This is a genomic window from Chitinophaga niabensis, from assembly GCF_039545795.1.
GTDB classification, from domain to species: domain Bacteria; phylum Bacteroidota; class Bacteroidia; order Chitinophagales; family Chitinophagaceae; genus Chitinophaga; species Chitinophaga niabensis_B.
This window is the reverse complement of sequence record NZ_CP154260.1, coordinates 2,369,531-2,427,201: the sequence shown is the minus strand read 5'-3', so window position 1 is coordinate 2,427,201 and position 57,671 is coordinate 2,369,531. Positions and strand designations below refer to the sequence as shown.

Below are 57,671 nucleotides of genomic sequence, written 5' to 3'. Positions count from 1 at the left end.
GTTATTGGGTGTTTTGATATAACGCTCTACGGTTACGTTCAGTTTATCGTGGAAAAGTGTTGCATCAAAACCTATGGTATAATCTTCCTGTATCTCCCAACGCAGTTCAGGGTTGCTGATGGTGCCGGGTGTATATCCATAGATAGGACCGCCGTTGGCATCTACATAATTGACAGGTGTTACATAGGACATGTATTCACCTACACTGCCAGGCAGGTTACCACCAGACCTTCCCCAGCCGGCCCTTAATTTAAAGTAGCTGAGCGTTTGGCTGATGCTTTCAAAGAAAGGCTCCTGTGACACCACCCATGCACCGGATACCGATGGGAAATAGCCCCAGCGGTATAAAGGATTTACGAGTGAAGAAGCGTCTGCCCGCATAGCGCCGCTGAGGTAATACTTTTCTTTATAGTTATAACGGAGTGAACCGAAGAAGGAAAGCATTTTCCCGAATGGTGCAGCACCGGGCTGATATCCTCCACCGCCGCCGGTTACGAGGTTACCTCCATTGATAAAGCGGAATGGTTCCGTATCAAAAGGAATATTCTCACGTGATGCATTAGAGCCTTTGGTAGTATAGTTATCATAGCTATGCCCCAGCAGTACGTTCACGGCATGGTCTGCAGGCAGCGGCAAAGTATAATCTGCCGTATTCGTGATCTTTAAGCGGCTGTTATAGGAAGTATTGGTACCAACCGTTGTTTTGGCATTGTAACTGTTTGTAGCGAAATAATATTTAGGCGCGTAAGTGTTCTGCTGAGAAAAGTTAGCGGTTGCATCCAGCGCTGTTTTAAGTACAAGACCCTTCAGTGGTTTCAGTTCCAGGTAAGTATTGAACTGGCCGCCGAAATATTCCCGCTTATCGAAATTAGTACGGAGGTTGAATTCCGGGCTCACAATGCCATTGAAGGAAGAACGGCCGACCATGCTGTAATAAGGATTAAAGGCCGTCATCAGGTCTGCGAAAGTACCTGTTAGTGCAGGCAGGGAAGCACGCACTTCTGCTTCCGTTCTATAAGGCGCTACAGTTGGGTCCATCGCAAAAGCAGGCCAGGTAAGGTTCAGCGGCGCAAAGGGATAATTCTCATAACGGGGTGCTAAGCCGAAACCCAGTTTCACCACTTTGTTGATGTCCCAATCCACATTCAGGCGGGCGGTGGCTTTCTTCCACTGGCCACCTCGGTCACCGGCATATGAACTCTCTGAATAATAACCCATGCTGCCAAAAACAGAGAGGCCTTCTTTTCCACCCGTCACGCTCATGTTATAACTCTGTTTGGTACCCTGCCCAAAGGTCTGATCCCAGTAATTGTTATCCTTCAACGTACTCACATCCGGGAAAGGAAGTGCTGTTCCGCTGTTCTCTGCGATCTTGTTCATAGTGGCAGCATATTCCTGCGCACCTGCGATCTTAATTTTAGGGGGTGTGGCAATACCATAGGCAGCCTGGAAGTTGATCTGCGTGGCACCTTTACCACGTTTTGTGGTGATCAGGATCACACCCTGACCGGAACGGGCACCATAGATGGAAGCGGCGGAAGCATCTTTCAGGATATCGATAGTGGCAATATCCAGGGGGTTAATGGTATTCATGAAATTGTAGCCTATTTCCATTCCATCTACGATCACCAGTGGTGTGGTATTACCGGTGATACTACTAAGGCCGCGCACCAGGATGCGGGGCTGCGAACCTACGGAACCATCTGCAGCCATCACCTGCACACCTGCCAGCTTACCTTGTATGGCTGTAGCCACAGTGCCGGAGGTATACGGTTCAATATCTTTGGCTGATATGGAAGAAATAGAAGTGGTCACATTCTTCCTGGCGGTAGACTGGTAGCCGATCACTACCACATCTGTCAGTTGTTTACTGTCCTCTTCCAGTGTAACGGCAATAAACTGGCGGCCGGATACAGATACTTCTTTTCTAATGAAGCCAATGGAAGAGATGATCAGTGTTGCGTCTGCCGGAGCGGTGAGTGAAAATTCACCCTGGGGGTTGGTAATGGCTCCTGTACCGGTTCCTTTCACCTGTACAGAAATATTTGGTAAGGGAGATTGATTACTGCCGGTGATCTTTCCTTTAATGACCGAGCCTTGTGAAAAAGCGGCATGGCAAAAAATGAAGGAAAAAACCCAGAAGAGCTGGAAGTGTTTTTTCATGTGTAAAGTTTTTTTACATCGTGGAATGAGTGTGGTTGACTGAGTACAAATATTGAAAGATAAACCCGGCGCTTCAATAGAGATTCTGATTGAAAAGATGGATTATCTTATTGGCGACATTTTACTACACCAGCAAAAACTTACCATGAAAGCTTCCCTCATGGATTTTTTTATTGTAATTTGGGCTGACCATGTTAAGAAAAAAAGAAGGATTCGAAGGCCAGCGGGCCATTATTGTTCCAAGGAAGATCATCACTGATCTCTGCGTCAGCAACCCGGTCATTGAAGGAGCTTTTGTGACGGATATCGGTTATTATCCCAAAGCGAAATATCACTTCCGCCAGCGGCTTCATGGTATTGATCAGAACATCCTGATCTATTGTGTGGAAGGAAAGGGAACTGCGCAGATCGGTAAACGCAAATATTCATTAGGGCCGGATACTTTTGTAGTGATCCCTGCGGGCAGTGCACATAGTTATGCGGCAGACGAAAATGATTCCTGGACCATCTATTGGATGCATTTCAAAGGCCCTGCCGCTAATGCGATCGTGGAAGCCATGATCAGGCAACACAGCGGGCATAGCGGTACCATTACTTTTCAGCAAAAGCGCCTGCATCTTTTTGAAGATATCTATGCCAGCCTGGAACGGGGTTATGGGAATGATAATCTGTGTTATGCCAATATGTGTTTATGGCATTTCTTATCTTCTTTTATGTATGATGATAAGTTCAACCTCTCTGAGAAAAAGCAAAGTACGGATGTGGTGGAAATGTCTATCAACTATATGCAACAGCAGTTGTCCAAAATGCTTACGCTGGCTAATATTGCGCAATCCGTTAACCTGTCTGCCTCCCACTATTCCAGCATCTTCCGGAAGAAAACGGGCTTTGCCCCTATGGAATACTTCAATCACCTGAAGATCCAGAAGGCATGCCAATACCTGATATTCACGGATCTCCGGGTGAAAGAAATAGCGTATAAACTGGGGATGGAAGATCCCTATTATTTTTCGCGGATGTTCAATAAACTGATGGGTGTTTCTCCCAATCATTATCGTACCAAGCGAGGCACCTGATGCGGTCAGAAACGTAACCGTACGCCCAGGTTGGCACCAAGACCACCTATATTGATATAGGACTTCAGGTCATTAGCAGGTGTATTATCATTCTTATAATTTGTTTTAGAACCGGCAGTACCGGTGGGTGTATTGGAATTCTGGTCCAGTGTGGTCACATAATCCGTTTCCCTTTCAGCAGTGCTGAGATCGTTCAGCCCTCTCCGTTGTGTTGAGATCACGGTTCCGTTAGTGGTGTTCACCACATTGGTCACTTCATTATACGCGGTCACTTCTTTGCTTTTGCTCTTCACCGGTACATTCCTGTATTCTGTTTCCAGGAAGATATCAAAGCGTTTGGCCACTGCATAAGTAACACCTAACGCTCCCTGGAATCCAATGGTAGGGCTTGGCTTCACTTCTTCCTCACGGTGTATGGCCGTCTGTGCCACTACGGTTGCCGGTTGCCCCGGCACAGCACTGGTACGGGTGGCTTCCGTTTCTATATTCAGGCGGCCCCACAATGGTACTACAAAACCAAAACGCACATAAGGGTTCCATTTTTCAAGACCGGGGCTGAACACCAGGCTGGGTGCAAAATCTATGGCATTCACATGCCCTCTTGATTCCACGCTCCCTACTGTTGTTGTAGTTCCCTGGATGGTGGTAACATTACGCGTCATCAGGTTCTTTACGCTCTGGAAGTAGTTGAAAGTACCTTCTATACCTACGTACCTATTGAAGTTATATCCCAGGGTTAAACCACCCCTGAAACCTTCTCCATAAGAGCCGGTCAGTACTTTTTCAGAAACCGTGGTGATACCGCCGGTAGTGGGGTTCACAACATCGTGCTGATCTCTTGGAGGATAAGGCCCTACATCCGGGAACTGGCCATTGGAAACACTGAAGAAATAACCTCCGGCGGCTTTTATGTAAAACTTACTTGTCTGTGCATGAGTAGTAGTAAATGCCAAAGCTAACATGGCTGTTATAAGCAGGTTCATCCGTTTCATATAAAACATTGTTTTGGTTACAGAAGCATGGTCTATAACACAGTAACAAAATATGAGCCGGGATGTTTCTGCCTGGGGTAATTTTAACATTATAGCTTAATGCCTTTCAGTGCTCATAAGTATTGAGGTTAAATGCAAAACTAAAGGTTACGGTATTTTTCAATGCCGCTTTCTCATTTCTTTGCGGTCAATGATCACCTGGGCTACCACACCCCATACCTGGAAGTCGTCTCCCTCCCTGATCATAATAGGATCATACACGGCGTTGGCAGGATATAACATCCAGCCGGCGGTAGATTTCACCAGGGTTTTAACCGTGAACTCTCCATTCAGTACAGCTACTACAATATCGTGTGGTTGTGGTTTCAGGGACCTGTCTACCACCAGGTAACTATTGTCTGGTATATGTTCATCCTGCATAGAATTACCATCTACCCGTACAATGTATACGGAGGGTTTGTTCATGCCTAAAAATGCAACGAGGTCTATATCTTCTTCCATGAAGTCTTGTGCCGGAGAGGGGAAGCCGGCTTTAACAGGTGTGCTCACATAGGGTAAAGGCAGCGTTTCTCTTTCCTGAAGCGTATAAAATTGCAGGTTCTCCTGCCGGGCAACGATTCTCATATCTACTAATTTATTTAGCAAACCTAGCTAATTAAATTAGTAGATATGAGGGGTATTAACCCAACACCGTCATCTTTTTATTTTAAGTTTAATGTAACTGTTTCCATGCCTTCACTTTTCACCGCAGCTACGTTCTTTCCATTTTTAGTATCCACACGAATGATGGCTCTACCGCTGTATAACTGCACAAATCTGGATCCGGAGGAAGTACCCTGGTTGTCTATCAGTTTACCATCTCCTGCCAGCGAGAATCTTACCCAGTTAGCAGCATCGGGGCAATACACATTATTACTGTCAAATACTTTTACTTCCAGTGTGGCAATACCTTTCTCCAATGCAATCTGCTGCAGGGTCATCTTTGCAGGTTTGCTCCATTTCGCTGTTTGGTATTCAAAAGAAACCTGGTCCTGTGTAGTTTCTTTTCCTTTGCGCGCCACTACTTTCACTTCGTTCTTTCCTTTATTGAACACTACCTCCCAGCGTAAACCTGCTGCAGGGAAATCCTGGCTGTTGCGTTTCTTTTTACCAAGGCTCTTTCCGTTTACAAACAACTCTGCTTCTTCACAATTGGAATATACTTTCACCATTTTACTTTCTCCTTCACTCCCCCATCTTACCGGCCAGGAATGGCCATAGATACGTGCCATGGGTTTGGTTGCCCAATACGACTGAAACACATAATATGCATCCTTGGGTGTGAGGTCTCTTTCCACCAGGCCTTTCTGATTCATATAGGGCACAGGGTTATCCGGCCGTATAGGTGTAGAGAAATCTTTGAACACCCATTGCGCGGTACCTGTGAGCCATGGCATGGTTTCCTGTTCTTTCAGGTGCCAGTCCATGAGATTGCAGATATAACTTTCACTCCAGTCTCCGTCTTTTGATACGCGTGCTGCGCCACCATATAAAGAAGCATCACCTGCACGTTCATCTGTACCATTGCCTGTTTTGACGTTCTGCAGCGCTTTATCCGGTGTTTCAGAATGGCGGCCTGCATGGCTGTCACCACCCCACTCTACGTGCAGGAAGCGATCTACTTTTTTGAATTCGTCTTCCGATGTTTGTTTATACTCTGTGTAAATACCGCGGTACCAGCCTGCCCAGATAGAGGGAGAATATACATCTACAATATCCTTACAGAAATCACAACGGCGGATGGCCGTTTTGCGGGAAGGATCCAGTTTATGAGAAAGATCATTCAGTTCTTTCATGAACGTGCGAATCTTTTCTTTATCGAATTCAGGGAAGTCGCCGGGCCAGTCGTTCTCATTCCCGAGGCCCCAGATGATCACGGAAGGATGATTGTGATGTTGCTCGATCATATTCGTGAGCATACGTTTAGCCTGCTCCTTATAGGTTTTGCCACCCAGTCCGCCACGGCACCAGGGGATCTCTTCCCATACTACAATACCAAGACTATCGCACAACTGCAGGATAGTGCGGGATTGTTGGTAATGGCCCAGGCGGATGAAATTCACGCCCATGTCTTTCATGAGGATCATTTCCCTGCGCATCATATCATCGGTCATAGCAGCAGCTACACCTGCATGATCTTCATGACGGTGGGTACCATTCAGCAAAAGTCTTTGGCCGTTCAGGAAGAAAGGTCCCTGCTTTTCGAATTTAAAAGAGCGAAAACCAATCTTTTCGATCTGTGTATAGGTACCATTCCCTGCAGTAACCGATGTTTCCACCGTGTACAATGCAGGAGATGTGGTGCTCCATAATTTGGGCTCTTTTACTTTGAATGCAGCAACAGGTACATGCGCTTTGATGTCCAGGCCATCAATCTCATAGGAAGCCTGATCAATTACTTTACCGGCGGGGTCTTTCAATACCGTTTTAAACAACGCTTTATTGAATCCGTACTTGTTGTACGGATAAACTTCCACCGCCATATTACCTGATGCTTCCGTTACCACCTGCAGTCTTTGAATAGACAAAGCCGGTGCATACACCAGGTTCAGGTAACGGTAAATGCCGCCATATACATTAAAGTCAGATAAGCTGGAAGGGATCATTTCCAGGTCACGGCTATTATCTGTTCTGATGGATATGGGAATATTTTCCTTGAACTGCTGCTTATAGGCAGGGGTCTTCCGGAAAGCAGCTACTGCATCCGTGATGTCTACCGTCCATTCATCATAACCGCCGATATGGCTGCCAACTTTGGTCGTGTATACATACACGTCCGTTTTCTGACCGGCACCTTCAAAGTGAAGGAGCGTTCTGCCGTTTGCATAAGGGTTGCTGATCTTCAGCTGTGTACGGTACCATGCGGGGCCCTGGTAATAGTTGAGATCCGGATCTACGCAATCGTTTGCATTAACGCAATGCGGAAGAGAGATCGCTTCCCATAAAGGAGATGCCTCCGGTGCGCCTTTGCCCACAGGGCGTACGGCTTCCCAGATGCCTCCCAGGTCCGACCGCAGGAATTCCCAACCGTTATTTAGTCTTGATTTTTGCTGGGCCTGTGTGGAGCAGGCACCTACCAGCGCAATAGCCAGTAATAAGTACTTTTTAATTTGCATGATCAGTTTATCAGAAGGGCAAGATAAGGAAGAGTTCTCAACCGCACAATCGGGGAATTGATGGAGAAATCGCATTTCAGGATACTTTTCTTACATTTCAATCGCTATTTTGGCATTTAAACACCCTTCGCCTATACCTTTATTAAAATTCAACGCTTGAAACGTATCATTTTATTGCAGCTATTTATCCTTATCGCTCTGCAGGCCATTAGCCAGGAAGGCCTGAAGCCTTCCCAGGTAAAAGCAAATCTTCTCTTAATCGGTGCTTCTGTTAATTATGAAAAAAGCATCTCCCGGCGTACTTCCTTAAACTTTGAAGCCAGCCTGAACTATGGTTTCTTTTATGCCTATAGTAGCTTTGCGGGTGAAAGTTTCGGTTATACATTAGCGCCTACGCTCTCCGCAGAAGGCCGCCATTATTATAACCTGGATAAAAGGGTGAGTAAGGGCAAATCCATCACCAATAACTCCGGGAACTTTCTGAGTGTGGAACTGGGTTATAGCTTTACCCCTATTGCTTACGATAATATGTACAATAACCCGGCTGTTGCCATCACTCCTTCCTGGGGTATGCAACGCGGCATAGGCAAACGATTCAGTTTTGAGCTGTTGCTGGGCTATTCCTTCCGGTACGACAGTCGCGCTGAAGAAGGAAGCGCAACGCCGGCCATAGGGCTTAAATTCGGCTATATACTTTATTAATCGTCTTCATCTTCGTCCTCCTCTTTTCCGGTATTCTTTAAAAAGGCGCTGCGCCGGGGAGCGGGCATTTCGCTCCACTCTCCTTTCACCGCCTTCCAGATCACCTCACTAAAGAGCAGGTCTGGTATCCGGTCTTCTTTACTGAAATCGAATTGCTCACTTAGTTTTGCACTGGCTGTAGTAGCAGTATTGCGCTCATTGAGGTCCACATTTGCCTTAAGCGCCCTGAAAGGCGCCAGGTCAGGTATTGCCATAAAACTTTTCCACATGGGAGTGGCAGCTGCGTCGTACTGGCTCATCGGTGGCAATCCCAGAATGAGTTCCATTGTTCTTAACATGGAAGAAGTGGAATACATAGTATGATCCACAAACCCTCTTTTAACATAGGGGCCGGCCACAAATGCAGTTGTACGATGTGCATCCACATGGTCCGGTCCATTCTGCGCATCATCTTCCACTACAAATACAACACTTTCTTTCCATACACTGCTCTTTGATAAATGTTCTATGAACATACCCAGTGCCCAGTCGTTATCCGCAACATGTGCAAAAGGTGTAGGACGGCCTTTTTTCAGGCCTTCTGTATGGTTATTGCCAAAACGGACCGTATTGAACTGCGGCAGCGCATTAACAGCCACCAGTGAATCAAATTCCTGCTTCCATTGGTGAAAACGGGTAGTATCTCTCGTAGTAAGGCCATAACTCGTGTAATAAGGACAAAAATGCCCTGCCAGTGCAGGGATATTGGGCTTCCCATCATCCGCGAACTCTCCGTAAGTGCGATAGCTCACACCGGCACGTTTACAATAGTCCCAGATAAAGCCTTTTTTGGGGTTCGCTACTTCACGCTGCCCTTCCCCCGGGTAAGTACCTCCACGGCCACCATAACTGGTTGGCCAGTTCTTTTCCAGGAAATCTGTGGCATGTGCTGAAGTACTCCAGTTATGCCCGTCTGCACTTACTTCTCCATCTACATAAAAATTGTCCAGCAGCACAAACTCCCGGGCCAGCTTATGTTGATTGGGGGTGATCTTTTCTCCGAACAACACTAAGCTGGTATCGCCGTTCCCTTCCGGCATATCACCCAATACCTGGTCATACGTTCTGTTTTCCTTGATGACATAGAAAACATGTTTTATAGGTGAGGGATCACCGATCTTCATAGGAATGGGATTACCTGCCTCACCGGAAGAAACGGTTTCTTTTTCCTTAGAATAAGGCGTGTTCATATACACAGCCCCGGAATATATTGCCAGGTCTGCATCTGACGGTTCATCGATCACAGACATCGTGCCTTTTAGCAGGCCACCGATATATTCCACCTGCTTTGGTGCAACAGCATCGCCCTCATGGCGGGTGACCCTTTGCTGTGGCTTCACAGGATTGGGGCCGTTAGGATTTGCAAAAGAAGAAAAGCCTTTTCCATTGGAAACAAAGATCCTTTTACCGATCACTTTAATGTTGGTGGGATACCATCCTACTGGTATAAACCCCTTTGATCTGCTTCGCCCCGGCTCCGCCACATCAAATACAGCGAGGCAATTATTGTCTGCATTAGCTACATATAAGGTCTTTTCATTAGTGGACAATGCAAGTCCGTTAGAAGTTGAGCCAGCAGGAGCATCAGGGTATAATGCTGCATTCAGCACCTCCTTTATTTTACGTGATCTTATATCTATCACGGAAACACTATTATCATTCGCATTGGCAACAAACAAATAATTGCCCTTTTTATTAAGCAGCAGTTCATTCGGATTATCGCCTACGGCTATAGTGGCAATGGTCTTTCTCTGCCTGGTATCAAGTACCAATAGCTTATCTCCTCCCCACAAAGAAATATATAGCTCATTCTTTTTGGGGGATAGTAAGCAGGTATAGGCTTCGGCACCCAGTTCCTGCCGGTACAGGGTCTTTTTATCAATGAGACTGATCACGTACAACGCATTATCTTCTTTCGTCACCACATACATCAACTGCGCCGCATCATCTATTTCAATTCCTGCCGGAGATATTTTCACTGGCCACTTTTCACCCAGGATAATACTGTCTTTTAAACGCAGTTTATGTTGAATGATCTCGTACTGAAGTATCCTGTTATCATTGCCACCGGAAGCATAGATGTATTTTTCATTGGCGCTGAATTTAAGGCCATACCATGATTTGGGAATCACCACATTATCCAGCACGGTTTCGGTTTTAGTATCGATTAACTGAATGCTTTGCACACTTTGCCCGTTATTGGTCACCGCTATCCATTTCTTTGACGGAGAAACCGCCATGTTCAAAGGCAGATCTCCCAGTTTCAGGGAACGGCCGGCGGGAGAAAGATGCCATCCGTTAGGAAGCCTTACCCGGCCCTGGTTCAATTGATCATCCAGCTTAACCTGCTGAGCTGTTGTCACTAGTGTGCTTAAACAAAAAATAAAGGATGCCAGGTGTTTCATTTATCCGGATTTTATTGGGAATCTGTAAATATCCTACATGTAATGTTACCCTATTATTAAGTTATTTTCCCAGTTTGGTAACGGCTACCCGCTGTGCGGAATAGATCCCTGAACGCCCGCTGAAATAATAGGCAGTGAAGCAGGCGATGGCGAAATACAGGATATGATCCGTGCCGAATAGTTCTGCTCCCATGATCGTACAGGCGATGGGGGTATTGGTAGCAGCGGCGAATACGGCAATAAAACCTAAGCCGGCAAAGAGATCTACCGGTGCACCGGTTAAAATGGCCAGGGTGTTGCCCAGTGCTGCACCTATGAAGAACAGGGGTGTTACTTCTCCCCCTTTAAATCCCATCCCCAAAGTAACCGCCGTAAATACCAGCTTCCAGAGCCAGCTCCAGGAGGTAACGCCGTTTTTTTGAAAAGCATTCACGATAGAAATGCCATCCGGCGACTTAGCGGTAACGCCCAGACCGAGATAATCGTTGGTCCCTGCAATAAACGTGAGGGCTATGATCATTACTCCTCCCACTACGGGGATCATCCATTTATGGCTTTTAATGCTGCGGTTGGCCAATGTTTTCACCCCATGAGAAGCTTCTGCAAATAAGTAACCGGCCAGTCCAAAGGCTACACCCGCCAGCACCACTTTTGCTATTAATACATAATCAAAGCGGCTAAACGCTGTGCTATTGATATGGTAGATGGTATGATGAATGCCCCAGGCACTGCAAACAATGTCTGCAAACAAACTGGCGATGAGGCAGGGCACCAGGGCGTTGTATTTGATCCTTCCGGTTGCGATCACTTCCAGGGCAAAGATGGCACCGGTGAGCGGGGTGCCAAATACAGCACCGAAGCCTGCGGCAATACCCATCATCAGTATAATGCGGATATCTTCTTTAGAGAGGCGGAACCATTTGCCTAATAACTGCGCCATGCTGCCGCCGATCTGCACTGCGGTTCCTTCCCTTCCGGCAGAACCTCCGAATAAATGCGTGATCAATGTGGTGATAAGTACCAATGGTGCCATGCGGGCCGGTACACCACCACCCGGTTCATGGATCTCCTCCATAATGAGGTTATTCCCTGCTTCTGCATTTTTGCCCCATAACTTGTAAAGGAAATGGATCGCGATCCCTGCAAGGGGCAATAGATAAAGTAACCATTCATGTTCCCAGCGGAACCGGGTAACCAGGTCCAGCAACCAGAGGAATAAGGCTACGAGTGAGCCGGCTACTATGGATACAGGAATTGCCAATACCGTCCAGTACAGGAGATGACGTGCGATTAAGAAATGTTCAAAGGATTTTTTCATACCTACAAATAACTTTTTTAACCGGCAGGGGCCAGTGTTAATTTGTAGGCGCCATTAGCTTCGGAGAAGCGGTTGGGTCAGGAAGACACCATTTCCTGTTTATGGGACTAAATTAATGAAATAATTCTAATTGTGAAATACCATCGTTCCGGGATGCTGATCTGCGGCTGCGGTTGGCCTTGGATTCCGGGAGGGCTTTTATCCTGTTGGCAATGGGTACCGACTTTTCCACCGGGGCACTGGTAACCTGGAGGGTAACAGGTTCCACCCTTTCCACCGGAGCATTGGTAACCTGGAGGGTAACAGGTTCCGACCTTTCCACCGGAGCACTGGTAACCTGGAGGGTAACAGGTTCCGCCCTTTCCACCGGAGCGCCCGTAACATGGTATACCGCTGTTTCCTGGTAGCGGGAAGCCACAATGATCTGCGTACCATTTGCATGCTGATCGAACAAAGACTGCACCAGCTGCGGATCATTATTATCCCTGGAAAGATGGGATAATAACAGATGGCTCATAAATTCCGGGCGGCAATTGGTAAAAAGTGTGAGTGCCTGTGTGTTGGACAAGTGGCCTTTGCCTCCGCGGATCCGGTTCTTCAGAAAAACAGGATACCTGCCTTTTTCCAACATCACCTCATCATAATTTGCTTCCAGGAATGCGGCATGGCATTGCCGGAAATGATGAACGAGGTTATTACAGGGCACGCCGATATCCGTGAATACGCCTACGGTGACAGCTTCCTGTGTGATGGTAAAGCTATGTGGTTCTGCGGCATCGTGTTCTTTGGCGAACGCCTTCACACTGAGTTTCCCAATATTAACGGGGTCCTGTATACTAAAAGGTGAAACCAGGTGGTCCTTTAATTGCAGGCCGCCATGTTTTAATGTATCTGACGTAATGTAAACCGGCAGCTGGTATTTATTGGAAAGCACGGTCACCCCGCGAATATGGTCTATATGTTCATGTGAAATAAACACCGCCTTCACCTTTTGCATGGACAGCCCCAGCCGCTGCATGCGCCGCTCCGTTTCGCGGCAGGATATTCCTGCATCGATCAGCACGGCCTCGTTGTCGTTTCCGACATAGTAGCAGTTTCCGTTACTCCCTGAATTAAGTGATGTGATGAATAAAGACATACGATCCACAAATGTAGGGAAATGAATTCGGGTACCGCGAATCAAATATTTCGATTAATTTCCCGGTAAATTTTCACTATGGGTACTTCTACAATTGTCATACTGGCCGTTGTTGTTATCATCGGGCTATGGGCAGTATCTCTCTACAACAAGCTGGTTAGTAAAAGAACGCTTGTAAAGGAAGCCTGGAGCGGCATTGACGTTAGCCTCAAAAAGAGGTACGACCTGCTGCCGAACCTGGTGGAAACAGTAAAAGGATATGCTGCACATGAAAAGAGCACCCTGGAGGAAGTGACACGTTACCGTACTGCTTCCATGAATGCAGGCTCCACCGCTGAAAAAGCACAGGCTGAAAGCGGGCTCACCCGTGCGCTGGGTTCCTTATTTGCCATAGCGGAGAATTATCCTGATCTGAAAGCCAGTGAAAACTTCCGGGAATTACAGGCAGAACTGTCTGCCATAGAGAATAACCTGGAATCTGCCCGCCGCTACTATAATGGCACGGTGAGGGAGAATAACATCCTCGTAGAAAGTTTCCCTTCCAATATTGTTGCCGGCATGTTCAAGTTTGAGAAAAGCGAATTCTTTGAAATAGAAGATAACTCCCATCGGGAAAGACCCCTTGTTTCTTTCCAATAACCCGCTTATGAAGAAATTCTTTTTATTCCTGGCAATGCTTGCTGCCACTGCTTGTGCGCAGGCCCAGGAGGAATACCATGCAGAAGAGATCCTCTCCTTTCATGCAGCCATCACTATCGATACTACCGGCCTCATTACGATCACGGAGCATATCAAAGTATTTGCTGCAGGGGATCAGATCAGGAAAGGCATTTTCAGAACCATCCCCGTTTACCGGAAAGATATTTATGGCCATAAAAAACGGGTAGACATTACCGTTCATGAGGTCACTAAAAACGGCCAGCAGGAACCTTATGTAACGTTAAATGAAGGCGAAAACACAAAGATCAGGATCGGTGATAAAGATGTTGACCTGGATCCCGGCGTATACGAATATGCCATTCACTATGAAACCAGGGGCCACATCGGGTTCTTTGAGGACTTTGATGAACTTTACTGGAATGTAACCGGGAACGACTGGAGCCTGCCTATTATCAAAGCTTCTGCATCTGTAACCTTACCTTCCGGCGCCGGCATCAAACGCACCGCCTGTTATACCGGCCCGTTTGGTTCAAAGGAAACAAACTGTTCTGTAGCATATGACTCGTTGGGTAAACCAACCTTCACCTGCAACCAGGTGTTGAACCCCGGAGATGGTTTCACCATTGCGGTAGCTTTTCCCATGGGATTGATAAAAAGACCACCGCCGCCCGGCATTGGTGAGCGTGTATTAGGTTTTCTCAATGACTACAAAGAAATACCCTTCCTGGCCATCCTGTTCGGCTTCTTCTTTTATACCTGGCGCAGATATGGTGTAGACCCGCGCAAACCTGTGGTAGTACCAACATTCGAGCCACCGGATAACCTCTCTCCTGCTGCGATCGCTTACCTCTATACCCGGCAGACCGGCAACAAGTCATTTACGGCAGCACTGGTAGACATGGCGGTGAAAAAAGTGATCCACATCAAAGATGAAGACAAAGAGGATTACGTGATTGAAAAAGGCAAAACGGCACACACCATCCTGCCGGTAGAAGAGCAGAAGATCTATTCAGAATTATTGCGCAACAAAGAGAATATCAGGGTGAATAATAAGAACCATGCAAAGTTTTCTGCAGCGCGTTCGGCGTTCACCAGCTCCATTACCGGGCAATTCAATATCAAATCCTATTACCGCTCCAATATCAGGCTTATTGTATATGGTGGTTTAATGTTACTGGCAGTTCTGGCACTCTACCTGTTCCTCAGCAATGGAGAAGATGCATTCCCCATTCTTTTCATTGTACCTTTTCTGGCCGTAGGAAGCGTGCTGCTCTTTACCGGTGTAAAAATGATAAAGGAAGGTTGCGCCGGCTATGCATTTCTGATAGGGGGCGGATTATTCCTGTTTGCACCATTGATCTTCCTGGTACAGTTCCTGGCGGGATTTTCCCCGTTATCGCTGGTGTTCCTTGGTGCGGTTGTAACAGGATATGTAGCATACATCTATCTGATCAAAGCCCCTACTCCTTTGGGTGCGGAAAAATCAGCAGCGATCGAAGGATTTAAAATGTATATGGAAACAGCGGAGGAAGACAGGCTGGACATGCTTACGCCACCAGAAAAAACACCGGAACTGTTTGAAAGGCTATTGCCTTATGCCATTGCCTTAGGACTGGAAAACGCATGGGGAGAAAAATTCAAGGACGTACTAACGCAGGCCAACTATACACCGGAATGGTATGCAGGTAACGAGATCCATAATTACAACCGTTTCTCCACTGCTTTTGTTTCTTCCGTATCACATGCGCAGATTGATCCTACACCTCCTTCCAGCAGCTCAGGCAGCAGCAGTGGCAGTAGCGGCAGCTCCAGTTGGAGTTCAGGAAGCAGCAGCAGCGGATCTTCCGGTGGTGGTGGCGGCGGCGGCGGTGGTGGCGGCTGGTAATTGCCTGCTATAACAAGCGCGCCGATGATGCCAACCTATAAGAAAAGCCTCCGGAGAACCGGAGGCTTTTTTCATTCTAATTGACTATTGATTCACGAATACATTGCTCTGTAAAACTTCGCGCCTTCAATCGCCAGCTCATCTGCACTATTGGCAAGCGGCCGCCAGATGCAGGCTGCTTTTGCAAGGGCTTCGGAGGGTGCGCCGAATGTTTCCAGCACAATAGCCCCTTCGTACCCTATTTCTACCAGCGCTTCTTTGATGCCGGCCCAGTCCAGATGACCAGTGCCCGGCGTACCCCGGTCGCTTTCATTTCCCTGGATATGGCAAAGCAGGTCTTTACCAATCCTTCTGATAGCGGCGGGTATATTCTTTTCTTCAATATTCGCATGAAAAGTATCCAGCGAGACCTGCAGGTGCGGGTTATTCACTTCTTTCACCAGCTCCAGCGCCTGGTCCACGGTATTGATCATATCCGTTTCAAAGCGGTTGAGCGGTTCCAGGCCAATTACCACACCATGATCTGCGGCTACTTTGGCGGACTCTTTTAAGCCCTCAATGCACCATTCCCTTTCCTGTTTCTTTTGCTCCGGGGAAACGATCCTTGTTTTACCAACAGCTGAATAAACAGGCCCGCTAAACACGGGGCTGCCTACTTTGGCGGCAATGGCTACGCAATCGGCAATATACCGGAGGCCCTGGTAGCGGATGCGGGAATCTGTACCGGAGATATCCCTGTCCTCCCCAAAAGCACCACTGATAGTGATCTTCAGGCCAAGGTCTTTTGCTCTTACCATCAATTCATCCCAGTCAATGATCGCTGCATCTTCTACCGCTACTTCAATGATGTCGTAACCGGCATCTTTGATCTTTGGCAGCAGGTGAAAAGAAGCAGTGGAAAAAGGAGAAACCCATATAAATGTACTCGCGCCAAACAGCATAGCTCTATTTTTCAAAATCAGGAATATGGATGCGTTTCCCATTGTTCATGGCAGACTCGTGGGCGCAAATGCCCGCACAGGTATAATTCGCTGCGATATGGGCATCAACGGCAGAATCTCTTCCTTCCACAATAGCCGCCAGGAACTCCTGTACCAGGTGCGGATGTGATCCTCCATGACCTGCACCCTGTAAGAAGGATACGTGATTAGGATCGTCTATTTTTTCCCGTTTGGTGAAGTGGGCTATTTCAGGTATCAGCATAGCATCCGTATCGGGTACATTTATCCTGCTGGCATTCTCTCCCCCATCAAATATTACATGTTCTTCATCCTGCAACTGCTCCCATTCGAAAGACATTTTAGTGCCGTATACATCATAGCTCTCACGGTACTGGCGCACCACATCAAAAAGAGAACGGGTAGCTTCAGCTACAACGTCTGAGTTTTTTAAGGTGAAAGTGGCTGTTTCCACTGCAAAAGGTGCATTATATCTTTTGGCGAGGTCATCGCTTAACCTGCCGGAGCCATGGCAAACCACGGATTCTGCTTTAGTGTTATTGATACGCAGCAAAGGCGAAATAGCATGGGTGCCATTCAGCATTGGCGGAAAACCTTTCCAGTATTCATCCCATCCGTCCATACTCATATCCTGTATATGTGAACCACGTACAAACTGGATACGGCCCAATTGCCCTGTTTCTGCAAGGTGCAGGCCATACAGGAACTCACGGGTATACAGTGCGGTTTCCATCATCATGTATACTTTGTTTGCTTTTCTTTTGGCAGCTACAATGGCGGCGCAATCTTCCACCGTCATGGCCATGGGAATGGTGCAGGCGGTATGTTTGCCGGCATTCAGGGAAGCCAGCGTCATCTTTGCATGTTCCGGAACAGGTGTTACAATGTGAATAGCATCCACATCTTCCCGTTTAGGCACATCCTCATAATTCGTAAATAACAAATCTTCATCAAGGTTGAATTTAGCCTTCAGTTCATCCAGCGTTTTACGGTTACGCGTACAAATGCCTACTCTTTTAATGGCAGGATGACGTTGATAGATAGGTATAAATTCCTTTCCAAAGCCCATGCCTACGATAACTACAGTGATCTGTTTCATTGCAATGCTGATTTATTATTAGAGATTATTTTTTAGCAGTCCATTTAACGGCGTTACGGAGAATCGTCTGGTACACCGGTAATTCATGTGATGCGGCATCATGCCCCAAAGCAAAACCCACAATACGTGCTTTGGGATGTTTCACCACAAATAAAGAGGGGAACACTTTGCCTTCGCTATCCGGCTCTGTGGAAGCGAGTACTTTAATACCAGGGCCGGCAGGGTCTGGTATGTAATAATAACGTTCATCCTTCAGGCTGAATTTCTTAACCGCACCTTTTGTTACAGGATGTTTGGCGTCCTTGATATTTACCGTAAACTCTCCATACCTGGCATGCCCGCGGCTGCCGCCGCTTACCAGTTTGAAGTTATACATCGGCCAGTCCTGCCAGTTATACCATAGTGCGGCATGCGCGAGGATCAGTCCTTTTCCTGCATTCACAAAATCAAAGATGCCCTGGCGCAGCAGGGTATCTTTCAACGGCTGGTTATTGCAAAGGAAAAGCACATCTATGTTCTTCAGCTGCGGCAGGATCTCTTCCGGCTTGTCAGTATAAGTAACTGTAGCAAGTCCATCGCGCTCCAGCGTAGCGGCATCTGCTCCTTTATACCATTTGTCAAAATCATGAGAGCTTCCACCGCCCACCATCAATACGCGGATCTGGGCAAATGAAGCGCTGCCAAGCAGCAGCAATAATGTAACGAGTTTCAATAGTTTCATAAAAGAAGGGTGTTTATTTAGTTACGACCATAATACCATTCATACCTCTCCAATGCCCCGGGAACGTACATACGAAGGGGTATTCTCCCGGTGTTTTGGGTGCGGTGAATTTCAGGCTCACGGTTTCTCCTGGATTTAATAACCTGGTTGCATGTAATACCTGCGATACTTTGGGCACATACTGCATTTGCGATGCTTTGGGATCTCTCACCATGGCATCCGCCGCAGCGCCCACAACAGGTAGTGTACCGGGTTTAATGATGAGCAGGTTATGCTGCATGCCATCCGGGTTTTCCAGTCGGATGGTTACCTGCTGCCCGGCTTTTACCGTAATACGTTTTTTATCATACTGCATAATATCCTTCACTACTTTCAGATCTATTACAACAGAAGGAATGGCGGCGGTAGTGCCTTCGTTGCCAGACTTATTCAGGGACAGCGATACATTGCGCAGATCTCCCCTCAACCTGCCGGAATATGCTGCCACACGCTGTTGCTCCGGCAGATCTTCTCCTGTGCGTACAGGTACAGTTAAAGCTGTGGTGAATAAACCGGGTGCTTTGCCGGTAGCAGCTACTACATCGTTGATGGCAATACGGATCTGCCCTGTTTTCAGCAACTGTGCCTTTATTTCCATCTTTTCAGGAAGTGGCTCCGTAGTAGTTGCGCTATAAGCAATCCCTTTCTGGTTCAGCACCATTGTAAGCTTATCCTGGGAAACAAACAGTGCATATCCATTCTCTTTATCGCCATGTGCTACGATCGGACCTTCCAGGCCGGCGCGGTTCTCTCTTTTATTGAGCAATGCTTCTATAGTGATCTCTTTGCCGGTAACATCCAGCGTTAAAGGCATGCTGCCACGCTCCAGGGAATAGGTAGCCTGTTGCAATGCTTTCACGTAGGGAGAAGCGGGATCAGCTACAGCTAAAAATCCCTGTTCATGGGTGATCACCGCTGCAAAAAGCGCGCGGGCCAGCCAGGGATCCTTCCTGTTCTGCGCCACCTGTGAAGCTTTGTAAAGGAGTGCACCAATCTGCGGAGAAGCAGGATAATCTGCCAGCGCACGGAATGCAGCAAGCCTTGTTTGCAGGTTACGATCGTTCAGTACACCGCTTTGTGAAATGGCAGCAACGCTTTTATTGTTGTGTGGCAATACTTCCAGCGCCGCCTTGCGTACGCCGGCAGCAGGGTGTTTCAGCGCTTTGTTCACTACCACCAGAGAAGCAGCATTCAGTTCTCCCAGGCCCTGCAGGGTCCATAAAGCATGTACAGCAGGGCTGTTCAGGCCAACTTCATCCACCTTTTGATCGTTGATGATCTTATACAGGGAAGGGATGGCACTTATTGCCCTGGATTCTACCAGCAGGCGTTGTGCGTGCATGCGCCAGAACATGTTGTCGTTGGACAAAGCGGCTACAAGCCCCGGCACATCCTGTACGGATAGTTGCAGAGGTTTGTAGGGCTTTGCATCTTTATGTACGATCCTGTAGATCCTTCCGTGTACAGAATCACGCAATTTGCTCTCGAAAGCGTTGCCTTTACCATGCGGTTGATCTGTAAAAGGCAATACGGTTTCCCGAGGTGCCTGTTCTTTTACAAACACATTATGCTGAATGATGAAATTGTACCAGTCTGCTATCCATACTGCTCCATCAGGCCCTACCTGTGCCTGTACAGGCGCAAACCATTCATCAGAACTGGCTAAGAGGTTCCAGCCATCTTTCTCTTTAAATCCTGCCCCATCCGGCTCCATAATGGCCTGGTGTACGAGGCGGACGGTTGGTTCGCAGATAAAAGCAATACGGTTCCAGTATTCTTTAGGGAAGTTACGTGCGGTATACAGGTGATGCCCTGTGGCAGAGGTAAAACCGCCCATCACATCCACCTGGCGGAGATTGGGCGTCATGGCATGCACATCATAGTGCCCGTCAATTTTCTGAACGGGGTCTACGGAAGGCTGCCCTGCTACCTTTCTCAGCATATGCCAGGAAGGGAGTGAATAGTATGCGCTGTGTGTGTTATTGGCGGTGGAAATAAATACGTTGTTATCTTCAGAGATGCCCAGCCCCCAGGTGTTATTGGAAGTGCGGCCCAGGAATTCAAAGTCTGTTCCGTCTGATTTGAAATGATATACACCCTGCGGAAAACGTTGTGGTTTACCATCGATGGTGCCGTTGAAGCCGGAGTAACCCACTACACCCCAGATCTTGTTATCAAAACCATACTGCAGGTTGGATGGGCCGGAATGCGTATCCTGTTTAGCCCAGCCGGTGAACATCACGGTACGCACATCTGCTTTATCATCTCCGTTAGTATCTTTCAGGAACAGGAAATTAGGCGCCATGGCGAGGATCACACCGCCATTTGCAAAAGTGATGCTGGTGGGGATGTTCAGGCTGTCCGCAAAGATGGTGAACTTATCTGCTTTGCCGTCACCGTCTGTGTCCTCACAGATCTTGATGCGGTCATTTGCCACGCTGTCTACTTCCGTAAATGCATTAGGATAGTCAACTGTTTCAACGATCCACAGGCGGCCTCTTTCATCCCATGCCATGGCAATGGGTTTGGTGATATCCGGTTCCTGTGCAAATAGCTGCATCTCAAAACCGGCGGGCACTTGTGTGAGCTTATTGGATTGCGCGGGCTGCAGGGCTTCCTGCATTTTGGGAACGAGGTATCTTTGGGTATAATCCGCAATGGTATCCGAGTTATAGATATCCACGTCCGGAATGTTGGCTGCAAGGATCTTTTGCTTTACACCGTCTCCTAATGTCCAGAGGATGCTATCCCTCATTTTGTTGAGAAAGGTATTGGTTTTCCAATCACTTTCCTCCGCTTTACCAGCGCGGAATACGCGGCCTTTGTAACTTTTGCCTGCAACATCCAGTAATACCAGCCCTTTGCCGCTTTCTGCAAAAGCCCTCACTTTCTGTTCCTGCACAGGTGTTAAGGGTGCATTAATGATCAATCCATCGTATAGTTCCAGGTTATCCAGTTTTTCAGAATAAGTGAGATTGATCCCGCTCTTGAATAACTTGGTGGCCAGCCAGGATGCATGCTGGGTTTTATTCTCCTTTCCAAAGAACAATACCTCCGCTCTCCTGCCTTCGTCCCGGGAAAAAGCGCACAACAATCCTGTGATCAATAAAACAATTACTTTCTTCATGTCTTTTATTTTACTTATTTACCGGTCGCAGTAGCACCGCCTTATATCCGCCTTTTGATCTGAACCAGAGGATCATAAAAACATAGCCGGCCAGCATGATCACCGGGAACAGGGATACTGTTCTCAGTGCATCTTTCTTTGCCTCTTCCTTTACGTCCTTAATGGTCCGCAGGGTTTCAGGGGAAGCATCCAGGATCCTCACGGGATCGATCACTTTGTAAATACCGAATAAACTGGTCTTTTGCTCTGTAACATAGGTACTGTGCAAAGCGGTGCTGTTCTTTTGATCGTACATGGCCAGGTTGGCATCCAGTTGTTTATCCTGCACAAATCCCAGTATCACTGCGCCGATCACCCCAACGCCTACCTGCCCTACAGCCCCTGTAAAATTCAGGGTAAGCACACCGCCTTTGGGGAATTGTTCTGCCACCACGCCCAGCATGGTACCCCAAAGGAATGTTTTGCCCAGCGCATATACGGTGGCGGCAACTATGATGAGTAAACCTGTTGAATAAGAAAGGAACTGTAAGCCAATGCATGCGATGCATGCACTGGCTGCCAGTAAACCCAATGGAGAAAAACGATGTACAAAGGGCCCTGAATAAAATCTTAGTATGGCCATGATCAGGGAAGTATAGATCAATACCCATCCTCCTTTCAAACCCACCTTCGCCATTTCAGGCGTCATCAGGTCTGTGATCCAGCTGTCTGTTCCCAGTTCCGTGGTAGCCAGCAGGATCATGATCAGTAACAGCAGAATGAACATCGGGCGGCCTAATGACCTTACGAAAAAGGCCAGTATGCCTGTGATGGCCAGGGTGATCACAATCTTGCCGGTAAGCGACCATTCCAGCAGGCTGCCTACCTGGAAGGTGCAGAGAGATACGATAATGAAGATCCCCACAATACCTACTTCCTTCACCATTTCAAGATAACTGACCCCTGCTTCCACGCGCTCGCTTACAGGAAATTGCTGTTTGAAAATGAGAAAACCATATACCAACACAGGCAAAAGAATAACGCCGATGATGGCTTCCCATGGGAAAGTATAGTGCATCATAAAGATGCCGCATAAACCAGCCAGCACCATCCCTGCAGGCCAGCCGGCATGCAGGATGTTGAGCCACTTGGTTTTTTCATTAGGATACATGGTGGCAACAACCGGGTTCACCACCGCTTCAGCAGCGCCATTGCCTAAGGCAAATAACAGCGTACCGATATATAACATCCAGTAACCATCAGCCAGTATGGTGAGTATTACGGAAGCACAATGGCAGGCAAAAGCAAAGATCATGGCGCTTTTATATCCTACCTTATCTATGATCAGGCTAAACAATACAATGCTGATACCGAATGGCCAGAAACTCACACCAAAGATCTCTCCCTGTTGTGTTTTACTGAGCCCGAACTGTATCCCCCACCCGTCCATCAGAAAGGAGCGGAATACAAAGCCAAATGCAGAAGCTACTAATACGGTAAAACAACCCCAGAATAGTTTCTTGTTATCGTTCATTTCCCCGTGGTTAGTGATTTAATTAACGCCGTTTCCGCAGGCCTGTAGGGCGTACCGTCCTGGCGGAAGATATCATGGAACCAAACCGGTGGCTCACTGCCATCTTTAATAGGTGTGTTCCATGCATAAATGGTATTGGATTTACCGGCCACAAGCCCCCAGTTGATCGCAATGATCTTTCTCTTTTTCAGCTCCGGAAGAATATTCTCAAAGCGGCTGTCGTTCGTTCTGGCCATGTATTCTGTACAAATGACCGGCAGGCCTCTTGGCGCCAGTATAGAATCAATGACTTTAAAATGTTTTTTATCGGTCTGGTAATCATGGTAAGTGATCACATCTGAGTTGTCTAACTGGTATTGGCTCAGCTCTTTCAGATCAAATTTCCATACACCCACAGAAAGCGGTTGATCAGGTCTTACTGCCCAACCCCAGCTGAACACTTTTTGCAACAGTGGCATGCTTTTATTGCCATGTTTTGAATTACCGGGTTCATTGTACAGGTCCCACAGTAAAATGCGTTTATCACTTTTGAAAGTAGTGAGGATATCTTTCACGTATGTTTCCAGTAAAGCGTGATCTACCTGTACTACGCCGGGATCCTGCACCCAGCCTGAATTGTGGATGCCCGGTTTGGGAGCTGGCTGGGTACCTGCTTTGTAGGTATCATTCCAGCAGTCATCAAAGAACACGAAGATGGTTTTGATCTTGTGTTTGTTCGCAATAGTGAGGTATTGCTTCATGCGGTCTTTAAATCCTTCCTTGTCTATTTCCCAGGCAAGGTGATGCAGGTATACCCGCATATAGGTCATACCTATCCCTGCTGCATAACCAAGGTCACGGTCAATGGTAGCGGGATCAAACGATTCTTTCTGCCACATCTCCAGCTGGTTAATAGCTGTAGCGGGCAGAAAATCTGCACCTGCGCCCCAGGCTACTTTACTGTACCACGCGTTTGCCTTTTCTTTTGTCCATTTTTGTGCTGAGGCCTGTAATGCTGCCGCCAGCACCATCAATAACATAAACTGTTTTTTCATTCGTTCCGTCTTTTTTAATTAGTCAATTAGAATATAGAGAATAAAAGCGCATTACCTCCCGAGAGATAATGCGCTGTTGTATTACAGTGTCAGCTTAACAACGGGTGAAAAGATCATGTCTTCCACACCGGCTACCTTTAAACCGATGCGGGCGAAAATATAATTCTGTGCAGGTACAATTGCAGGAACTGCAACTGTTAAAGAAATATTGTTCGGATCAGTAATGTTCGCGCCTGTTCTGCTTACCTGCGCTACATTGTAATTACCGTTACCGGATACAAAAGTTGTTTTATTGAGATAAAGGTTCACGCGCTCAATGTTCCTTGCATTAGCATCTGTGATCACCTTTTCCGCTTTGAAAGTAGCCGTAACATTGTTACCCGCCGCTGTGATCTGTGGTGTTCTGATCATGTAATACGGCGTTACTTCAAGGTCCAGCTGCTGACTGCCATTCATTGTTACCGTAATGGAATCAGGTGCACCGCTGGGTAGTTTTTTCCAGATGAAGGGCCCCTGTCCGTTAGGGATCAGGAGCTTATAAGTACCATTGAACAACAGTACGGAGTAAGTACCTTCCTGGGTAAAGGAGGTATTACTTACAGCGCCTGTTTTACCAAAACCAAACTGGTAGAGCTGGTAAGGCACCTGGTTGAATTCTACGTTAATCGCCTCTCCCTGGTATACAAGCTTTCCGCTCAGCTGGGCAGTTGGAGGATCGTAGTTATCCTTGTCGCAGGCGCATAGAAAAAGAGAAAAACTGAGTATGGCTATGATGATTTTCATGATGTTGCTTTTTACGGTTTAGTCCTGGTTCGGTTGTCTAACGATCTTGGGATTGTTGGACAGGATATCGTTGTTGATGTTAGAATAGTAATTACCAAAGCGGAAGCGGTTTGCGCCGGTCACCACCGGTGATCTTTGCATCCTGTATACCCATTTACCGTGATTGGGATTGCCTGGATTGTGCAGCTTATAAGACCATAAAGACCAGGGCTGTGTATTCCTCTGCATGGCGGTACCTATATTATTGAGCAGATCTGCCTGGTTCATTGCCTGGCCGTCCCAGACAATGTGTGCCCTTCTCCAGCGCTTGTTATCGAAGAGTATATGCCCTTCAAAAGCCAGTTCTGCACGGCGTTCATGCATGATCCGCGCGAGCGTGATATCTCCTGCTCCCAGTGGTATGATGAGGCCTGCACGTGCGCGCACCTGGTTCATATAACCTGCGGCAACACCTGTTTGCCCCAGCTCAAAGGCTGCTTCTGCTGCGTTCAGCAATACTTCTGCAAAACGATAACGCACAAATGGCACTTCACTGCCTGTACCCCTTGAGCCGGAACCGATGGCCGGATCAATGTACTTGCGGATATAGAAACCGGATTGCGCGGTAAACTCCATGCCATTGATAGGGCCATCGTACCCTATCACCTGCACGGGTGTTGTAGTCCCCGGCAATGTTTTGAACTGTCCCCGCTGATCGCCGGAAACAATACTGCCATCTGCCAGGATATAACCGGCCCAGATATCTACTGCCCTGCCTTTAAAGCTGGTGCCAGGGAGCATAACAGTTCCCGCCAGGCGGGCATCCCGGCCGGCAAAGATGTCCTGCTGATTCGTATAGTAGATGGGGTTACCACCGGCATCTGTTACAGGCAGAGGGCCAAATGTATTATCCAGCTTCTCGAAGGAATGTACAAGGTTCAGGGATGGATTGGTACGGCCGCCTTCCTCTTCTTCCGCGCCGAACCTTGGCTGGTTGGCAGTTGTAAAACCATGTACTTTTCCGCTCTTCAGCTTGAAGTCTTCCATAAAGATCGTTTCAGGGTTATTACCCTTATCAAAGAAGATGGAAGCAAAATTCTCTCCCAGGTCCTGTTTCTTTTGATACAGGCCATAAGCCCCTGCAGTACCTCCCATCAATTCCTGGGCGGCCTGCAATGCTTTGGTATAATAGGCATTGGCCTGTTCAGCAGGGATCCCTGTTTCCCCGCCAGGTAAACTCAGTTGTGGTGTATTCACACCATACCTGGCAATAGAACCGGCATATAATGCAGCGCGTGTAAGCATAGCAAGCGCGGCGCCTCTTGAGGCCCTTGATTTTACATTTACATCCGCCGGCAGGTCTGCTTTGATAGCTTCCGCTTCAGCTATCACAAAATCGTACATCGCTGATTCTTTGGCACGCGGATGTTGCAAATAGGTGGGATCGCCTTTATAGTCATACTGCATGGATTCCAGGATCAGCGGTACGCCGCCCATCCGCTTCGTCATTTCAAAATAATGATACGCACGCAGGAAACGGGCTTCTGCCAGGAAACGTTTTTTGTTGGCTTCAGACAGGGCTGTTGCGGCATTACATCTTTCAATGAATAGATTCAGCTGGCGGATGTAACCGTAGTCCCAGTTAGACCAATCCCCATATCCCCAGTCAGTACGTTCAACTATATTTTTGTTCCCATTCGCAGAAGGAAAGGCTTCCCCGAAATCAGCCATTGTCACCCAGTTTTTAATGGTGGCAATATCCAGCTGGCGGTTATACAGGTTGGCCAGGATAGACAGTACTATTGCCGGATCAGAAAAAGCCTGCTCATTACTGAGGATAGATGTTGGCTGTACATTCAGGAATTCGCTTTCCTTTTTGCAACCGCCAGAACCCAGCAGGGTGGCGGTAAGTATCGTAACGGATAATATCTTTCTCATGATGATAGTAATAAGTTTTCGTTAAAAGGACAGGTTCACACCGAAGTTGATCACTTTATTCTGCGGGTATTGCAGACCGTTCGTATCATTCACCTCCGGATCAATATCGTATTCCCTCACATTGTCAATAGAGAACAGGTTGAAGGTGTTCACATAGAAACGTGCTCTTTGCATCTTTGCTCGGCTCACCAGCGAAACAGGGATCGTATATCCCAGCTCTATCGTTCTTGCCCTTATATAAGTGATATTATGTGCCCAGAAAGAAGATGGGCGGGTATTGCTGTGACCGCCTTCGTTGTAACGGATAGCAGGATATTTACCCGGTATCCAGGCGCTGTTCCGGTCAAACGGATCTGCACGGTGCCAGCGGTCTAAAAAGATCTTGCTTACGTTACCATCATTCTGAAACGGATTCTTCAGCTCATTTTCCTGGAACCAGGTGTATTGTGTAGCGCCGGAGAAATCAGCGGTGAAGTCAAATCCCTTCCAGGTAGCGCCAAACTGGAGGCCGATGCTGATATTCGGTTGTGAGCCGGTAGCCCATCCTATCGGGCGGCGGTCATTGTCCGTGATCCTGCCATCGCCATCTACATCTTTAAAGATCAGGTCTCCGGGCAGTAATGTTCTGTTGCCCTGCCCGTCTATATTCACGGGATAGCTATTGATCTGCTCCTGGGAAGTGAACTGCCCGATGTTTTCAAATCCAAATACAAACCCCCTCAGCCGGTTCAGGTCAGAAGTATAATACTGGTCTACGGAGTTAAAGAAAACACGCCTGTAAGCGGTGAGGAATTTTTCGCGGGAATAGGAAATGTTACCGCCTATCCTGTATTTCACTTCGCCGGCATCTCCGTTATACCCGAGAGAAAACTCATGTCCGAAACGGGCATCGCTGTTGAGGTTTTCATTTGGCAGGCTATAACCCAACTCTGATGGTATCAGCCTGTCTATTTTTGTATCACGCAGTCCCGTGCGTTTCCTGTAGAAGTAATCATAAGTACCGGAAACCTTACCATTGAACAGGCTGAAATCAAAACCTACATCAAACATGGAGCTTTTCAGCCAGGTAATATTGGTAAAGGGCACTCCCCTGTCCTCAGCCCCTATCACAGGTACGCCGTCCAATATGGACATACCTACGTTGTAGTTATAACCACCTACGTAGGAAAAGGCAGCCAGGCCAAGCGCATCGCCATCATCACCCAGTATTCCGTAAGAACCACGGAATTTCAGGTCTGACAGTACTTTATTATTACCGAGCAGGTTTTTCATGAAAGGCTCTTCCGTGATCCTCCAGCCTGCAGACACGCTGGGGAAATAACCTATGCGGTAACCAGGCGCAAAGAGATAAGAGGCATCTCTGCGCATGATACCTTCCAGGAAATATTTGTTACCATAAGTGTAGTTTATCCTGGCGGCAATACCTGTTCTGGCCTGCCTGGTGTCAATATCAGTATAAGTATCTGATGTGGCAAAATAGATCAACGGCAGCAGGTTGGAAGTAGGCACCGCATGGATCCAGTTCTCCAGGTTCTGGCTCTGCAAACGTTCGGATACGATCATGGCAGACACACTGTGTTTTCCAAAATCCCGGTCGTAGGACAGTCTTATCTGTGAAGTCTGATTGATCACTTTACGCTGCCGCCGTTCCCTCCAGGGATTAATACTTCCCCCGGTCCTTGTATACTTTTCATCAACAGGATTATAAGTATACGTGTCGTAAGTGTATTCATGGTTATTAAGCAACTGATCAGCCAGGTAGTAGGAATACAAACCTGTAAGTTTAAGGCCTTTTATGCCTGGTATATCCCAGTCTGCATCCAGGTTGATCTGCATTACACGCCAGTCGTCTTTATACCGGCCTGCATATTTATAATTGAGGTATCCCCAGTTGGTTTCATTATGTTTGATATCATTCAGGTAATTGGGGTTATCATTGGCATAAGGCCTTTCCAGCGGCGTATTGCGGATAATGGCAAAACGTGCCTGCCAGTAGTCATCTCCTGTTGGTACGCCGGGGTTTTCCCTTGTTTCTATCCTGCCGTTCACGTTGGCGCCTACCTTTAACCCGTTGGCCACTTTAGCGGAAACATTGGATTGAATGTTAGTTCTGGTAAATTTATATTCCCTTCCCAATACGGAATTCTGGAAAGTACGTGTAGCAGAAACATAATAGGTCACGTTTTCCGTTCCCCCTGTGAAGTTGAGGTTATATACATTCAGCGGTGCATTGCCCTGTACAATGAAATCCCTCCAGTTAAAGCTCTGATAGCCATATTCTGTTCCGGCCTTGTATTTCTCCAGTTCTGCGGGTGTGATATTGGTGGTAATGGGATTAGCACCAACAGGCAGCACCTTGTTCATTTCCGCTTCCGCTTTAAGGCTCATGTAATCATATGAATTCGTCAGCGGATTAATAAAGCGCGTCCAGTTCTGCAAACCAGTGCTGGCATCCAGGTTAATGGAGCTGCGTGCTCCTGCACGGCCTCTTTTTGTTTGCACCACTACCACACCGTTTGCTGCGCGCACACCGTAAATGGCTGCTGCGGCATCTTTCAGGAAAGAGATGCTTTCAATGTCGTTTGATGCAATGTTATTGAACTGGCCGGCGTCCTGCTGCACCCCATCGATAACGTATAAAGGGTTACCCAGGTTACGGATCTGTATGTTGGCAGATGCACCGGGGCGGCCATCCGGCATACGGAAAGACACACCTGGCACTTTACCTGCCAGTGTGGAACTTGTGGTGGAACCACCCCTTACGTTGCCGATATCTGCAGCGGATATGGTAGAGATGGCATTGGTAAGGGATTTACGCTTGGTGGCGCCATATCCCACAATCACTACATCGGTGAGTTCTGTTGCGGATGTACTTAACAGCACCGGTATATTTGTTTTTTCTCCTATTGGCACTTCCAGTGTTCGGAATCCTACCATGGTGAACACCAGCGTTGCACCGGCCCTCACATTGATCGTATAATTCCCTTCCGGTGTAGATAAAGTTCCATTCGTTCTGCCTTTTTCATAAATGGTTACATTCGGCAGCGGGCTGCCGGTGCTGTCCTTCACAGTACCCGTTATTTTGATGGGGCCGGTCTGTGAAAATACAGGCGATGCGAGTACCAGTAACAGTAAGAGCATACTGCTACGAAGTGGGTTGAGTAAAGGTTTTAGTGTAGTGTTGTTCATAAGTGAAACTGATTTTGGTGATTAGTGGAAGCAATAGCCATCCGGTTAAGCCGTTCGTGGAAACGCTCATCAAATAGTCAGATTAAAACATCAGGAATTATGGTCAATCCCTCATCACGTGGACATCGATTTTTTTTGGCATAATACAAAAGGATAGTACCCAGCCAATCCTTTTACTATCATGGATTCTGGTTTGTGTATAGATCAGTTCATTAACGTTATCCAAAGAAATAAAAATCATTTCAGAAGCATTAGCCGATTTATTTCATTTTTTAGCCAAAACGTAACATTATTGTTCGCAACAGATTATATTTGAGCAGCGCAAATAAATCAACCACGTTGAAATTCAAACACCTGTTATTCTTATTGGCCGTTCTTCTGACAAGCGAATACAGTAAGGCCCAGCAATATTACTTCCGGCATTACCAGGTAGAGAATGGTCTCTCTCACAACACCGTGTTCTGTGTGCTGCAGGACCATCGTGGTTTTATATGGATGGGAACAAAAGACGGCCTGAACCGTTTTGACGGGCATGTATGGAAAGTGTTCCGCCATGTGGAAACTGATCCCAGCAGCATAGCCAGCAACTTCGTGTATACCCTCCGGGAGGATAATAAAGGACAGATGTGGGTAGGTACCGGCAGGGGTTACCAGAAATACAATGCGTCTACCGTGAGCTTTGAATCAGACACAGCAGCCATCCCTCCCACTGCTTCCAGGCTTACTGCCGATACGCAGGGTATATTATGGTATATCAGCAGCGGAAAACTATACCGTTATGACCATGCGCAGGATAGCACCCGGGACTATACTCCTCCTATAGACCTGAACAATGTGGACGTTTTCCATATCACCAACAGCAATATCCTCTGGATCTCCTTATATAATGGTGACCTGTTCAGGTTTGATCCTGCCACAGGTGCCCTGAAGAAATATGATGTTTATAAACACTCCCCCAAAGCAGGCACAAGAGACATCAATGTGCTGTACGCTGCCCATGATGGCAGGCTACTGATAGGCACATCTGCACAGGGACTAAAAATACTGGATGAGCAAACAGACACTTATGAAGATGTTGTAACCAGTAACCCCAGCAATGTTAGTCTTTATGTGCGGGATATTATCCATAATACCGGCAGTGAATACTGGATCGCTTCAGAATCCGGCATTTACATCTACAACCTTCAGACAAAGCGGATCATTAACCTGCGCAAGGAATACAATAACCCTTACTCCATTACGGACAATGCCGTGTACTGCCTCCGCAGGGACCAGGAAGGTGGCATATGGGCAGGTACCTATTTTGGTGGTATGAACTATTATCCCAAACAATACACTTACTTCCAGAAATACTTCCCGGACAACAGCAATAATACAATCACCGGTAATGCCGTACGGGAGATCTGTGAGGATAAGTACGGCAACCTCTGGGTGGGTACCGAAGATAATGGAGTCAGTAAAATGGAACTGGCCACCGGTAAGATCACCCATCTTAAACCCGGCAAAATATCCCATACCAATGTGCACGGGTTACTGGCTATTGACAATGAGCTATGGATAGGCACCTGGGATAAAGGCGTGGATGTGGTAGACATCCCCAGCGGCAGGCTGATCAATCATTTTGAATCAGGCCCCAACACTTTCTCCAGTAATTTTGTTGTAGCGTTTTTCAAAACAAGCACAGGCGATATACTGGTGGGCACAGGGCGCGATCTTGTGAAATACAACAGGGCCGCTAATAACTTCTCAAACATAGATGAAGTGCCCTTCAGCAATAAACGCAGTATTACGGAGGACAAGGAAGGCACTATATGGGTAGCCACTTCAGACAGGGGGCTATTCTATTATAATCCGCATACCGGCGCAAAAGGGAATTACCAGTATGATGAAAAAGATTCTACTTCCCTTGCCGGCAATAGTTTGAATAGTGTAATGGTGGATGCAGACCAGAACATCTGGGCCAGCACAGAAGGCCAGGGCGTTTGCAAACTCAACCCGGATAAAAAAACCTTCTCCCGTTACACCACCCGCAATGGATTACCCAGCGATTATATCTTTAAGGTATTACAGGATAACAGCCGCAATATGTGGATCACCACATCAAGAGGCCTGGTGTGCATGAATCCGGTCACTAAAGAAGTCAAGGTGTTTACCAGCATCAATGGTCTTCTGAACGATCAGTTCAATTATAATTCCGGCTACAAGGATAAGAACGGGAAGATGTATATAGGCAGTGTAAAAGGCATGATCAGTTTCAACCCGGATACCTTCATTAAAGATACTTTTGTGGCACCTGTTTACATCACCGGGTTTAATGTAAAGAACAAAGCCATTACACTGGAAGATAAAAAAGCGATCATGCTGGCAAAGCGGGTGATACTGCCACATGATGAAGCGTCTTTTAGTATAGACTTTGCCGCATTAAGTTTCACTGCACCGGAAACCATTTCCTATGCTTATAAAATGGAAGGGCTGGATAAGGAATGGACCCACCTGGAAACCAACAGGGTTGTTTATTTTACAGACCTGAAACCCGGCAGGTACAAGTTCCTGGTGACCACCACAGACAACAACAATAAACGGGGAGAACATCCTGCCGCACTTGAAATAGAGATCCAGCCGCCTTTCTGGGCTACGTCCTGGGCTTACCTCCTGTATGCCTTACTATTGATATCCGGTTGTTACTATTTCATCAACCGTTACCATGTACGGCAGACCCTGAAACATAAACGTAAACTGGAGGAATTGCAGCATAAAAAAGAGAAAGAACTTTACCAGGCTAAAGTTGATTTTCTTACGAATGTAGCGCATGAGATCAATACGCCTTTAACACTGATCAAAGGACCATTGGAACAGGTCATTGAAAACCCTGAAGAGATCATCGCCAACAGGAACCACCTGCAGGTCATGGAAAGGAATACCAACCGCCTGGTGCAGCTCACCAATCAGTTGCTGGACTTCCGGCAGACAGAATCCACCGGCTTCAGCCTCTATTTCTCCAGGCTGAACATCACAGAGATCCTGGAAGACACTTATGAGAACTTTAAGATCCCTGCCGCACAGAAAAAATTGCAGTACCAGCTTACCGTGCCAGACCAGCCGGTGTTTGCCTTTGCGGATGAAGAAGGCCTCAATAAGATATTCAGCAACCTTTTCAGCAACGCCGTGAAATATGCAGATAAGCTCATAAAGATCCGGTTGTGGGATAACGATAACGGCATGATCACGCTGGAAGTTTCCAATGACGGGAACCTGATACCGGATGAAATGAAAGAAAAGATATTTGCACCCTTTGTGCGGCTGAAAAATAATGAGAAGCAGAAAGGCACCGGCATCGGCTTATCTATCTGCCGCTCCCTCACTACGCTGCATAAAGGAGCATTATATGTGGCTGACCGGAACGATGGCTTGAACACATTTATACTTACTATCCCGGGCATTACCGAAAACCACTAAAGAAACGCCATGCAACCTGTTATTTTATTAGTCGACGACAATGAAGAGATCATAGAATTCGTTTCCTCCATTTTACAGGCAGAATACATGATCCTCTCTGCAGAAAATGGAGAAGAGGCTATTGCTAAACTGCACCATGAAATGGTGGACCTTGTGATCAGTGATGTGATGATGCCCGTAATGGATGGTTTTGAGCTTTGTAAACGCATTAAAACCACTTTTGAGATCAGCCATATACCCGTAATACTCCTGACAGCTAAAAATACCTTACAATCAAAAATAGAGGGATTGGAGATCGGGGCAGACGCATACATTGAAAAGCCCTTCTCTCCTGCCTACCTGAAGGTACAGATCGCCAACCTGCTCAGTAACCGGCATAAAGTGCGGCAATATTTTGCCAATACTCCCCTGGTACATATTAATACCATTGCACACACACGCGAGGATGAAGCCTTCCTGGAAAAAATCTACAACTGCATCCTGGAAGAGATTGAAAATACGGAACTGGATGTGGAGCATCTCTGCAAATACGTGAACATGAGCAGGATCAGTTTGTACAGGAAGATTAAAGCAATATCCGATCTTACCCCGCATGAGCTGATCAATATCACACGGTTGAAGAAAGCCGCGGAATTATTATCCACCCAGCAATACAAGATCTACGAGGTGGCTATGATGACGGGTTACAAATCACAAACGCATTTTGGGAAGAATTTTATTAAACAGTTTGGCGTGAGCCCCAGCCAGTACATTATGCAAAAGAAATAAAAAGGCCCCCTGTACAATGGGGGCCTTTTCTCATTTAAACGTATACAGATACAACGAGTAATCCTGCTGAATACCCGTATGCCCCAATTGGCGTAACATGGCGGTAATATTGCCGCGGTGGTACGTGCCGTGGTTCACTACATGCTGTATGATATCTCCATAGCGGAAATCCATTCCCCAATAAAAGACAGTGCTGTTCATGTCCTGTGTTTCCACAAAGGCCAGGAACTTAGCCTGTATACCGGCAAGCAGTGCCTCCATTTCTTCGAGGCTGCATCCTTTTGTGGTTTCCACCAGTTGATCTATGCGCTCTTTTGAGGGTTGATAATCCGGTGTAACCAGTACTTCAAACCATCCAGTATCAACTACATACATATGCACCAGTGTATCGAAGATGGAAGGGAATACACTCTGCACCTGTTGAAAGACCAGCCCCTCCGGCAGGCTTTTCAGATGCATACAGACCCTGCCGTTAGCCCAGTTGTTGTAACGGCATAGCTTTGCTGAATTAAGATCCATGCGGAAAATAATTAAATACTACAATAAATAGGTTGTGATTAAAGCGCCGGGACGCTTTGGTGTATAGGCTCCTAAAGAGCCTGCCGGGTGTGTTTGCAATGGGTCATATTACACCTCCTTTTTCTTCAGATACGCCCGCAAGATAATATAAATTCAAAGTATAATTAATTATCTTTAGTCATTATGAAATCCCAAATGGTGGCTTTATACCAATTAGCTGACTTAGGAAACTCCTATTTACCGCCTTCTCACAATCTGCCGCTTTCTTATACAGAGCAGATCAGAGTTGCGGAGCCTGCACATTTCAGTGTGTTCCGGCTGGATGAATACCCCGGCAACCAGGCATTTGAGGCAAACAGGAACGATCTGTACAAGGTACTGCTGCTGACCAAAGGGCGCAGCCAGTTTCATTATCATGAGCAATCTTATCGCGCTGTTGCGGATTGCATCCTGTTCCTGAAACCTGCAGAGGTCAGTTCATGGAAGGATACTACAGCAGAACGGGAAGGTTACTACTGTATCTTCAATCCTTCTTTTTATGCTTTTAATGCTGTACACCTCAAAGCACTACAGGATAATATGCTGTTCAACAACCCGGTACTCCAGCTGAGCCCGGCACAGGCAACCATCTTCCGCGACCTGTTTATTAAACTGCACCAGGAATTCAATGATATCATTCAGTATAATACCGAGATGTTGCGGTTATACCTGCACATGATGCTGATAGAAGCAGACAGGGCTTACAAATATCAGATGGCGCAATTAAAAACGACTGCTGATGCGGCACATGTGACAGAACGTTTTCTGCAATTGCTGGCAGAAGAAGCTGACAAAGTGATGCGGGGACAGGAATTGCGCATGAAAACAGTAAAGCAGCTGGCAGATCTGCTGGAGGTGCACCCCAGTCACCTGAATACCAGTGTTAAAAGTGTTACCGGAAAAACCCCGCGGGCGTTTATAAAGAACAGGCTGGCGCATGAAGCACTGCAGAACCAGGCCGTACATTAATGCTGTTTCAGTTTCCCTTCCAGCAGGGAATACTTATAGAATTCCTCCACTTTGGCACGTGCCCAGGGCGTTTTGCGTAAGAACTTCAGGCTGGATTGAACAGAGGGATTGCTGATAAAGCAGTTGATACGGATCTGGTACCCCAGCTCCGCCCATCCATAACTCTCCGCAAGTTGTGTAACCATCATTTCAAGCGTGATCCCATGTAAAGGGTCTTTGGATGTTTGCATGCCGCAAAGTTAATTATACTCTCGGAACGCAGAAAGAAAACTCAGCACCTTCACCGGGCGCGGTTTTCACCTGCAATACCCCGCCATTACGTACAATGAATTCCTTACAAAGCTGTAAACCCAAACCGGTTCCCTTTTCTTCTTCCGTACCCTCTGTGGAATAGAAGCTGTTCTCTGAGAGCAGTCTTTCTACTTCTTCCGGATGCATGCCCATGCCATTATCCTGTACATACAGCTCCACTGTTTTAGCGCTAGTTCTGCAACCTACGAGGATCATCCCTCCTTTGGGGGTGAATTTGATCGCATTGTCCAGCAGGTTGCGCACAACCAGGTTCAGCTGGTTGAAGTCAGCCAATACCATTATGCCTTCAGGAATGTCTGCCTTCAGGTGAATGTTCTTCTGATCCGTGGCATACCAGTAGGTTTCGATGATCTGTAATACGAAGGGATATAAGATGATCTTCTGAGGCCGTGTTTCTATGCGGTTCATCTGGGAAAGGGACCAGTTGAGCATATTGTTCATGGTGCCTGTAATATGTTTGATGTTCTGCCGTACGGTGAGGGAGAAATCCTGTATTTCCCCGGCAGACAGGGCTTTCAGCTCCACCAGGTCCAGCATGCCGGACAGGTTGTTGAGCGGTTTTCTCAGGTCATGCGAAATAATCCCCAGCATTTTATCTTTCACATGATTGCTCTCTTTCAGTTCTTTTGTTCTTTCTGTAACTTCTTTTTCCACGGCTGCCAGCATGGCCTCCTGCATCGCTATCTTTTCCCTTTTCATTTCTGTATAATGACTGCCAAGTGCTAAGGAGAGCAGGCTCATTTCAATAGCAGAGGCAATCGGCAGGATGTAAAAGGTCCAGAAACTGAAAGGCAGGAAAGGCAGTAATCCTGTATTGGCAGTAGCAAACAACATCATACTCACCAGCAATACACTCCAGGCCGCTAAAAAATACCGGGCAGGCTTGTAGCGCTGCTTAAGGGCTTTAACGGCCATGTAGATAAAAGCAAAAGGCAGCAGGAAACTGCAAAGTTCCAGGATCTTGATGGCTCCCGGCCTGTATCCGGCCAGGTTGAAAACAACCGGGATCCACAACAGCCCGATGAGTATGAATAAAGCTTTCCTCAGCCTGGGTGCATGCTTTTTCCCATCCAGGAAAGAAACGGAAAACAGGATGGCGAACATATAGGTAACGGCTACAAAACTGATCCCGTTCATGTTGATGAAGTAGGATAACGCTTGCCCCAGGAACACGTGAAACCCGCGCAGGTAAAACAATACAAAGCCCACGAAGCAGATCAGGTAACAGAGATAATACAGGTAGTTGCGGGTACCCAGGCTGATATACAGGAAAAGATTGTAGGCGAATAAAGCCAGTACCACACCCGCGTATACCAGTTCTATCACAAACAAACCCATAAAGGAACGCTGCAAGCCCTCCGGCGTGGTCAGGGCCAATGGGATGATCACGGCATTACCGGAACGGACGCGTACCCAGAATTCTTTGGGCTGCCCGTTGGAAGCCGGTAGTTCAAAACTAAACCCGGGTACCTTAAAGCGTTTGTTCTTAAGCGGTAAATGACTGCCGGAAACGATTGTTTTAAGCCGTCCGCTGTCAAAGTAATACAGGAAAATGCTGTCTATATTCGCGAACTCCGCTACCAGGTAAGTTCTTTCTTTGCTATTGTAGGTGGCATGGATCCATATAGCAGCGTTGGTGATGCCATAGCTGCGCATATCATGTATGTAAGGCTTAAAATTTGCCTGGAATGCAGGCTGCATCACATCGTTCAGCGTAAGCTGCGCATCCTTATCCGTATACCAGCCGCACAGCCTGCCTATCCTTTGGTAGGATTGTTGGGTTGACAGCTTCACTACAGGTGCAGCAGAAGACTGAACTGCGAATAGGACTGTAAAAATTACATATGATAGTATGATTCTCAAACCGGGGATATATAAATGCGTAGGATGAATATACAATTAATATTCGTCCTGAAAGCCTTGCCAGTAAATAAGATGCAGGTTATTACGACACAATTTTGTTTGTGTGCGATACCTCTGATTCGGCAATCACTAAGAAATGCGATGCTATTTTAATAATTTTAGCCCATAAAAGACTGGAAATTGACTAAACCGATACTTGTTATAAAATTTGGAACGGCATCCATTACCCATGATAACGGCGAGCTGGATGAAAGTGTAATAGCCGCTATTGCGGAGCAGGTGGCTGCTGTGCATGCGGATTACAATGTGGTGCTGGTGTCCTCCGGGGCAGTGGCGGCAGGCAAGAAACACCTGAAGGCCTATAGCGGCACCATCAGTGAACGGAAAGCTGCGGCGGCCATCGGCAACCCGGTATTATTGAACCGGTATTCCCATTACTTCTCGGCTTATGGTATTGCCATCGCCCAAAGTCTTTGTGAGCGGCAGCATTTCTCTAACAGGAACCAGTTCCTGCAATTAAAGAAAACCTACGAAGAGTTATGGGCCAGCGGCATTATTCCCATTGCGAATGAAAACGATGTGGTGAGTGATGTAGAGCTGAAATTCTCTGACAATGATGAACTGGCTACCCTTATTGCCGTGGGCTTTGGGGCATCCCTCCTGCTTTTCAGCACCTCCGTGGCGGGTGTGCTGGACAAGGAAGGGAAAATAGTGCCGCAGATCGATGAAATAGACGAAGCAGCCTTTGCGCTGGCAGACAGGAAGAAGTCTTCCCTGGGCCTGGGAGGCATGGTATCCAAACTCACCTTTGCGCGTCTGGCCACCCGGATGGGTATTGGTGTGGTGATCTTTGGCATCAGCACGCCTGATGGCATTTCCCTGGCCATAGCAGGGAAAACAGGTACCCGCTGCCTGGCACAGGCCCGCAGTAATATGCCGGCCCGGAAGAAATGGCTGGCCAGCGGCAGCCTGGTTACAGGGCGCTTGCAGGTGGATGCCGGAGCAGAACAGGCGCTGAAAAAACGGCGCAGCCTGCTGGCTGTTGGAGTGATAGGCATATTGGAGAAGTTTGAATGCGGTGAAGTGTTTGAAATTGTAGACGAAAATGAGCAGGTAATAGCCGTAGCCAGGGCCAAGGTATCTTCAGAGGTACTGGCTTCTGGGAATAAAGCGCAGAATATAGAAGTGGCGCATGCAGATGATATTGTTTTGCTCTAGAAATATTTGAAACTGAAAGACAAAAGACATGGGATCGATCTTACCATTACTGGAACAGGCACAAAATGCCACCCGTTCCATCAAAGCCCTGGCCGACGAAGGAAAACAGCAATTGCTGCGTGACCTGGCGGCCAGGTTATTGTTACATACAGACGAGATCATCCGCGAAAACCGGAAGGACCTGGATAAGATGCCCGATACAGATCCAAAAAAGGACCGTTTACTACTGAATAAAGAACGTATCGCCAGCCTCGCCGCCAGCCTGGAAGATATTGCCCTCCTGCCCGACCCCGCCAACCAGGTGCTTTCTGAAAAGAAACTGGAGAATGGATTACGGGTGCGCAAACTCACCGTTCCCCTCGGTGTGGTGGGTGTTATCTACGAATCCCGCCCCAATGTAACGGTAGACGTGGCTGCCTTGTGCCTCCGTTCCGGCAATGCCTGTGTGTTAAGAGGTGGCACGGATGCCTTTCATACCAACCAATGCCTGGTTGCCCTCATTAAGGAAACCTTGCAGGAATCCGGTGCTGATCCAAATGCTGTACAATTACTGCCAACAGACCGTAACCTCATCAATGAGATGCTAACGGCTGTGAAATACATAGACATCCTGATCCCCCGCGGTTCCCAGCAACTGATAGACTTTGTACGGGAGAACTCCCGTGTTCCGGTAATAGAAACCGGCGCAGGGGTTTGCCATACTTATGTGGAAAGTACGGCAGACCTGGATAAAGCCAGTAAGATCGTTACCAATGCCAAAGTATCCCGGCCATCCGTATGTAATGCGCTCGATACGGTATTGGTAGATGCAGCTGTTGCTTCTCCTTTCCTCTCTTTACTGGCTCCTTCCCTGGCAGCCTATAATGTAGAGATCTTTGCGGATGAAACCGCATACGGCATTTTAAAAGCCGGTGGCTATCCCCAACTGGTGGCTGCGCAGCCGGAAGATTTCGGGCGCGAGTTCCTGGACTTTAAATGTTCCGTGAAAGTGGTGAAAGACGCAGAAGAAGCTTTGGAACACATCCGCCGGTATTCCTCCAAACACTCAGAAGCGATCATCTCCAATAATACCGCTTTGAGCGACAGGTTCCTGCAGGAAGTGGATGCTGCTGCAGTATACGTGAACGCCTCTACGCGGTTCACGGATGGTGGCGTATTCGGATTGGGTGCAGAGATCGGTATTTCCACTCAGAAACTGCATGCACGCGGGCCTTTTGCCCTGGAGAAACTGGTAACAGAGAAATGGGTAGTGTATGGTGATGGCCAGGTAAGATAAAAACAGACATCATAAAATGAAACGCTCCGGGACTATTTCCGGAGCGTTTCATTTTATAAAAAACCTCCCCGGATTTACCAGGGAGGTTATATTCGACGCCAAAGCGTCACAGTTTTCTTTTGCGGAGCAACCCGGTTAGGCGATACCAACCGAAGGTTTCCACGAATATCCTGTAGATTGCATGAATACCTCCTTTTTATTTGATGAACAATGAATTTACGGGAATTAATCCAAAAACTTTGTTAAACTATATATGATTGATTTGCATAATGCCAGATCAAAAAGTACAACTTATTCCTGTAATTGTCCATTGCTCACCGATTGTTAGTGCACTACTTTTACATCATTCTCCAATCAAAAAATATTTAGTGACAGTTGTAGGTTAACAATCGGGGGCCGTTTTCTATCGGCCCCTTTTTTATGCTTACGCTGATTGAATGCGTACACCCCGTATACCTTTGATCTGTCAGTTATTCGTTAACCCTTATCTTAAAAATTAAACCCTTATGAAAACATTGTTTTATTCGGCTATTGCCCTTAGCCTGTTTTTTGTTAGCTGTCAAAAAGATGGTAATTCCCCTTCAACCCCTCCTGAAGCCGAAAAATTCCCTGTTAGATTTTCTGTTACTGATTTCGACCGTCAGGTCACCGATCTCGATTCCAGGAAGGCAGGAGGTCAGGATCTTAGTAACGCGAGGGATTCTTTAGGCAACGCCATCCAACACCTGCATTATATAGCATATAATAGCAGCGGAAACCTTGTCAGTACTAAATACCAGTCCCTGGCCACTAATAATGTGGAATTTGGGCATATCACTGATTCGTTGCCTGCCGGTGTGTATTCTATTGTATTGATAGGTTCATCTCCGGTCCCGGCAACCATCTTTTACTCAGCCAGTGATTTCGGACAGGCAAGGTTGGATTTCAAGGATAGCAACGGGCAGTTATTGAAGATCCCGGACACCTACTATAAACGTGTGACCACAATGGTAGGTCCCAATAGTAAGCTGCCGGATTCAAGTATCCTGCTCCAACGCGTCATCAGCAGCATTGAAGTGCGTATTGCAGATGCCCTGCCTGCTGACAGTATTAATGTTTCTGTATCCCATCAGGCCACCAGGTTCTTTTTTAACAGGGATCAGTCTTCAGATGGGTATGATATCAGGTATCTCAGCAAAAAAGATGCAAAAACCTATGGTGATTATGTACTTTTCACAGAGATCCCTTCTACTGTAATTATTACAGCACTTGACCGTACCACAGGAGCAGCCCGCGTCAAAACAGTTTACAACGTGAGCTGCTACCGGAATAAGAAGGTTGTTTTATCAGGGAATATGTTTTCCAATAGTGATACCTCGGGCTTTAAGATAAGTGTAAATGATCAGTGGGATGACAATGGTGATCCGATACCTTTCTAATAAAAAAGCCCTCATACATGGACTAGCCCCCAATAGTTGGACTTTTTTAATTTTTTAAGTATTGAGCTCGGTATTGTACCGGGCTCTTTCCTTTTAGGTTAATTCTAATCCTGGTATGATTGTAATAATGAATGTATTCTTTGATGTCACTGGCTAACTCCTGGATGGATTGATACTTTTTCAGGTAAAACATTTCTGCTTTGATTGTGCCGAAAAAGTTCTCAATGATGGCATTGTCCAGGCAATTACCTTTCCTGGACATGCTGGGAGAGATGTTGTTTTCCAGCAATATTTGCTGGTATTGTTTCATTTGGTATTGCCATCCCTGATCAGAATGCAGAATGGGTTTAAGATCGCTGGTAAGCCGCCTGATAGTGCCTTTTAACATCTGTGTTATTTGCTCGAAGTTAGGACGCTCAGATAGCTTATAGCTAATGATCTCACCATTAAACAGGTCGATTACCGGGGAAAGATATAGTTTCTGATCTTTTACTTTGAACTCGGTAATGTCGGTAGCCAATTTTTGCATAGGCCGGTCTGCTTTAAACTTCCGCTGCAGCAAATTCGGCGTAGTTTTCCCTACTTCCCCTTTGTATGACCGGTATTTCTTCCGTCGGATCACGCTTTTAAGCCGGAGCTGTTGCATGAGCTTTAGTACCGTTTTGTGATTGATCTTAAGTCCTTTTGAGCGTAAGGCCAGCAGTATCCGCCGGTAGCCCAAAAGCCCTTTATGACGTTGATAGAGTTGGACAATCCGGCATTTTATAACCTCATACCGGTCTGCAACGGGCTTGTGGTTGATGTAATAGTAGAAAGAACTGCGGGCCATGGAGGCTATATGCAGTAGTTGCGCTAAATTCCCTTTTTGCCTTAATTCAAGCACTATGAGCGCTTTTTCTCTTTGGCTTTCTCCTCCTGTTTCTTTTGAATTAAGGCCTGAAGCTTTTTTAGGTATTGATTTTCAAGCCGAAGATAAGCAAGCTCTTCTTCCAGTTCCTGTTCCCTTGTTTTAACTTTTGCGCCTTTTGTTGCAGGCTTCTTCGGTGCCATAGACTTACGTTTACCTCTTTTCTCCTGCTTTAACCCTACATTACCTTCCTGTTCGTATATACGAAGCCATCTGCTCAGTACAGCCGTACAAGGAATATGGAAACGTAGGCAGGTTGCTTTTAAAGATAAGCTTTCCTGCAAATAAGTCCTTATCACCTCCATTTTAAAAGAAGCAGGGTAACGGTTGTTCTGCCGCTCAAGCCCGGCTGTGCCGAATGCCCGGTAGTAGCTGACCCACCTGCGTAGCATATCAATATTGATCTGCAGCAGATCTGCCTTTTGGCGTACTGATGATCTACCTGCGACCACCTGCCTGACCGCATCAAGCTTATAGGCCAAACTATACTTTTGTTGTCTACTCATAAAAATGCCCCCAATAGTGTCTAACTTTTTGGGGGCACTCCAACAATGTATGAGGGCTTTTTTTCTATTGTAGTTTTGTCACCACTAAATCATCGTAGTAAATGTAACCTTCCGTGGGAGACATCCAGTAACTCTGGCTGCCACCGCGGAAAGTATGGAAAGACATGTTCCTGATCAGCCTTTGCGCATCGTTGGTAGTCCAGCGCATTGCCCTGTCAAGCACAGTAGTACCGTTGATAATGATCCTTGCGCGGCCATTGGTACTGGAGCCGGTATTGCTCTTGGCATACATGGTTACGCTGTAGGTAGTGCCCTTGCTCAGGCTGCCGGAAGAAGGATAGGATACACCGAAATTATCGCCATACTGACCACCCTGATCGCGGTGATACACGTAGGGATGGAAATAAATACGGCCATTGTTGTTATACCACATCAACCTTAAGCTGCCGCCATTGCCATCTGTTCCTGGATCACCACCGGTATTGCCCTCTCCGATCAGGAAACCGAAACCAACTTTACCACCACGGCTCCAGTCGAACGCGCTGTGAAAACGGATGGTGAAAGACAACTGGTATTCTGAGCCATCGGAGATATCCGTATTGCTGATCAGGCCACCGGCGCCGGAAAGCGCATTAGCCAACAGCGTTACACGAAGATTACCGTTAGAGATCATGGTGCGGGAAGCATTCCACCCGCTTACGTTCCCAAAATCCGCAGCGGCCTGTGCCTGCGTGTATTGGTTACCGTGTGTGTAACTGTTCCAGTTCTCAGAGAAAGAACTGTTGATAGCGGCGATGCCAACCGTGGCTGAAAGCGTGTTATCCAGTTGTACCGGAGCGGCGGCTTCTTCTACCGCTGGTTTGGAACAGGCTGTCATCAAAAGACAGATGGATACAATGCATGTACCCGTAATGCGCATTTTTTTCATAGTTTGTTTTCATTAACGTGATTAAAAAAAGAAAAGCGATCAATAAGTAAATTTCTCCCAGCCGCCAATGGTGGGGCGGGTACAGGTCATGGCCTGCGCGCCGTTTTCGCTGGATATATAAAGTCCGTTATTTCCTCTTAAAGAAAAGGTACCATCTGTGTTGGATACCCAGTCGAATTTCTCCCAGTCGCCAATAGTGGCCCTGCTGCAGGTAATAGCGCTCGCACCATTCTCTGAGGATACATATTTGTTCATGCTCCTTAAAGCCACTTTGCCGCCACCGGCATCCACAACCGTGAACTGTTCCCAGGCCTGTGCGGTGGTACGCGTGCATCGCATGGCCTGTGTGCCGTTCTCTCCGCTGGCAAAAAGATTGTTGTTCCCCCTGATAGCAATGGTAGCACCAATAGGTGCCGTGTTGGGCGTACTGGTGATATTGTACACCCGCACATAATCCACCAGCATGGAGGCAGGCAATGCATTGTCGTTGATAACCTGCCCGGGCAGGTTACCACCTACCGCTACGTTCAGGATAATGAAGAAGTTCTTGTGGAATTCATCTGTGCCATTGATGTTATTCAGGATGTTGGCCGTGTGGAATTGCACACCATCCACATACCACCTGATAGAACTGGCATCCCATTCTACCGCATACAAATGGTAATTGCTGGGGGAAGTAGTGGTATTGCCACCATAGTAGGTATAGGCCGTATTAAACCAGTGAATGGTGCCCAGCACCGTGCTGCCGGTGTTCACGTGTTCCATAATGTCTATCTCCCCGCATTTAGGCCAGCCTACGTTCGGTTCGCCAATATTGGTGCCCAGCATCCAGAAGGCAGGCCATAAACCCTGCACGGCAGGTAATTTAATACTGGCCTCTATACGCCCGTATTTCTGCGAGAACTTTCCATTGGTATTGATGCGGCCGGAGGTATAAGGTTTTCCGCCCACGCTTTGCTTCCTGGCCGTGATCACCAGGTTACCGTTGCTCACGCTTACATTCGAGGTCTGATAATACTGCTGCTCGTTATTTACGTTCAGGTTCCCGTTCTCATAATTCCATTTGCCCGTATTGAGGCTGGTACCATCAAATTCATCGGACCATACCAGTTGTAATGCCTGGGCTGATACGGCAGCTTGCTCGTTGTCAAGCTGAACAGATCTGGATGCTTGCGTGTCTTTTTTACACCCTGTGGTAAACAGGAAGGTTACCAGCATAGCAGTAGCTGGTAAAAATAAGGAGTGAAGTCTCATAGTTTTTCTTTAACGTGTGAATTAATCCGGGTTTAGTGCTCTGCTCCTTTCTCCCCGGGTGTGGAAAGGGCGGTAAGAACGTGGATAATATACCTGGGTAACGGGGTCAAATATCCAGAATAATTACAGCAAGTAGAATTTCAACAGTACGTCAATTCTACGTCATCATTTTCTATCTGCCTGTAAATCAATCAGCCTTTAATACGCCACAACTACTTCAAGCTGTTTTCTTTATTTTTAGTGAAACGTTATGAATGAAAAGCCTTGTATTGTTTGTGCTGCCCCTGCTGATGGCAGCCATTACCCAGGCGCGGCAACTGATCGGCGCCCCATCCATACTTCATTACACTAAACAGCAATATGCCGGAGGCGGCCAGACCTGGGATGTGGATATGGACCGGCATGGGATCCTCTATTTTGCCAATAACGAAGGACTGCTAACTTTCAATGGCCGGCACTGGAAGATACACCCCTCATCCAACCACACCTATTTACGTTCCGTAAAGGTGGATAAAGACAACAGGATCTATGTTGGTGCGCAGGACGATTTCGGGTATTACCTGCCGGATGAGAACGGGCTGCTGCGTTATACCTCCCTTAAAACCCTGATCCCTTCCGGGGAACGAGAGTTTGCAGATATCTGGAATATTGTTTTGTATGAAGGTGCTGTATTCTTCCGCAGTAATAACAAGATCTTCTGCTACAGGAACAATTCCATCCGTGTATATCCTGCCGCGGGAGAATGGCGTTTGCTCTGCAGCACGGCACATGGATTATATGCACAGGATGCAGGGCAGGGACTGATGAAATATGTTTCCGGCAACTGGCATCCGCTGGTACCAGCCATCACTCCCCAAAACCTGCTGGTCTCTGCCGTACTCGAAGGGAAGCAAGATACCTTGTTGCTCTTCACCCTGAAGAACGGCATTTTTAAACTGCATAACCGGCAGCTTTTCCCCTTTTCAACACCGGTGGACAATGCCCTGCAAAAAGATCGTATCTACTGCGCAAAAGAATGGGATAATAATCAATTGCTGCTGGGTACTGCGGAAGGCGGTTGTTATATCCTGGATAAAAACAGCGGTGCAGTGATCCAGCAATTCAGCATCCGCGAAGGCCTGCAGCATAACAGCGTGCGGAAGATACTTCCGGATAACAACCGAAACATCTGGCTGGCGCTGGATAATGGCATAGACATGATCAGGTATAATTCTGCCATTAAACAGATCCATCCGGACCAGCATCGATGCCTTACCACATATGCTGCCAGGGTATTCAACCGGCATTTATACATCGGCACATCAGACGGCCTGTTTGTTACCCCGCTGCAGGATCATACAGACCTTAGCTTCCAGGACAATCAATTCCGGAAAGTAACATCTTCAGACGGGCAGGTATGGGGCCTGGCTGCTGTGAGAGAAGAACTTTTAATGACCCATCACGAAGGTGCTTTCCGTATCAGCGGGCCTACTGCCCTTCCCCTGTTCAAAGGGACCGGCTGCTGGTTATTTCTGCCGCAGCAGGCCAGAACGCTGATCGGTTGTTATAACGGCCTTCGTACCATGAGCCCGGAGTACGCACCTGTGAGGCAGGTGAACAAACTCTATGAATCCCTTCGTTTCATGACCGCAGAACAGGATAGTGTGATATGGGCCTCACATCCTTACCGTGGCGTTTACAGGATAGTGCTGGAAAAGGACACCACGCTGCGGTATACCCTGTACACACAGCAGCACGGGCTTCCTTCCGGCAATAACAATTTTGTATTCAGGATCCGGGGGAGAATGGTAGTAGCCACAACTGCCGGTGTTTATGAATTCGATCCCATTCACCAGCGCTTTGCACCTTCTCCCTGGCTGTATCCCATCCTCGGAAATGCCGCTGTTAAATACCTGACGGAAGATGCCACCGGTAATATCTGGTTCGTATCCGGGAAAATGCCCGGTGTGGTGGACTTTCATCAACCTTCTCTGCAAAAACCCTACAGCATTGTACAGTTCTCGGAATTAAAAGGAATGATCGTGAGCGGATATGAATGCATTTATCCTTACAACGAAGAGAACATTTTTATTGGCGGGGAGAAAGGCATGTATCACATCAATTATAAGAAATATAAACAACCAAAAACAAACCCCACCGTAATGATCAGCCAGGTGAATGCGCGGGACAGCCTGCTGTTCAGCGGATACATCCCCGCTTCAGCCACTATACTCAAAAAACTACCGAATGCATTTGCCAGTTTTCACTTTGAATATGCGGCACCTTCATTCGGCAATAACATGGAATTCAGTTACAAACTGGAAGGCTTTGACGGGGAATGGAGCGAATGGTCTGCCCGTACAGAGAAAGATTATACAAACCTGCCTCATGGGAAGTATGCTTTTTCTGTAAAGGCCCGGGATAATTTAGGGAATATATCAAAGGCAGCCAGTTATGCCTTCCAGATACTACCGGCATGGCATCAGACAACATTTGCAAAAAGTATTGCCGTATTACTGGGATTGATACTGATCTGGTGCTGCTACAGGCTGTTTGTAGCGCAGCAGCAGAGACATAAGAAGGAACAGGCACGCCTGATCCTGCATCATGAATATGAAAAGGAACGTTTACAGAATGATAAACTGGCAGCGGACATCCAGTTCAAGAACAAAGAACTGGCCATTACTACCATGCACCTGGTGCAAAGGGGCAAACTACTGTTCAATATAAAAGAAGAACTGTTACAGACCATTCAGAAGATCACTCCTTCTCCCCTGCCTTCCTTCAAAAAAGTATTACGCCTCTTTGATGAAGCAGATGAGAATGCAGAAGACTGGGAACAATTCTCCCGGCATTTTGATGAAGTGCATAACAATTTCCTGTCTATCCTTAAGAAGCGCTGCAGTGACCTGAGCACCACGGATATGAAACTCTGCGCTTATCTGCGCATCAACCTCACTACGAAAGAGATAGCACAGTCTATGGGAATATCTGTGAGAGGTGTGGAAACGAGCCGTTACCGGCTGAGAAAGAAACTGGAAGTACCCGCAGATGTTTCTTTATATGATTTCCTGTTGTCAGTGCAGGGCGTATGAGGGATTGTACCCGAACTGTTTTTTAAACGCGAACGAGAAATGTGAGAGGTTTTCAAAGCCCGCTTCGAAATACACATCCGAAGGTTTCCGCTTTTGTTCAAAGATCTGGTGATGGGCCAGTTCCAGGCGTTTCTGCGTTAGCCATTTCTGTGGCGTGGTGTTAAACTTTTTCTTAAAATCTCTTTTGAAAGTAGAAAGGCTCCTGCCGGTGAGATATCCGAATTTTTCCATGGGCATATTGAACATAAAGTTCTTCTCCATAAAATCTACCAGGTCTATTTTACCCGGTTCTTCAAAATGGGACAGGATAACATCCACACTTCTGTCAATAGAACGCAGGATAGAAATAGCTTCTTCTACTTTAACGGCAACAATATCCGCGGGTAATTCTTCAGACATGGTGAAGTAAGGCAGCATAGAGCCAAATAAGCTTTCCAGTAATGGATGCTGGTCCAGTATCCTGATGCGGGGCATTTCCCGCTGCTGCGGAGGGGTGATGTTATGCGCCACATAATATTTCCTCAACACCTCCTGCGGAAAAGAAATTGAGACAGCCTTGTAAGGCTCTCCGTTCAACGGTAATTTGGTGGTCATGGCTAATTCATTGCGCGGGAATAACAAAGTATCCCCTGCATGAAAAAAATAAGTGTTCTCCGACTGGATCATTTTCATTTCTCCGGAAATGATCCTTAACAGCGTATGCTCTTTGATCACCATTTCACGGCTGTAGTATTTTTCTATCACAACAGAAAAAAACACTTTACCGGTGGATAACAATTGCGGCGTTTCCATTTCCTAAAATTAAATAAAATTGTTGGTGCCGGTTACATGCCCTGGCACCAACAATCTGTGCTATGCTTTCAATAACTTTTCACTCAGGCTCCAAAGCTTTGCTGCTATTTCCTGATCTATTGCATATGGCATTACACCTGCAAACCTCGCTGAGGCACCAATATTCAAACTCATTGTAATATCCGTTGACATCAGTGGCGAAACATCGTTATCCTCACAATAAAGGCCACCGATATCATCGAGCTGAGGGCTTGTAGCACACCATACACTGGTGGAAGCGCCCTGTTCAATTGTTTTGAGTCCTCTTTCTGCATCACGGATGGGTTTGCCATTTTCATCTATTACCCCTGCTGTCAGCAATTCCTCTTTGGTAAGATGCACCGCTAACCCTGTACCCAGGATACTACCCGGATGAAGGGAAAAGGCCCTTATCCCTTCGTTCCTGCCACGTTTGTCCAGTTCTACTGCAAACAGCACGTTCGCTGTTTTTGACTGACCATAAGCGGCCCAGCGTTCGTATTCCCTGTTTTCGAAGTTGGGGTCCTCCAGTATAACCGGGGAATAACAGTGACCCCGGGAGGATACGGAGATCACCCGGGCGCCGTTTGCTTTTTGCAAAGCCGGCCACAGTTTGTTTACCAGCTGGAAGTGGCCCAGGTGGTTGGTGGCGAACTGGGACTCGTAGCCGCGGGTATCTTTCGTGAAAGGATTGGCCATGATGCCTGCGCTGTTCACCAGGATGTGCAGCGGGCGGTTGGAGGCCAGAAAGCGGTCTACGAAGGCGTTGATGGATGCAGGGTTCATCAGATCTAATTCTTCTATGGTTACATCCATACCCATCAGCGTGGTTGCAGCCTTTTTCAGGTCTCTTGCGGGTACTATCACCTGAGCACCTGCATTCCTTAATACCCTTGCTGTTTCCAGGCCGATGCCTGAATAACCGCCTGTAACGATGGCTACCTTGCCGGTGAGATCGATGCCTTTGATCACGTCTTCTGCGGTAGAAGCAGCTGAGAAGCCGGAGTGAATGGGTTTTTGTAGTGTGTTCATTGTTCCTATGCTTTATTTTCTACTGCAAAGCTAGGAGGGTTAACATTGGGGGACTTTGTTTAAAGGGTCGAATGTTGTTTGTTTTACGGGTCAATTGCGATATAATCAGGTACCAATCCCGTATCATTCCCGTATCATTCCCGTATCATTCCCGTATCAATCCCGTATCATTCCCGTATCCATCCCGTATTAAGGTGGGGTACCTGTCATTTTGGCCTCTCGATGGGCTATTTGGCATAAGCTATAGAAGCAGGGTTCGTTGCTCTAACAAAAGCCAACACTTCATTAAAAGTAGGTTTTGCGGGGTATCCTTTAGGATAATAAACCAGCGGTACAACCTGCGCATTATGAAACTTAATCTTAAGATCCGGATACATACAGGCTGATGACAGGGTTAAGGTATTATCCACAATGGCAAGCCGCATGGCATATTTGCTAATTGTAGCTTTATATTTATCCTTTTTGATCACAGGCCTCATCTCTGTAACGATCAGCATAGAATCCTTTTCCAACCTGTCTATTGCATAGCCATGTTGGGTGATCTGCTTTAGAAGCATGTTAAAAAGGGAATCCGATGCAATATCATATCTGGCAATTATTTTCTCTGCACCTTTAAATGGTTCGCCGCCCATTTGTTGCGCAAACAATGTTCCGAATGATAATAAAAGGGTCAGTGTCAGAAGAGCGATTGATTTCATAGTGGTAGAGGTTTACTTAAAAATACACCTTGTTTAAGGTTACTGGATATCACCTTCCCGAAAAGTTCTGTTAAATCGCCCTGATTCTTTTCTTGTTACCATCAAAAATCCAGTACCTTATTTTCCCACCAGCGTTCATTCCCTTCTGTACTCCTGCCAGCGGAAAAGTGGGGCTCCAGTGACCTATTTCGGCATAAACGGCACGTTGATTTTGGCAAGGCTTAAGGGCGGGATAGCTTTGCTCTATCGGTACCGAATACACGGGATTCAGGGAAGACGTCACCAGTTTTCCGTGTAAGAAAGGCCAAAGGGAGCCGGAAATATGACTTTCTATAAAAGTAAAGACGGGTATTTAGTACGGCAAAAAGCATCCTCCAGGGTTTCGAAGAGTTATCGAACCAGGGAGAATATGCAGGAATTTGCCCGCGCAGCCCTTGGTGCGAAGTACATCCGCACAGCTTTTGCCTCCATCATTAAGGAGATGAAGATTCCTTCCTGGTACGCAGGTTAAACCAGGAAATGGCGATGATCATCAAAACAGATATGAATTGTGCTCTACCTAATACGCCCCAATCTAACCCTGAACACTATTTTTTTACTACCCAATCCTGTCCACATGAAAGGCTTTACAGATCAGGAGATCTATGATGCGTTATTTGGTATGTTACATATGTTCCATCCAATTGTTCCTCCAACGCTTATTCCGGAGATCATTCAGAAGGAGATTCCTATCAAAAAGAAACCATTGGTGGTAAAGAGTATAAAGTATATTTAAAAGATGAATTGGGCAATTACAAATCTTCATATATTTAAGGATTGTAGATAATCTTACTACTGGTACAGATAAAGAAAGGCAGAAAATGGAAGACATACTATTTGACTTTATATCAAAATATATTTCTCTAACAGAAGATGAGAAGAACGCAATACTTTCGTTTGACATATTTCGTTCTATTAAGAAAGGAACTACTTTACTCAAAGCAGGACAAAAATCGAAAAATAGCTACTTTGTTCTAAAAGGTTGTATTCGGACATATTATGTTTTAGATAGTGAAGAAAAAACTACTGCTTTCTACACAGAAATGGAAGCTTTGACACCTCCTTGTGTAATAACCAAAACTCCGTCCAAATATTATATAAGTTGTATAGAAGACACTATACTTACAGTTTCAAGTTCTGATATGGAAGTAGAAGTAAACAGTAAATTTCCAAAGTTTGAAACCCTATGCAGAATATTATCCGAAGAAAACTTAGCTAAGCAACAAATAAACTTTGACGAGTTTAAGACTTCTTCCCCTGAACAACGATACTTAAATTTATTACAGAAAAGACCGGACCTTATCCAACGTGTGCCACAGTATCAATTAGCGAGCTATTTAGGTATCAAACCCGAATCTTTAAGCAGGTTAAGAGCAAGGATTACAGAGAAAAATAAAGGGTAAGGTTCATTTCTTAACCTAAGTGAACGAGTTATAGCATCCCGCCAATCTACCTTTGCATATCATTTAACAACCAGTATATTGATATGCAAAAGAAAATTTTGTTCATTTGTCTTGTCGTAATGATGACAAGCACGCTCCACCTCAAAGCCCAATATGCCAAACAAGACAGTACTTACAAACGGTGGTTCGTTGGTAGTACTATGTTTTTATTGGGTAATCTGGCTTCTACAAACAATCCCGGCTTCATTCAACTCAATTTAGGCTATCGTATTACAGGAAAAGATGTAATTACATTAGAACTAAAAACCTGGAAATATGCCTGGCCGAATGGTATTCACCCATTTTTTAACAAATCATACGGAAAGCCGGAAGAAGAATTTCCGGGGTATATTCGTGAGTATGGTTTATCAGTGGCTTACCAAAGATTTTTGTGGGAAGGTTTATATGCCGAGCTTAATGTAATGCCTACCTGGCAAACATTTGTGAATGTTGGCGGCAAAAAAATTGATAATGGATTTCAGTTTTTCAATACTTACCGCGTTGGTTATCACATCAAACTTTTTAAAGACAGATTTTTTATTCAACCATCATTAGCAATTACTCACCGTCCTTACCACACCAAAATGCCTGATGAGTTTAAACGGCTAGACGATAAATGGTCGAAATTTGTCTTCGGAGAACCAGGATTTCATTTTGGATTTAATTTTTAGTTGATATTTTATGAATACACAAAAAACACCACAAAACGAACTGAAAGACGTCAAAGTCAGTTTGAAATTGAAGCTTGCAGCCCTGTGGGCGAGTTTTATGTTTCTCTACATCTATGTAGATTATTTCCACCTATTTATGCCGGGTGCACTAGAAGATCTTTTAGCAGGAAAGGTATTTTTATTTGAAATTACGCAAGCATTCCTTTTGGTGGTACTCGCTATTTTGACGATTCCGGTGTTAATGATCTTTCTTTCTGTTGCCCTGCCGGCTAAAGTAAATCGCTGCGCAAATATCATTATTGCCGCAGTGTTTATTCCCTTTACGTTGTTTAATTTGGCAGGAGAGGCTTGGATACACATGGTGTTTGGCGCTGTTATTGAGGTCGTTCTTCTTTGCCTGATTATCCGTTATGCATGGAAGTGGCCTCGTACTGAAACATGAAAAAGAGATACCCTAAAAAAATCAAATGGAGCCCGTCATCACAACGAGCTCCATTCTTCTTTATAGTCAACCAATATACCCCTGTTTATTGCATCCAGTACACTTTCTTCTGTACCTGCAGTGTAGGATTCTCCCCATTCGTAGCCTTCTGCCAGTTCTCATGGTTATTCACATTCTCATCATCAGGATAAGGCAACTTATTCACCACCGAAGGATTATAGGTTGGATCCTTAGGCGTTAACCCCGTTCTCCGCACTGTAGCCCAGGATTCCGCCGGCTGAAACATTGTAGCCAGCCAGGATTGTGTGGCAATCTTTTTCAGTGCATCCGCATCGTTGGCACCGTTATACAGCACCGCAGGATTCGTGAGGAAAGCCGTCATTTGACCCGCTGTAGGCGCAACCGGCCTTGCAGGCGCCCAGGTGGGAGAAAGCTGGGTATAGGCATACCAGAAGTTCACAGAGGCAGTGATCCCCGCTTCATATTCTGTTTTAGCTTTTACTATATCCTTGGCAACGCCCATTCCACGCTGATAGATCTCTGCTTTCAGGAAATGCACATCTGCCTCCGTTACAATGAGTATGGGATAAAACACCCTGTCGTATGCCATCAGGTAATTCACGCAGGCAAACTTATTGGCAGGGTCGCTGCCGATAGCTTTTCTTTCCGTACCCACATCATAAGGACGGCCACCTTCAGGCTGAGAGCCGTTCTGGGGCTGTGGCACCCATTGGTCCGCATTATTGGTCATAAAGTAAACATAACAGCGCGGATCAAAGATGCCGGAACCGTCTGTTGCATTGGTGGAAGACATTTGCTGCCATACATTGCTGCTCATGCGGATGTTGGAAATGGATAACTCGCGATAGGAATCCCATTTGCTGTCCAGGGCACCCAGCGTCTGACCAGTTACCGTTACACGGCTGGGCCATAATCCGAAATTGTCCAGGTACAGGCTGGTGAGGTTCTGATTAGCGGGTAAGGGTTTGTTACCGCCGATGATATCTGTAATGATCCCGTCTGCCAATGCCTTTTCCTTAGCGTATAACCTTACGGCATATCTTAAACGTAAGGCGTTGGCGAACTTCTTCCAGGCAGTGAAATCACTGTTCAGGAAAGATTCTGAAGAACCCAGGTTCACCTGGCCTGTTTCTGTTCCCAGTCCATCGGCAGCAGCCTTCAGGTCTGCCAATACGCTTTTGTAGACTTCCGGTTGCGCATCATATGGCGGGCGGAAAAACTGATTTCCTTCTTTAGCCAATGAAGCCTGGCTGTATGGAATGTCTCCATAGTAATCCAGCATCCTGAGGGTTTTATTGGCCATCAGTACGCTGGCCATGTATTTGATGTTATTGAAGGATTGCGGATTAGCCTGTTCGCCGATCTTTCTAAGGATGGTTTTGTACACCAGCAGATCAGGATAGTACTGGCTCCAGTATGTTACGCTATAGTTCAGGTAAGGCGCTACCGTATTCTGATAGGCCTGCTGATTGGTGATGGGATATAGTAAGCTCACATTCAGCGCATCATCCCCGTATTTACCCAGTGAAGATACAAGGCCATTGAACAGACCGGATATGGATGCCGTATTCTCACTGGCATCTTTGTATGGTGTATTGATCTCTTCAAATCCTTTCTCACATGCACCTGCGCCACATAATGCCCCGCAGATGAGTAAACTGTATATTGATTTTTGTATGATCTTCATGATTCAACAGTTTTTAAATTATAAAGCAGCTTTCACAGTAAAACCAAAAGACCGGATCCTTGGCATAGAGGAATATTCAATCCCCTGCATATTACCAATACCATTCACGCCTTCAGGATTAAGCCCTTTGGGTATAGTGGTGAAGAGGTAAAAAAGGTCCCGTCCGATCAGGGAAAGGCTCAGGTTCTGGAAGATCTTTGTTTGTCTTACCACGCTTTGCGGCACCTGGTAGGTCAATGCCACCTCTCTTAATTTCATCCAGGTATTCTCAAATACAGAAGCGGATCTTGGAACACCCAGGTGATTCCAGGAAGTATAGGTACCCAGGTAATACCAGGGATAGGCTACCACATCTGTATTAGGCTTGCCATCTGCGAACACACCATCGAAAATGATACCTGTATTAGCGGTGGTACCATCAGGATAGGTCATGGGAAGACCGCCGCCGTTACGTTCTTTGGTAGTTTCCTGCAACAGGCCGTTACCCATGGCTGCGGCATAAGTACCGAAATAAGTATCGCCACCGAACTTACCATCTACCATGAAGTATAAGGAGATGCTCTTGTAGCGCAAAGTATTGGCAATACCGCCAGTCATAAATGGCTGGGAATTACCAATGGGTACTTCATTGGGTGTTAATACCCATTGTGTACCTGCTGCCTGTGGCTGTCCATTCACCATATAACTTAGTAACTGCTGGTTTTGCGGGTTCACGGCCCTCTTCACTACTTTTTTACCATTCAGGTAAGTGAAATCACGGCCATAAAGGGTACCGTAGTTCTCTCCTACTTTCACACGTTGTGAAACACCGCTTCCGCCAAAGAAAGTACCCAGTGAAATAGCATCTGTACCTTCATCCAGTGCCAGCACTTTGTTCTGTGCATGTGCACCATTCAATGAAATATTCCAGGAAAAATCATTGGTACTTACGGGATTGGCGCTGATGATGAATTCAATGCCTTTATTACCTAAAGATCCCTTGTTGAGCTGTACCGAAGTAAATCCGGAAGACATCGGCAAACTGTTGGAAAGGATCTGGTTGAACGTTTTCATGGAGTACGCTGTTACCTCCAGGTTCACACGATTATTGAACATGCCCAGGCTTAAACCGGCTTCATACTGGCGGGTCCTTTGCGGTGCAACACCGGGGAATTTTAAATTACTGGGAAAGGTTTGTGCAGCCTGTTGATTGTATGCCGCTGTATTTAATACGTTAAAGATAGAATAGGGGTCTGTATCACTACCTGTTTCCGCATAAGAGAGACTTAATTTACCAAAGTTCAGCCAGGGCAGCGCGGTCTGTACACCCGGAATACCATCCGAGAATACATAACTCGCATTAACGGATGGATAGAAGTAAGAATTGGTACCATCTGTAAGTGTGGAAGACCAGTCGTTCCTACCTGTTAACTGCAGGAAAAGATAATTCCTGAAAGACAGGTCTATAAATCCGAATCCTGAATTGATCTTCTTGGCATACCGGATCTCCTGCGCTGCTTCAGGAGCTTCTGATCCGTTATTCAATGCAAAAATAAAAGGACTGATGAAGTTACCTTTTGTTTTGTTGCTCACGGTATAATCGTTCCTGTAGTAAGATTCCACACCACCGGTGATACTGGCATTAAATTGTTTATCGAAGAGGTTGTCCTTGTACAATCTCAGCATCGCATTCAGGTTACGGCTCATATTGCGGGCATTGGCCTGCCTGTAAGCACCTTGTGTTCCCTGAACGTTCCTGGGATACTCCCTGATCTCCGTACCATCATTTGAGTTATCAATACTTCCCTGTGTGATCAATGTTAAAAAGTCCGTGAGGTTGGCAGTGAGTTTGATGCTACCTAACAATTGATTACGATTGAAAACGGTATTGTTCTTATAGATGTTCCAATAAGAATTGGCCATGTAAGAATAATAAGGGTATGGCGGAGAACCAGCAGGGAAATTGCTGGAGTTGGTGACGTCCCTTTGTGAACCATCCGGTGCAAAGTTGTTCAGCTTCTCCACATCCGGGCGATAGTCTCTTGTTGCGGCATAAGACATACCGGCCATAAAAGCTCCGGCTCCTACCGGTGGCGCATTCAAACGTTCGTAGTTAACGTAACTACCCGTGATATCCGCACTCAGCATTTTGCTGATCTTGATGCTGGAACCGATATTGAAGATATTGCTCTTATAGTTACTGTTCAGGATATTGGCTTTGCTATCATCCCTGGTATAAGAAGCACGGATGGTACCAAAATCACCGCCACCGGAGATAGACACGTTATGCTGGTTTACAGAACCGTTGGGAAAATAATCTTTCCAGTTATTGGGCTGTGCGGAGTAAGGTCTTTCTACACCATCATACCAGAGCACCGGTTGATTGTCGAACTTAGGGCCCCAGGATAATCCGCTGGGGAAGGAAAAAA

Annotated in this window: 44 protein-coding genes and 1 riboswitch (2 of these 45 running past the window's edge); of the genes, 16 read left to right on the top strand and 28 right to left on the bottom strand. The window is 46.5% G+C overall.

The features are described 5' to 3' along the window. Positions 1–2,163, bottom strand: the 5' portion of a protein-coding gene (locus AAHN97_RS09585; protein ID WP_343307370.1) for a SusC/RagA family TonB-linked outer membrane protein. It extends 957 nt beyond the left edge of the window; 2,163 of the gene's 3,120 nt are visible here — the first part of the coding sequence; it begins with the start codon at positions 2,161–2,163; its stop codon lies beyond the left edge, outside the window. A 191-nt stretch (positions 2,164–2,354) separates the two neighbouring features. Here AAHN97_RS09585 and AAHN97_RS09580 point away from each other — a divergent pair, with 191 nt between their 5' ends. Continuing rightward, on the top strand, positions 2,355–3,239 hold the full coding sequence (locus AAHN97_RS09580) for an AraC family transcriptional regulator (RefSeq protein ID WP_343307369.1): 885 nt from the start codon (positions 2,355–2,357) through the stop codon (positions 3,237–3,239). 5 nt (positions 3,240–3,244) lie between these two features. Here the strand turns inward: AAHN97_RS09580 and AAHN97_RS09575 are convergent, their stop codons facing one another. The 3 genes from AAHN97_RS09575 to AAHN97_RS09565 form a co-directional block, all read right to left on the bottom strand. Next, positions 3,245–4,231 (bottom strand): outer membrane beta-barrel protein, encoded by a 987-nt coding sequence (locus AAHN97_RS09575; protein WP_343307368.1) that lies wholly within the window; start codon positions 4,229–4,231, stop codon positions 3,245–3,247. Positions 4,232–4,390: 159 nt separating this feature from the next. Next, positions 4,391–4,855: a LexA family protein gene (locus AAHN97_RS09570; protein ID WP_343307367.1), complete on the bottom strand. Its 465-nt coding sequence runs from the start codon at positions 4,853–4,855 to the stop codon at positions 4,391–4,393. 77 nt (positions 4,856–4,932) lie between these two features. Then, complete coding sequence (locus AAHN97_RS09565) at positions 4,933–7,386, bottom strand: glycoside hydrolase family 2 TIM barrel-domain containing protein (protein ID WP_343307366.1); 2,454 nt, start codon at positions 7,384–7,386, stop codon at positions 4,933–4,935. Between the two features lie 156 nt (positions 7,387–7,542). Here AAHN97_RS09565 and AAHN97_RS09560 point away from each other — a divergent pair, with 156 nt between their 5' ends. After that, on the top strand, positions 7,543–8,088 hold the full coding sequence (locus tag AAHN97_RS09560) for a hypothetical protein (RefSeq protein ID WP_343307365.1): 546 nt from the start codon (positions 7,543–7,545) through the stop codon (positions 8,086–8,088). On the opposite strand, the gene AAHN97_RS09555 is transcribed toward AAHN97_RS09560, so the two are convergent. The 3 genes from AAHN97_RS09555 to AAHN97_RS09545 form a co-directional block, all read right to left on the bottom strand. Further along, positions 8,085–10,532 carry a bifunctional YncE family protein/alkaline phosphatase family protein gene (locus AAHN97_RS09555; protein ID WP_343307364.1) on the bottom strand — a complete coding sequence of 816 codons (2,448 nt, stop codon included), beginning with the start codon at positions 10,530–10,532 and terminating at the stop codon, positions 8,085–8,087. The two genes, AAHN97_RS09560 and AAHN97_RS09555, sit on opposite strands and share 4 nt — an antisense overlap. A gap of 61 nt (positions 10,533–10,593) precedes the next feature. Beyond that, entirely contained in the window at positions 10,594–11,850 is a 1,257-nt protein-coding gene (locus tag AAHN97_RS09550) for a voltage-gated chloride channel family protein (protein WP_343307363.1), read from the bottom strand. 38 nt (positions 11,851–11,888) lie between these two features. Continuing rightward, positions 11,889–11,955, bottom strand: a riboswitch (Fluoride riboswitch). 7 nt (positions 11,956–11,962) lie between these two features. After that, a complete protein-coding gene (locus AAHN97_RS09545) occupies positions 11,963–12,988 on the bottom strand; it encodes an MBL fold metallo-hydrolase (protein WP_343307362.1) in 1,026 nt (341 codons plus the stop codon). 78 nt (positions 12,989–13,066) lie between these two features. Here AAHN97_RS09545 and AAHN97_RS09540 point away from each other — a divergent pair, with 78 nt between their 5' ends. Next, complete coding sequence (locus AAHN97_RS09540; RefSeq protein WP_343307361.1) at positions 13,067–13,627, top strand: LemA family protein; 561 nt, start codon at positions 13,067–13,069, stop codon at positions 13,625–13,627. 7 nt (positions 13,628–13,634) lie between these two features. Then, positions 13,635–15,533 (top strand): DUF2207 domain-containing protein, encoded by a 1,899-nt coding sequence (locus tag AAHN97_RS09535; RefSeq protein ID WP_343307360.1) that lies wholly within the window; start codon positions 13,635–13,637, stop codon positions 15,531–15,533. A 92-nt stretch (positions 15,534–15,625) separates the two neighbouring features. Here AAHN97_RS09535 and AAHN97_RS09530 read toward each other — a convergent pair whose 3' ends face one another. The 9 genes from AAHN97_RS09530 to AAHN97_RS09490 all read right to left on the bottom strand — a co-directional run bounded on the left by AAHN97_RS09530 (position 15,626) and on the right by AAHN97_RS09490 (position 29,914). Then, positions 15,626–16,489, bottom strand: a complete 864-nt coding sequence (locus AAHN97_RS09530; protein ID WP_343307359.1) for a sugar phosphate isomerase/epimerase family protein — start codon at positions 16,487–16,489, stop codon at positions 15,626–15,628. Then, a complete protein-coding gene (locus AAHN97_RS09525) occupies positions 16,479–17,591 on the bottom strand; it encodes a Gfo/Idh/MocA family protein (RefSeq protein ID WP_343307358.1) in 1,113 nt (370 codons plus the stop codon). The genes AAHN97_RS09530 and AAHN97_RS09525 overlap by 11 nt, the downstream gene beginning before the upstream one ends. Before the next feature lie 25 nt (positions 17,592–17,616). Further along, positions 17,617–18,312, bottom strand: a complete 696-nt coding sequence (locus AAHN97_RS09520; RefSeq protein ID WP_343307357.1) for a ThuA domain-containing protein — start codon at positions 18,310–18,312, stop codon at positions 17,617–17,619. A 13-nt stretch (positions 18,313–18,325) separates the two neighbouring features. Next, positions 18,326–21,478 carry a PVC-type heme-binding CxxCH protein gene (locus AAHN97_RS09515; protein ID WP_343307356.1) on the bottom strand — a complete coding sequence of 1,051 codons (3,153 nt, stop codon included), beginning with the start codon at positions 21,476–21,478 and terminating at the stop codon, positions 18,326–18,328. Between the two features lie 10 nt (positions 21,479–21,488). Continuing rightward, positions 21,489–22,991 carry an MFS transporter gene (locus AAHN97_RS09510; protein ID WP_343307355.1) on the bottom strand — a complete coding sequence of 501 codons (1,503 nt, stop codon included), beginning with the start codon at positions 22,989–22,991 and terminating at the stop codon, positions 21,489–21,491. Further along, a complete protein-coding gene (locus tag AAHN97_RS09505) occupies positions 22,988–24,025 on the bottom strand; it encodes a cellulase family glycosylhydrolase (protein ID WP_343307354.1) in 1,038 nt (345 codons plus the stop codon). Before AAHN97_RS09505 ends, AAHN97_RS09510 begins: the two co-directional genes overlap by 4 nt. An 81-nt stretch (positions 24,026–24,106) precedes the next feature. Further along, positions 24,107–24,808 (bottom strand): DUF3823 domain-containing protein, encoded by a 702-nt coding sequence (locus AAHN97_RS09500; RefSeq protein WP_343307353.1) that lies wholly within the window; start codon positions 24,806–24,808, stop codon positions 24,107–24,109. An 18-nt stretch (positions 24,809–24,826) separates the two neighbouring features. Beyond that, positions 24,827–26,725 (bottom strand): RagB/SusD family nutrient uptake outer membrane protein, encoded by a 1,899-nt coding sequence (locus tag AAHN97_RS09495; protein ID WP_343307352.1) that lies wholly within the window; start codon positions 26,723–26,725, stop codon positions 24,827–24,829. Between the two features lie 21 nt (positions 26,726–26,746). Next, entirely contained in the window at positions 26,747–29,914 is a 3,168-nt protein-coding gene (locus tag AAHN97_RS09490) for a SusC/RagA family TonB-linked outer membrane protein (protein ID WP_343307351.1), read from the bottom strand. 339 nt (positions 29,915–30,253) lie between these two features. Here AAHN97_RS09490 and AAHN97_RS09485 point away from each other — a divergent pair, with 339 nt between their 5' ends. Further along, positions 30,254–33,370, top strand: coding sequence for a ligand-binding sensor domain-containing protein (locus AAHN97_RS09485; protein ID WP_343307350.1), 3,117 nt, complete (start codon positions 30,254–30,256; stop codon positions 33,368–33,370). A 9-nt stretch (positions 33,371–33,379) separates the two neighbouring features. Further along, positions 33,380–34,138: a response regulator transcription factor gene (locus tag AAHN97_RS09480; protein WP_343307349.1), complete on the top strand. Its 759-nt coding sequence runs from the start codon at positions 33,380–33,382 to the stop codon at positions 34,136–34,138. Positions 34,139–34,168: 30 nt separating this feature from the next. Here the strand turns inward: AAHN97_RS09480 and AAHN97_RS09475 are convergent, their stop codons facing one another. Continuing rightward, positions 34,169–34,657 carry a DinB family protein gene (locus tag AAHN97_RS09475; protein WP_343307348.1) on the bottom strand — a complete coding sequence of 163 codons (489 nt, stop codon included), beginning with the start codon at positions 34,655–34,657 and terminating at the stop codon, positions 34,169–34,171. Between the two features lie 183 nt (positions 34,658–34,840). On the opposite strand from AAHN97_RS09475, the gene AAHN97_RS09470 reads away from it, so the two are divergent. Beyond that, on the top strand, positions 34,841–35,665 hold the full coding sequence (locus AAHN97_RS09470) for a helix-turn-helix transcriptional regulator (RefSeq protein WP_343307347.1): 825 nt from the start codon (positions 34,841–34,843) through the stop codon (positions 35,663–35,665). Here the strand turns inward: AAHN97_RS09470 and AAHN97_RS09465 are convergent. Further along, positions 35,662–35,895: a VF530 family protein gene (locus AAHN97_RS09465; RefSeq protein WP_343307346.1), complete on the bottom strand. Its 234-nt coding sequence runs from the start codon at positions 35,893–35,895 to the stop codon at positions 35,662–35,664. The genes AAHN97_RS09470 and AAHN97_RS09465 overlap by 4 nt on opposite strands. A gap of 13 nt (positions 35,896–35,908) precedes the next feature. Then, entirely contained in the window at positions 35,909–37,840 is a 1,932-nt protein-coding gene (locus AAHN97_RS09460) for a sensor histidine kinase (protein ID WP_343307345.1), read from the bottom strand. Positions 37,841–38,020: 180 nt separating this feature from the next. On the opposite strand from AAHN97_RS09460, the gene proB reads away from it, so the two are divergent. From proB to AAHN97_RS09445, 3 genes are all read left to right on the top strand, one after another. After that, entirely contained in the window at positions 38,021–39,058 is a 1,038-nt protein-coding gene (proB, locus tag AAHN97_RS09455; RefSeq protein ID WP_343307343.1) for a glutamate 5-kinase, read from the top strand. Positions 39,059–39,086: 28 nt separating this feature from the next. Beyond that, on the top strand, positions 39,087–40,334 hold the full coding sequence (locus tag AAHN97_RS09450) for a glutamate-5-semialdehyde dehydrogenase (RefSeq protein ID WP_343307342.1): 1,248 nt from the start codon (positions 39,087–39,089) through the stop codon (positions 40,332–40,334). Between the two features lie 506 nt (positions 40,335–40,840). Then, positions 40,841–41,752, top strand: a complete 912-nt coding sequence (locus tag AAHN97_RS09445; protein WP_343307341.1) for a hypothetical protein — start codon at positions 40,841–40,843, stop codon at positions 41,750–41,752. 46 nt (positions 41,753–41,798) lie between these two features. On the opposite strand, the gene AAHN97_RS09440 is transcribed toward AAHN97_RS09445, so the two are convergent. The 4 genes from AAHN97_RS09440 to AAHN97_RS09425 all read right to left on the bottom strand — a co-directional run bounded on the left by AAHN97_RS09440 (position 41,799) and on the right by AAHN97_RS09425 (position 45,347). Further along, positions 41,799–42,707, bottom strand: coding sequence for an IS3 family transposase (locus AAHN97_RS09440; RefSeq protein WP_343308271.1), 909 nt, complete (start codon positions 42,705–42,707; stop codon positions 41,799–41,801). Next, positions 42,635–43,165 (bottom strand): helix-turn-helix domain-containing protein, encoded by a 531-nt coding sequence (locus tag AAHN97_RS09435; RefSeq protein ID WP_343307340.1) that lies wholly within the window; start codon positions 43,163–43,165, stop codon positions 42,635–42,637. Before AAHN97_RS09435 ends, AAHN97_RS09440 begins: the two co-directional genes overlap by 73 nt. 64 nt (positions 43,166–43,229) lie before the next feature. Further along, positions 43,230–44,093, bottom strand: a complete 864-nt coding sequence (locus AAHN97_RS09430) for a polysaccharide lyase (RefSeq protein ID WP_343307339.1) — start codon at positions 44,091–44,093, stop codon at positions 43,230–43,232. Between the two features lie 39 nt (positions 44,094–44,132). Beyond that, positions 44,133–45,347: a family 16 glycosylhydrolase gene (locus tag AAHN97_RS09425; protein WP_343307338.1), complete on the bottom strand. Its 1,215-nt coding sequence runs from the start codon at positions 45,345–45,347 to the stop codon at positions 44,133–44,135. Between the two features lie 254 nt (positions 45,348–45,601). Between AAHN97_RS09425 and AAHN97_RS09420 the strand changes: the two genes are divergently transcribed. Continuing rightward, entirely contained in the window at positions 45,602–48,421 is a 2,820-nt protein-coding gene (locus AAHN97_RS09420; protein WP_343307337.1) for a triple tyrosine motif-containing protein, read from the top strand. Here AAHN97_RS09420 and AAHN97_RS09415 read toward each other — a convergent pair. The 3 genes from AAHN97_RS09415 to AAHN97_RS09405 form a co-directional block, all read right to left on the bottom strand. Further along, positions 48,404–49,213, bottom strand: a complete 810-nt coding sequence (locus AAHN97_RS09415) for an AraC family transcriptional regulator (RefSeq protein ID WP_343307336.1) — start codon at positions 49,211–49,213, stop codon at positions 48,404–48,406. The genes AAHN97_RS09420 and AAHN97_RS09415 overlap by 18 nt on opposite strands. Positions 49,214–49,273: 60 nt before the next feature. Then, on the bottom strand, positions 49,274–50,263 hold the full coding sequence (locus AAHN97_RS09410) for an oxidoreductase (protein WP_343307334.1): 990 nt from the start codon (positions 50,261–50,263) through the stop codon (positions 49,274–49,276). A 227-nt stretch (positions 50,264–50,490) separates the two neighbouring features. Continuing rightward, on the bottom strand, positions 50,491–50,961 hold the full coding sequence (locus AAHN97_RS09405) for a hypothetical protein (RefSeq protein WP_343307333.1): 471 nt from the start codon (positions 50,959–50,961) through the stop codon (positions 50,491–50,493). A 322-nt stretch (positions 50,962–51,283) separates the two neighbouring features. Between AAHN97_RS09405 and AAHN97_RS09400 the strand changes: the two genes are divergently transcribed. The 5 genes from AAHN97_RS09400 (at position 51,284) to AAHN97_RS09380 (ending at position 53,555) form a co-directional block, all read left to right on the top strand. Beyond that, positions 51,284–51,472 carry a hypothetical protein gene (locus tag AAHN97_RS09400; RefSeq protein ID WP_343307332.1) on the top strand — a complete coding sequence of 63 codons (189 nt, stop codon included), beginning with the start codon at positions 51,284–51,286 and terminating at the stop codon, positions 51,470–51,472. Positions 51,473–51,577: 105 nt separating this feature from the next. Further along, positions 51,578–51,736 (top strand): hypothetical protein, encoded by a 159-nt coding sequence (locus AAHN97_RS09395; protein ID WP_343307330.1) that lies wholly within the window; start codon positions 51,578–51,580, stop codon positions 51,734–51,736. A gap of 85 nt (positions 51,737–51,821) precedes the next feature. Further along, entirely contained in the window at positions 51,822–52,403 is a 582-nt protein-coding gene (locus AAHN97_RS09390; RefSeq protein WP_343307329.1) for a Crp/Fnr family transcriptional regulator, read from the top strand. A gap of 83 nt (positions 52,404–52,486) precedes the next feature. Further along, complete coding sequence (locus AAHN97_RS09385; RefSeq protein ID WP_343307328.1) at positions 52,487–53,113, top strand: hypothetical protein; 627 nt, start codon at positions 52,487–52,489, stop codon at positions 53,111–53,113. A gap of 10 nt (positions 53,114–53,123) precedes the next feature. After that, positions 53,124–53,555: a DUF6326 family protein gene (locus AAHN97_RS09380; protein WP_343307327.1), complete on the top strand. Its 432-nt coding sequence runs from the start codon at positions 53,124–53,126 to the stop codon at positions 53,553–53,555. Between the two features lie 85 nt (positions 53,556–53,640). Here AAHN97_RS09380 and AAHN97_RS09375 read toward each other — a convergent pair whose 3' ends face one another. Together AAHN97_RS09375 and AAHN97_RS09370 are read right to left on the bottom strand one after the other, a co-directional pair. After that, positions 53,641–55,263: a SusD/RagB family nutrient-binding outer membrane lipoprotein gene (locus AAHN97_RS09375; RefSeq protein ID WP_343307326.1), complete on the bottom strand. Its 1,623-nt coding sequence runs from the start codon at positions 55,261–55,263 to the stop codon at positions 53,641–53,643. 18 nt (positions 55,264–55,281) lie between these two features. Then, positions 55,282–57,671: the 3' portion of a SusC/RagA family TonB-linked outer membrane protein gene (locus AAHN97_RS09370; RefSeq protein ID WP_343307325.1), read on the bottom strand. The gene runs 1,399 nt beyond the window's last position; the window shows 2,390 of its 3,789 coding nt (coding positions 1,400–3,789); the start codon falls outside the window, past its right edge; the stop codon is at positions 55,282–55,284.

Bases quoted from the DNA above. Each gene is read 5' to 3' on its own strand.
- AAHN97_RS09520 (WP_343307357.1), bottom strand. From the start codon at position 18,312: ATGAAACTATTGAAACTCGTTACATTATTGCTGCTGCTTGGCAGCGCT.
- AAHN97_RS09420 (WP_343307337.1), top strand. From the start codon at position 45,602: ATGAAAAGCCTTGTATTGTTTGTGCTGCCCCTGCTGATGGCAGCCATT.
- AAHN97_RS09445 (WP_343307341.1), top strand. From the start codon at position 40,841: ATGAAAACATTGTTTTATTCGGCTATTGCCCTTAGCCTGTTTTTTGTT.
- AAHN97_RS09385 (WP_343307328.1), top strand. From the start codon at position 52,487: ATGCAAAAGAAAATTTTGTTCATTTGTCTTGTCGTAATGATGACAAGC.
- AAHN97_RS09580 (WP_343307369.1), top strand. From the start codon at position 2,355: ATGTTAAGAAAAAAAGAAGGATTCGAAGGCCAGCGGGCCATTATTGTT.
- AAHN97_RS09550 (WP_343307363.1), bottom strand. From the start codon at position 11,850: ATGAAAAAATCCTTTGAACATTTCTTAATCGCACGTCATCTCCTGTAC.
- AAHN97_RS09470 (WP_343307347.1), top strand. From the start codon at position 34,841: ATGAAATCCCAAATGGTGGCTTTATACCAATTAGCTGACTTAGGAAAC.
- AAHN97_RS09500 (WP_343307353.1), bottom strand. From the start codon at position 24,808: ATGAAAATCATCATAGCCATACTCAGTTTTTCTCTTTTTCTATGCGCC.
- AAHN97_RS09535 (WP_343307360.1), top strand. From the start codon at position 13,635: ATGAAGAAATTCTTTTTATTCCTGGCAATGCTTGCTGCCACTGCTTGT.
- AAHN97_RS09435 (WP_343307340.1), bottom strand. From the start codon at position 43,165: ATGAGTAGACAACAAAAGTATAGTTTGGCCTATAAGCTTGATGCGGTC.
- AAHN97_RS09465 (WP_343307346.1), bottom strand. From the start codon at position 35,895: ATGCAAACATCCAAAGACCCTTTACATGGGATCACGCTTGAAATGATG.
- AAHN97_RS09575 (WP_343307368.1), bottom strand. From the start codon at position 4,231: ATGAAACGGATGAACCTGCTTATAACAGCCATGTTAGCTTTGGCATTT.
- AAHN97_RS09390 (WP_343307329.1), top strand. From the start codon at position 51,822: ATGGAAGACATACTATTTGACTTTATATCAAAATATATTTCTCTAACA.
- AAHN97_RS09415 (WP_343307336.1), bottom strand. From the start codon at position 49,213: ATGGAAACGCCGCAATTGTTATCCACCGGTAAAGTGTTTTTTTCTGTT.
- AAHN97_RS09380 (WP_343307327.1), top strand. From the start codon at position 53,124: ATGAATACACAAAAAACACCACAAAACGAACTGAAAGACGTCAAAGTC.
- AAHN97_RS09505 (WP_343307354.1), bottom strand. From the start codon at position 24,025: ATGAAAAAACAGTTTATGTTATTGATGGTGCTGGCGGCAGCATTACAG.
- AAHN97_RS09450 (WP_343307342.1), top strand. From the start codon at position 39,087: ATGGGATCGATCTTACCATTACTGGAACAGGCACAAAATGCCACCCGT.
- AAHN97_RS09410 (WP_343307334.1), bottom strand. From the start codon at position 50,263: ATGAACACACTACAAAAACCCATTCACTCCGGCTTCTCAGCTGCTTCT.
- AAHN97_RS09555 (WP_343307364.1), bottom strand. From the start codon at position 10,532: ATGAAACACCTGGCATCCTTTATTTTTTGTTTAAGCACACTAGTGACA.
- AAHN97_RS09490 (WP_343307351.1), bottom strand. From the start codon at position 29,914: ATGAACAACACTACACTAAAACCTTTACTCAACCCACTTCGTAGCAGT.
- AAHN97_RS09495 (WP_343307352.1), bottom strand. From the start codon at position 26,725: ATGAGAAAGATATTATCCGTTACGATACTTACCGCCACCCTGCTGGGT.
- AAHN97_RS09515 (WP_343307356.1), bottom strand. From the start codon at position 21,478: ATGAAGAAAGTAATTGTTTTATTGATCACAGGATTGTTGTGCGCTTTT.
- AAHN97_RS09375 (WP_343307326.1), bottom strand. From the start codon at position 55,263: ATGAAGATCATACAAAAATCAATATACAGTTTACTCATCTGCGGGGCA.
- AAHN97_RS09570 (WP_343307367.1), bottom strand. From the start codon at position 4,855: ATGAGAATCGTTGCCCGGCAGGAGAACCTGCAATTTTATACGCTTCAG.
- AAHN97_RS09395 (WP_343307330.1), top strand. From the start codon at position 51,578: ATGAAAGGCTTTACAGATCAGGAGATCTATGATGCGTTATTTGGTATG.
- AAHN97_RS09400 (WP_343307332.1), top strand. From the start codon at position 51,284: ATGACTTTCTATAAAAGTAAAGACGGGTATTTAGTACGGCAAAAAGCA.
- AAHN97_RS09525 (WP_343307358.1), bottom strand. From the start codon at position 17,591: ATGAAACAGATCACTGTAGTTATCGTAGGCATGGGCTTTGGAAAGGAA.
- AAHN97_RS09540 (WP_343307361.1), top strand. From the start codon at position 13,067: ATGGGTACTTCTACAATTGTCATACTGGCCGTTGTTGTTATCATCGGG.
- AAHN97_RS09425 (WP_343307338.1), bottom strand. From the start codon at position 45,347: ATGAGACTTCACTCCTTATTTTTACCAGCTACTGCTATGCTGGTAACC.
- AAHN97_RS09475 (WP_343307348.1), bottom strand. From the start codon at position 34,657: ATGGATCTTAATTCAGCAAAGCTATGCCGTTACAACAACTGGGCTAAC.
- AAHN97_RS09510 (WP_343307355.1), bottom strand. From the start codon at position 22,991: ATGAACGATAACAAGAAACTATTCTGGGGTTGTTTTACCGTATTAGTA.
- AAHN97_RS09480 (WP_343307349.1), top strand. From the start codon at position 33,380: ATGCAACCTGTTATTTTATTAGTCGACGACAATGAAGAGATCATAGAA.
- AAHN97_RS09430 (WP_343307339.1), bottom strand. From the start codon at position 44,093: ATGAAAAAAATGCGCATTACGGGTACATGCATTGTATCCATCTGTCTT.
- AAHN97_RS09405 (WP_343307333.1), bottom strand. From the start codon at position 50,961: ATGAAATCAATCGCTCTTCTGACACTGACCCTTTTATTATCATTCGGA.
- AAHN97_RS09545 (WP_343307362.1), bottom strand. From the start codon at position 12,988: ATGTCTTTATTCATCACATCACTTAATTCAGGGAGTAACGGAAACTGC.
- AAHN97_RS09565 (WP_343307366.1), bottom strand. From the start codon at position 7,386: ATGCAAATTAAAAAGTACTTATTACTGGCTATTGCGCTGGTAGGTGCC.